Source organism: Zongyangia sp. (genome assembly GCF_965361945.1).
Window position 1 is genome coordinate 1 of sequence record NZ_CBDTOK010000103.1, and the last position, 56,668, is coordinate 56,668.

Sequence of the window (56,668 nt, forward strand, 5' to 3'; positions counted from 1 at the left end):
TTCGCAAAGGTTTTAAACGAGCTTTCCCGTTCCCTTTGATAGTTTCTTACAGCGCCAATAAAGCCGATCATTGCCTCCTGATAGATGTCGTCCTTGTCCATGCCTTCAATCCGGCTTTCCCTGGCCTTCGCCGCGATCATGGGAATGTACCGGTTGAGAAGAAGAGAAAGAGCATCGTGATCTTGTTTTCTAATCTTTTCAATCAGCTCTTCGTCGGAAGGTTCTCCTCCCTGCAGCAGTGAACTTTTTTCCATCATATCAGACGCATTATCCTTTTATACAGACAAAAACCCTTCCAAAAGATTCCTAATCAGATGTATTTGGTTACGTTGTTCATTGTAACCGATAAACTGCCATCTGTCAATTCATTTTTGTAATTTCCAGACAAAAGGCCTAAGTTTTACAGAATTCTCTCTTTTTCTCTGGAGAAACCAGCCGATCATTATGCTGCCCTGTAATCTCAGTTCCCTATATGCAACTGTTTACCATGACGATTCGTGTATCTTTCGAATCCGCAGGCATTCTCTCTATGTCGCTAAATACCTTTATTTGTTTACGCGTTCTTTTTCCTGTTGGTCCCGGAGAATATCCCGGATCTCCGTCAGCATCAAAAGTTCCGGCGATGGCTCTGGTTCTTTAGGCTCCTCAGAAGGCTGCTCCTTCTTCCGCCGGAATAGGTTTAACCCCTTTACCAGCAGGAAGACCACCAGCGCAATGAGGAGAAAATTGATTATATTCTGAATAAAAGTCCCGTAATAAATCGCCGTTTCCGGGATTTCACCCACCGCCGGAGACAGAACGATTTTATATTCTGTAAAGTCAATGCCGCCAATTAAATAGCCAATAGCCGGCGTAATCACATCCTTGACCAGGGAATTGACAATGGCAGTAAAAGCGGTACCAACAATAACGCCTACCGCCATGTCCATTACATTGCCGCGGGAAATAAATTCTTTAAATTCACCGATGAGACCCTTTGCTTTTTCTTTCATCATGACCCCTCCACTTCGTCTACGCCCTGAGTCCGCTGCTTTTCCATATCATCGTCCCCCTAGTATAAAACGCAAGCCGGCACAGGAAATCCCTGTACCGGCTTAACGAACAAGAAAGTATCCTCTTTTAAGAAGGATTATTCACCAGCTTTGATTTCAAAGGTGGGCAGGCCCTCAACCTCAGGAACCCAAGCTTTGCCTTTTCCGCCCAGGATCTCGATGAGCTCGCCCAGACGACGTTTGAAGCCCTTCTTCACCAGGACCCACAGATCATAAGCGCCGTTGCCCTCGGTGTTAGCGTTAACAACTTCTGCGACAGCAGCTTTCAGCAGGTCGTTGCAGAGGTTAACCTTGTTGATACCCATGGAGCAAGCTTTCCGCAGCTGCTCGTCGCCAGTGCCAGAACCGCCATGCATAACCAGCGGGAAGTTGTTGGTAGCCTCTTTGATCTCTTTGAGGAGGTCAAACTGCAGTTTGGGCACAACATTAACATATGCGCCGTGAGCGGTACCAACGGAAACTGCCAGGCAGTCAACGCCAGTCTCCTGGATGTACTGAAGTGCTTCTTTCGGATCGGTGTAAACGTTGCCGTCTTCCAGGTTCTCGCCGTTACCAACATGGCCCAGCTCAGCCTCAACAGAAACGCCAACTTCATGAGCGATTTTAACGATCTCTTTTACTTGTTTTACGTTCTCCTCATAGGGCAGGGAGGAACGGTCAACCATAACAGAAGTGAAACCGGAGCGAATAGCCAGGATAGCCTGATGGAAATCAGAACCATGGTCCAGGTTGATCGCTACAGGAACTTTGGACTGCTCTGCCAGTTTGCGGAAAACCGGGCCAATGAACTCAAAGTCAGGATGATGGGTGAAATGCACGTCGAGGATGATCGGTGCATTCAGCTCCTCAGCGATTTCGATCGCTGCGCGAGCATCCAGCTCAGAACCAACGTTGGGGGCTGCAACGGCGTAATTCTCCGCGCTTGCACGATCAAGGATTGCTTTCATGGTTACTAACATAATAAACGCTCCTTTTTCAAAACAGATTTGATTTTCTTGTGGAAAATTGTCCCTACAATTTTCCGCCATGATCATTGTAGCAGGTTGTCCCAAAATTTACAAGGTTTTTTGCTGACAAACTTCAGGTGGAACTCTCCAAAATAATTGTTAAGTTTGGTCTATCTTGTTAAAAATATAACGTACTTGGCGAAAAATCCATAAACTCATAGAATTATGGAACAAGTTTCATAAATAAATCGTAAAAATTATCTCTTTTTTCGCTATTTTGATCTAATCTTGTACTAACATAGAAGATAAAAATTTAAAACTTGTCATTTTGTATGAGAAAAAGAAATGTATCAAAAAATACCACCGAACTCCGTGTTCGATGGTATTTTGGTCTATTTATGGTAAAGTTTTTTGGTCTGGTATTTGGGCTCACAGGTCAAATTAATTCCCAACTTCCGGAAGACAGAATCATCCACCTGAGACAGGATAACAGAGGAATGTGCCTCGCATCCACGGAGCTTGGGAAGTTGACGCATCGCAAGCTCTGCCGTGGGATTAGTTGCGGCGCATATGGATAAAGCAATGAGAATCTCATCGGTATGCAACCTAGGATTGTGATTTCCCAAGTGTTTAATCTTGAGATTCTGGATAGGCTCGATAATAATGGGAGAAATCAGATGCATATCATGGTTAATCCCTCCCAGAGCCTTGAGGGCATTGAGCAGCACCGCTGCAGAAGCCCCTAGTAAAGAGGATGTCTTTCCTGTGATGATCTGCCCATCCGGCAACTCAATGGCGGCGGCGGGGAAGCCCGTACTTGCTGCACGATCCAAAGCAGCTGCCGCCACCCGGCGGGACTCGGGGGAAACCCCTGCCTGATTCATCAAAAGTTCCACCTTATAGACGGTGTCAGCGTCCACCCTTCCCTGGCGCTGGTCACACAAAGCATGGTAATAGCGGCGGACAATCTCTTCCCGGGACGCCTCGCATACCACCTCGTCATCGACAATACAGTTGCCTGCCATGTTGACACCCATATCCGTTGGGGACTTATAGGGGCTTGTCCCTGCGATTTTCTCAAAAATGGCGTTGAGCACCGGAAAGATCTCTACATCCCGGTTGTAGTTCACCGCTTTTTCCCCATAGGCTTCCAGGTGGAAAGGATCAATCATATTGACGTCGTTAAGATCTGCTGTGGCCGCCTCGTAGGCCAGATTGACCGGATGCTTCAAAGGCAGGTTCCAAATGGGGAATGTCTCAAACTTGGCGTATCCTGCTTTAATCCCCCGCCGGTATTCATGATAGAGCTGCGAAAGGCAGGTCGCCATCTTGCCGCTGCCCGGACCAGGAGCCGTAACCACCACCAACGGCCGGGTGGTTTCAATATATTCATTTTTTCCATAACCGTCGTCGCTGACAATCAGCGGTATATTTGCAGGGTAGCCAGCAATGGGATAATGTAGATAAACCTTGATTCCCAGACTTTCCAACCGATGTTTGAAGGTCTCCGCAGCTGCTTGACCTGAGTACTGAGCGATGACAACACTGCCTACAAATAGGCCTATGCCCCGAAAGGCGTCGATGAGGCGGAGGACGTCCAGGTCATATGTAATGCCAAGGTCTCCCCGCACCTTATTCTTTTCAATATCAGCGGCATTAATTACAATTACAATTTCCGCCTGGTCTTTCAGCTGCATCAACATCTTGACCTTACTATCCGGAGCAAAGCCGGGCAGGACCCGGGACGCATGGTAATCGTCAAAAAGTTTTCCACCAAACTCCAGGTAAAGCTTATTATCAAATTTGGCAATCCGTTTGAGAATGTGTTCTGACTGGGTTTTTACATATTGATCATTATCAAAGCCAATTTTTTTCATCCCGTTACCCCTTACTGTTTTACTGGCGGCCCCAAAACTCACATGGAAAAACAGCACACGAAGCCGGTGCTGTCCTTCTCAAGCCCAATGCAGGCAATTTTTCTTTTTACTTTCTCCATTATAAATAAAAATGTCTCTCTTGACAACTCTTTTACAACAGTTCCCGGAAGCTTTCAATACAAATATCGCTTAAGCGGCGGATTTCTTCCCTATCCACCACGGCACTGCCCTCATCCTTGACAGCACATATCTGAAATCCGGCGCTGGAAGCCGACCGAATTCCATGGAGCGCATCCTCAAATACACAGCAGTCTTTGGGCGCCAGCCCCATACGCTGGGCGCTTTGAAGAAAAATATCCGGATACTCCTTCCCCACGCCTACCTCTTCCACCGTAAGGACAAATTGAAAAAAATCCAAAATACCCTGACAGCGCAAAGCCGGCAGGGACAGGGCACGCCCGGTGGCCGTAGCGATACACATCGGAATTCCCTCTTGCCGAAGTTTCTTCAGATATTCTAATACCCCTGGCTTCATCCTCACTGTATGGGTATATTCCCAAAGCATCTGGTCACTGATTCCCTGCATTACCTGGGATGCTGTCATGGGCAGGCCAAAGCGTTTTATGGTATACTGAATGCCATCTTCAAAGGTCATAGCTGCAATCTCACCATTAATGTCCCCAGGGTCATCTACCCCATGGTTGATCAAATATTGCGGGACAATACGGTCCCACGTCCCCATGGAATCCAGCAGCGTACCATCCATATCAAAAATTGCGCCTTTCATTCATTTCCTCCCATGCGATCGTTTAACCACAAATGACGTCTGCAATCGTTGCCAAAAAGGGGATGCGAATGTCTCGATAGGTCGCCGTTCTCACGATACAGATTAGCCAAATGATAAAAAAGAGAAGGCTGAGAAGCCGCAGCAGCCACCGGGCCAGGAAAAACCAGCCCAGTACAAAGTTAATCACCACCGACAATACCGTAAAAATTCCCGAAACCAGGATAGATTGTATTGCATGAAAACGCACGTATCGATTTTCTTTCTCTAAAAAGAAAACAATCAGACCTGAAAGCCATCCGAAAACATAGGCGATAGCGGCTGCTACATTGGGTTTCATATGCAATGTTTGATTTGCCATAGGCTCCTCCTCTTGCTATTTTTCTTCATTATATCACATTTCCCTCAATTCAGCATATCTTTCTCTCTATGTCTTTATGTCCTACTCAAATAAAAGGATCTCCCATTCCCTATTTGGCAATATATACAAAATATTTCTCATATTTTTTAACACTTCTACTAAAAAAATCTTGATAAATTAGAAAATACATGCTATAATAAACCCATACTCAAGAAGTGAGAGTATAATGAAGAAAGGTAGGTTTTGAAAATGGTAGCATTTATCAAGTTAGAAAGCGCTGAGGATTTGAAGACTTTCATGAATATGGCTTGGAACTGTGAGGATGATGTGGGTGTCCACACCACCGACGGTAAAATTGCAGATGCAAAATCCGTCTTAGGTTTGATGGCCCTTGATTATTCAAAACCTGTACAGGTCGTCACAGAAAACAGCAAATTTATCGAAAGCCTGGAGAAATGGAGAGTATAACTATTCCATTGTAAAATAGAAATACGATTCGATGAAAGCGGCTGTTAATTTTAATTAACAGCCGCTTTTTTGTTTGCTTCATATCATTTCATAGTACGCATTTTGTTGACAAATCTACAAGGTCATATTATGATAGAATTATAGAAAAACGATTTTATTTTATCCCTGATTCTGAAAGGTGGGTAGTAAGGCATGAATGATAAAAACAAACCTGCAACCATCAAAGAAGTAGCTCAACTTGCTGGCGTCGCCCCTTCCACCGTCTCCCTCGTTCTCAATAACAGCAACAAAGTTCGTGAGGGAACCCGCCAAAAAGTATTACAGGCTGTCAAAAAGCTCAACTATGTCCCCAACAACTTCGCTGTCTCTCTCCGTCAATCCCATTATATCTGCCTTGGTGCCTTGGTTCCGGATCTCTATAACCCATTTTACTTGGAAATCATCAAGGGCCTTCGGGAACAATGCAATATGGCCGGCTATCCCATCTATGTGGTAGAAACAAAAAATTCTTTAGAAGAAGAAAAAAAGCAGATATCATATCTGCGCAGTATCAAGGTCAACAGTTATGTGTTTATCGGCACCGGAGATGATGATGAGGATTTAGCTCAAAATTTACTGGCTAATCCAAACAACCGGGTCTGTTATGCTGATAAATACGACTCTACCGGAACCATCCCTCACGTTGTTATCGACAATTACCGGGCTGCCTTTGACGCTATGGAATGTTTGATCCATCATGGTTGTGATAATATCTATTATATCACCCAGAAGATCATGTCCACACCTGTGGTCAAGCGGATGGACGGGGTCATTGATGCTATGAAAAAGCATGGCCTTTATCAGGAAAACAAAATTGTTATTGCCAACGATGTCCTTTTGGGAAAACTGGAATCAGGCTACTATGCCATGAATTCGATTCTGGCCCAGGATCGGCCTACTGGGGTAATGGCTTCTTCTGATTACCTCGCCATTGGTATGAAGCGCGCATTATCTGAGCACGGCCTCAAAATCCCGGATGACATCTCCATGATCGGGTTTGACAACATCGATATCAGCCGCTTCACCGTTCCCTCCCTCACCACTGTCAACCAGCCCAGGGAGCAGATGGGGGCATTGGCCTTTTCTCTTGTCACCGACCGGGATGCCATCTTTACTCCCGCAAATAACTGTTTTGTTCTCCGCCATGATTTTATCATCCGGGAGAGCGTTCAAAACAGAAATGCTTAGGAAAAATCACATCACAAAGGAGTTCTTCAGCCATGAAAATTCTCAATTTCGGGTCCCTCAATATTGACAATGTCTATTCCATGGATCATTTTGTCCGTCCTGGTGAGACTACTGCCTCCTTAAAAATGGAGACTTTCTGCGGCGGCAAAGGTCTTAACCAATCGGTAGCTTTAGCCAAGGCAGGAGCTCCTGTCTATCATGCCGGCAAGGTGGGGGCTGATGGGCAGATGCTCATCGACATCCTTGGCGAATACGGCGTAGACGCCTCTCTGGTTGCCATGACCCAAGGTCATACAGGTCATGCTATTATCCAGGTGGACAAGAAAGGCCAGAACTGTATCCTCCTCTATGGTGGTGCCAATCAAGAGATCACCACCGATTACATCGATGACGTTTTGGCGCATTTTGAGAAGGGCGACATGCTCCTGCTGCAAAATGAGATCAACAATATTGACTACATTATCAAAAAAGCTGCTGAAAAGGGCATGGTCCTTGCCATTAACCCCTCCCCCATCAGCGATGAGCTTGTCAAAATGGATCTCAGTCCGATCACTTATTTTATCCTCAATGAGATTGAGGGCAATGAACTCACCCAGGAAACCGATCCGGAAAAGATTGCGCGGAAAATGCGTCAAATCTATACTGGCTGCGTGGTGGTGCTGACCTTGGGCAAGCAGGGCGTCATGTACTATGACGGCACTAATACTTATACCCACGGCATCTATGACGTCCCGGTGGTGGATACCACCGCTGCCGGCGACACCTTTACAGGATTTTTCCTCTCCACCCTGATGCAGGGAGAGGACGTCCCCAAGGCTTTGGAGTATGCTTCTATCGCCTCCTCTCTGGCGGTCTCCCAAAAGGGCGCCGCCCCTTCTATCCCCACCATGGAGCAGGTAAAGGATGCCAAGCTGAAAAAAGTAGAGTTTTAATCCCACCCGATACAAAAAGGACGTGTTTTACAACACGCCCTTTTTGTTGTATGATAATACTAATTTGCAAACAAGCCTTGAAAGGATGGTGGAGACAATGAAGATCGGTCCCATCCACAGCATGGGGGTCATTGTCAATTACAAGTGCAGCGCAAAGTGCCGTCACTGCTGTTATAGTTCCTCTCCCAGCTGGCCCGGTGATTACATGAGTGACGATATGGCTCATAAGGTCTTCCGCTTTATGGTAGATCACCATGTCCGTAGCTGCCATATCGGAGGGGGCGAACCCTTCTTAAAACAGGATCAGCTTTTAGCCGTCTGCACACTTGCTAGGGAATATGGCATTCATATTGAATACATCGAAACCAACGGCAGCTGGAACATCAAGGAAGAGAAAACCCTACAGCTGCTTCGGAAGCTTTTGTCTGTTGGGGTAGGGTGTCTGCTCATTTCGGTGGATCCATTTCACAATGAATACGTCCCCTATCAAAAACAAAAAAGCCTTATCTCCCTCTGCCGCAAAGTGGGGATGGAAACCTTTGTTTGGCCTGGGAATTTCGGCAGTGATCTGAGTATGCTGGATACCAGCGTTCCCCATCGCATTGAGGAATACGACGCCTTTTTCGGCGGCAATTATAAGGTGGATGCCACCCGCTCCTATGGGCTCAACTGCAATGGACGTGCCATCTCTCTGTGCCGGGACGCCTACGAACTGCATCCTTTTGACCAGCTTGTGGGCGCTATTTCCCCCTGCACCCCCCTTGTCTCCACCGGCCATTGCCATCTGGATTTATACGGTCATTATATTCCACCTATCTGCACTGGCTTTATTATTGACATGGAGGATCTGGATGCTCCCATTTCCCCAGAAAAATATCCTGCGCTTACCGCCGCCTATGAGGGCGGGATGAAAGGTCTTTATCAGTATGCGCAAGAGCTGGGATTTGCACCTTCCCGTTCCACCTATGTCAACCGGTGCGATCTTTGTTTTGACATCAAGCGATATCTGTGCCGGGAACATCCCACCGCGGATATTGGATATCCCTCCTATTTTGAACAAAGCGACTATGACCAAAACCAGTAGCGGAGTTTTCTGTTGTTTTAATAAACGCAGAACCGGCAGCCGGTATCTTCTGGCTGCCGGTTCTTTTATTCCTGGGTGGACTCACCTTCTATAGAAATATCCCCCAAATGAAGCTGTGCCAGCTGCACCTTGTTGACACCGATGTCCAAGATTCCCCCTGCATAAGTCTTTTGAAATTCACCGTGGCAGTCGCTGCCGCTGGTCACCAGAAGTTTCCTTTGCCGGCAAAAGTCTAAGGCATCCTGGGTCTGCCAGGAGGTATGCAATGGATATATACATTCAATTCCATCCAAATCGCAGGTAAATAACCGCCTGATTTGGGCTACATACTGTCCCCGATCTCCCTTGATGGAATATCCTGGATGAGCCAATACCGCAAATCCACCGGCCTGATGGATGGCTCGGCAGGCTTCTTCCACACTGACAAAGCCAGCTTTTGCATAGCTGCATTTGTACTTTCCATATAAAAGCATGACTCCATCAAAATCTCTGGCAATGCCACGGTCGAGAAAATAGTTGAGGGCAGGCCATCCGCCTCGGGCCGGATCGTTTTCATAGGCAAGAAAGTCCGCCATGGATACCCGGCCATCATCTGCTTCCATCTTCTCCAGAAGATCGATGCTCATCTGATCCAGTTTCCGCCGGTTTTCCCTGACAAGGCTGGCAAAAGCAACATCCTTCTCGTCAAATCCATAGGCGAGGACGTGGTATACGCGGTTTTCGAAGGCACAATCCAGTTCCACCCCTTTGATCCAGCAAAGCCCCTGTTTTTCCGCCGCGGCAGCCAGACGAGGCAGAGCATCGATGCAGTTATGGTCACAGATGGAAATTAGCGAAACGCCCCGTTTAGCCGCTCTCTGGCATATTTCCTCTGGAGTCATAGTTCCATCGGAACAGGTAGAGTGGATGTGCAGGTCCACATAGGATTGCTTGTCCATTGCGCTATTTCTCCCCTTTCTTTTTCTATTATACCCAGCTGGAATTTTCGGTCAATTGAAAAAGCTGAACAAACCCATTATAATAATAGGAAAGATTTCAAAAAAGGAGCAAAACTCATGGGAAAAACCGGACTGATTCTCGAAGGTGGTGGCATGCGTGGGCTATACACCATCGGTGTTTTGGATTATTTCATGGACCACGACCTCTATCTACCCTATGTGGTAGGGGTTTCCGCCGGCGCATGCAACGGCTGCTCCTATGTCAGCCGGCAGCGGGGCCGCAACTATAAGATCAACATCGGATATATCCGTGACCCAAGATATCTAAGCCTGCGCAGTCTGATAAAGACCGGTTCCCTCTTTGGCATGGACTTTATCTTTAAGGATATGCCCCACCACCTGGTTCCCTTGGATTATGATACCTTTTACAACAGCGACACCGTCTTTTATATCGGCACCACCGACTGCAATACCGGAAAAGAGCATTTCTTCTCCAAGGAGGAAATGGATTACGATTGCACACCATTGGCCGCTTCCTCCTCCCTGCCTATCCTCTCCCCCATTGTCCACTACCAAGGATTGGAGCTGATGGATGGCGGCATCGCCGATTCCATCCCCATTGAAAAATCCATCTCCGATGGCAACACCAAGCATGTTGTCATCCTCACCCGGGACCGAGGTTACAGGAAGGGGCCGGGTAAGCATATGAACCTGCTCCGGCGCAAGTACCGCAAATATCCCGCTTTTGTCACGGCGCTAGAAAACCGGCACATCATGTATAACCATACGCTGGATAAATTGCGGCAGATGGAGGCGGAGGGCTCTGCCTTTGTCATCGCTCCCCAGGCACCGGTTCCTGTAAAAAGCACCAGTAAAAACAAGGAAAAGCTTCAGGCTCTTTATGACACAGGTTACCTGGACGCCTCCCGTTGTTTTGACCGTCTGTTAGAATTTCTGGAAAAATAAGCAAAAAAGGACTGGGGAAACATCCCCAGTCCTTTTATTTTTTATCTTTCGTCGTCTTTTTTAGTTCCTTATAAATGGGCAGATACATGACAAAGGAAAAAATCATAAACGCCGCTGAAATACAGATAAGCACGGTGGTCACCGTCATGTCCAGTGTGGGAAATGCGATGGTGATGAGCATAACCACATAAAAAATCACCGTAGAAACCTTGCCAAACCAGCGGGCGCCGTCGATTTTCGCCCCGCCCCGCAGAAGGCGAAAGCCTCCGATCATCATCAGGAATTCTTTGATGATAAAGATGGAAAGAAGCACTGCCATGGCAGGAATCCGAATGGATAAGCAGATCGCCACCGTTCCCTGGGTCAGCTTGTCCGCAATGGGATCAATAATCTTTCCGAAATCGGTAATCATATGAAAATGTCTGGCAATGATGCCATCTGCCATATCCGTCAGGCCTGAAAGAAGGATAATAAACGCTGCAACATAATATTCTTTGGCCGTCTCCGCCGTGAGATAGCAGTAGGCGAAAATCGGAATGAGCAGGATCCTGATCAGCGAAAGCAGATTCGGTATATTCCAAATTTTTTTTGTATCCAACAATGATACCTCCGCAACTGTGGCGATTTCATCATGGACTGCGGAATCATCTGTCAGCAGCCCAGCACTTCGATAACAGAACAATTATAACACACTCGGATTATTCTGAACATACATTTCTTTTATTTTCAATAAAAAGCTTCACACATTGTTTGTTGACGCACCTTCTCATCCATGTTACCATGTATCATAACACAGTGTTTTGGGAATAACCATTAATTTTTTATTACGTTTTCCTTCCTTTGTTCGCTGTGCGGTATTTGATGAAATGAGGATTTTATGATGAAATTTTCCCTACGAACCAGGCTGATCCTATGCGCCTGCTCCATTGTGCTCATGCAGTTGTTGCTTTACCTGGGTGTCACCTTTATAGATCCCTTTTTCCTGGTGATCACCCTGCTCCCCCTGCTCACCATCGTATTGTCCATAGTCCTTGTTCTGCTGGTCAAGAATCTTTGGATGGTCACCGGCGTCTTTGCTATCTCATTCATTTTAGGTATGTTTATCTTTTTCAATCCCACTTTTTGGGTTTGGTCGCTGGGTTATACCCTTCTTTCCTTGGCTACCTGTGTCCTTGTGGGACTCTTTACCCGGCGTCATACCTGATGCTGCACCATCTTCTGTCGAATCTCTATCCCTGCGCAAATAAAAAGCAGAAAAATACCGCTGACAGTTGCCGGCGGTATTTTTCTGCTGGAGACGAACTAAAAAGTTCAGGATGGAGGAAAGAATAATATTTATAAAGAGGGAAAATCAATAGTACTCTCACTTTAATGACAACTTGATTATAACACAAGGTTGTCTCTCCGTCAAAGCTTCCGTATAAAATTCATAAAAAATTCACACACTTTTTCTCTGTCAGCAATATCGTCAGAAAACCCGATGGAAAACTATTTAATTTTCAAGTCGATTTGTTATAATGAAAGCAATGATACATCTTTATTTTCATTGAAGGAGGAAGAAATATGAGAAAAGACTTTGGAGCTAAGCCTCTTTTATATCCCCAGCCTGTGCTGATCATTGCTACCTATGGCGAGGATGGCACTCCTGACGCTATGAACGCCGCCTGGGGTGGCATCAGCGAATCTAATCAGGTTACCATGTGCCTGAGCGCCGAGCACAAAACAGTAAAAAACATTTTGGCCCGTGGTGCTTTCACCATCAGCATGGCGGATGCTGCTCATGTGGTGGCTTGTGATTATGTGGGGATTGTATCCGGCAACGACGTCCCTGACAAGATGGCCCGAGCGGGATTCCACACCACCAAAAGCCAATTGGTAGACGCCCCCTTGATCGACGAGCTGCCCATGGCCTTGGAATGCAAACTGATTAGTTATGATGCTTCTTCCTGCCGCCTGGTTGGGGAGATCATCAATGTCAGCGCGGATGAACGCATCCTCAATGAGAGAGGGAATATTGATCCCCAGAAATTGGAGCCAATTACCTTTGACCCTGCCAACAACGCCTATCTAAAGCTAGGGGAAAAGGTGGGCAATGCCTTTCGGGATGGAATAAGCCTTAAGTAAGCCTTCGAGACAGAAAAAGGTGGATGGGAAAAATCCCATCCACCTTTTTGTCATCTTCTAAAAAAGTAAAGCTCCGTAGCCATCCGCGATTTTCTGCAAAACTTCGTGCTCCAGATCGGATTGAGAACTGCACACAAGAGCCCGGCCCGGATAGTAGATCAGCGCCATTTCCAGTGCGCCCTCATTATCAGAAAGAAAAGCTACAGGCAAATCTGTCATGTGGGCATTCTGGGCAAAATGATAGGCATCGTCGGCAGTGGGAACCTCCACCAGAACCGCATCCCAGCCCTGGTCCTCTGCCTCCAGGATCTCCTCTGTCATATCCACCTCGCAGGAGAGTGGTTCCGAAAACTCCAGATCTTCGCTGAGGAAAAAGACCTCGTCATAATTGCAGGCGATAATGTCCTCCGGGTCCGGCTTTGGCAGTTCTCTGCCGGAAAAGTCATATTCCTCCATCATTCGGTGGAGCGCTCCGATATGAGCGGGTGTGGTCCCACAGCATCCGCCTATGATGGAAGCTCCTGCATCCAGCAGGGTTTTCATCTTTTCCGCCATTTCCACAGGCGTTGTGGCATAGTTCCCATCTGCGTCGGGCGTTCCCAAATTGGGCTTCACAATAAGGGGGACTGTGGCATAATGAGACAACTTTTCTAGCTGCTGCGCCATTTGGTCGTAGTCATCTGTACAGTTGATGCCAAATGCCTGGACTCCTAAGGACTGCGCCGTTACCATACAGGCCAGCAGATTGGAGCCATCTAAGGTGTCCCCCTCGCTGTCCATGGTCATGGTGACATATACCGGAAGCCCTGTCTGCCGGGCACCTAGCACAGCCGCCCGCATCCCTGTCATGGAAATCATCGTTTCACAGACGATCAGATCTGCCCCTGCATGTTTGAGGGCAAAGGCCTGTTCACTGTAAATGTTGACAAGCTCCAAAAACGGCGTCTCTCCAAAAGGCTCGACAGAAAGATTGGTGGGAGCGATATCTCCAGCCACCAACACACCTGTACCTTGGGCCGCCCCCTTGGTAAGGGCCACCAACTTGGCATTGATCTCCTCTACCCTGTCCTGAAGGCCAAATCGGGCCAGCATGGCACGATTGGCGGTAAAGGTAGGCGCATAAAGGACCTGAGCGCCGTTTACAATATATTCTTTTTGCAGATTTTGAAGCACATCCGGGTGTTCCAAAATCCACAATTCTGGACACGCGTCCTTGGGCATGCCCGCTTGATACAAATTGGTTGCTGTTGCGCCATCCAATAATCGGGGTGGCAAGGGTACTTCCATTGATTTCTCCTTTTCTGCCCGGTAAAACCGGAGCGATATGTTCATGTTCCCTGCCCATAAAAATTTGCAGCGAAGGGAGATTCTATCCCTACTGCGTCTGCTGGCAAAGGGTTACATGGTTTCAGGTACATTGATTTTCAGCATGGTCAGCACATTACGGATGACGGTGCGGGTCGCCAGGCACAGGGCCAGGCGGGCCTGCATCACATCCTCGGCTTCCCCTTTGACCCGGCAGGCATTGTAGAACTTGTGGAATTTGTTGGCCAACTCAATGACATACCGGGTAATCCGGGCCGGATCGTAGGTCCGGGCGGATTCTAAAATTTCCGAAGGATAGATGGCCATGTGCCGAATGAGTTCAATCTCCTCCGGCTGGGTAAAGCAGAGCAGGTCATCCAGCTGTCTTTCCTTGGGAGAGATGCCTTCCGCTGCCAGGTTTTTCAGAATGGAACAGATCCTGGCGTGGGCATACTGGACATAATAAACCGGGTTTTGAGAGGATTGCTCTACCGCCAGTCCCAGGTCAAACTCCATCTGGCTGCCTGGCTCCCGCATATTAAAGAGGAAACGGGCCGCGTCAATGGGCACTTCGTCCAGAAGATCGGTGAGGGTAATGGCTTTGCCGGTACGCTTGCTCATCCGCACCACTTCCCCATCCCGGGTCAGACGAACCAGTTGCATCAATACAATGTCCAGGCAGTTGCCGTTTAAGCCGATGGCATCCATGGCTCCTTTGAGCCGGGCTACATGGCCGTGGTGATCCGCGCCCCAGACATTGATCACCCGATCAAAGCCCCGAACTGCGAACTTATTATAATGATAAGCGATATCCGCTGCAAAATAGGTCGGATTTCCATTGGCCCGGATCAGGACCTCGTCCTTCTCCCCGCCATAGGCCGTGGCTTTATACCAAATGGCGCCATCCTTTTCATAGGTAAGGCCCTTTTCCGACAGGGTCTTGACGATGTCGTCAATGGCCCCGCTTTCATGGAGGGTGCTCTCTCTAAACCAGACATCATAGGTAATCCGATATTTTTCCAGGTCGGTTTTGAGCCCTTCGATATTCTTAGGCAGCGCATAAGCCACCAAAGCGTCACGGCGCTCCTTTTCCTCTGCGTCTACATAGGCATCCCCATGAATATCGGCAAACTCCTGTGCCCGGATCTTAATGTCCTCACCGTGATAGCCGTCCTCTGGGAAGGGAACCGCCTCTTCCCCCTGATAGATTTGAAGATAACGGGCCTCCAAGGATTTTCCAAACTTTTCAATCTGATTGCCAGCGTCGTTGACATAAAACTCCCGGGTCACATCATAGCCGGCCCAATCCAGCACTGCTGCCAGGCAATCCCCCAAGGCGCCGCCCCGGGCATTGCCCATGTGCATGGGGCCGGTGGGATTGGCGGAGACAAACTCCACCATTATCTTTTGATTGCCTCCCTCCTGGGAGCGTCCATAGTTTTCCCCGTCAGCTTCAATGGCCTTGATAACCCTGGCAAACCATTCCTTGGAGAGGAAAAAGTTGAGGAAACCAGGCCCAGCCATCTCACAGCGCTCAAAATAGGTGCCATCAAAGATCATCCGCTCCATCAGGATGGTGGCGATCTGCCGCGGATTCATCTTCAGGGCCTTGGCGCAGACCATGGCCACATTGGCGGCAAAGTCGCCGTGGCTTTTGTCGTTGGGGATTTCAATGGTAAAGGGGGGCAGGGGCACCGGCTCAAATTTACCGTCAGCCACTGCCATCCCCATGGCTTTCATAATCACTTCTTTGAGCTGTTCATTCGCTTCTTTAACCAGATTTGCCATCTATCCGTTGCACTCCTTGATGTTAATCGACACTTCATTTTCACTGGCAAGGCAGGCATTGACATCCAGAGAATACTGAAAATGGATATCACCGCCGTGGCTGTCCAGACCGTTGCGGATGTTGCTGCCCAACACCCCCACCATCAGATCCCCCATTTCGGTGGCATAATGGCACTGATGGCGTCTTCCTTTTTCTACAATAAGCTGAGAACAGCAGGGACCGGACCGGATCATGGTAACCATATCGTTGCCTTTGACCTTCAGCGTGGTCTTACAGCCATCATATCCCGTGGCTCCGCTTTCATCATAGCGGATATACTGGATGCCGTCTCGGATGTAGTAATTTCCCATGGTGGTCAGTTCCACGATATCGTCTTCGCCGTCCACCCGCTGTTTTCCTTTAATTGAAATAATAACTTCCTTTTTCAAAGTTTTTGCACTTTCCTTTCGCGCAAATAGTCTTATAACGTGTCCACACTGACATATTCCACATTTTGATCCACCTTTTCCCCTAGGAAGATGCCGGCTATATTGGAAAACTCGTCGGTGCGGTCGCTGACATAATAATGGCATTCTCCTTGGCGGTCTTCACCGCTTCCCATGCCATTCTGCATCAGATAGCCCTTCACATACCGGGCAGTAGCCTGGCCTGGATCCACCAAGGTTACCGAGTAATCCATCACCTGGGCGATAATGTCATAAATAATGGGATAGTGGGTACAGCCCAAGATGAGGGTGTCAATATGCTCCTCAAAAAACGGCTCCAAATACATCTTCGCCGTCAGCCTTGTAATCTCATTGTCGGGGGCTACCAGCCCGTTTTCCACCAGCGGCACAAACAGCGGGCAATCCCGTCCCACCACCTTGGCCTCAGGACGGATCCCCCGGATGGCCTTGCCATAAGCCCCGGAACGGACTGTCGCCGTGGTGCCGATCACCCCGATTCTGCCGCTGTCCGACAGGGCCGCCGCCTCCTGGGCTGCTGGGAGCAGCACGCCGGTATAGGGAACTCTGACATCCTTGACATCCTTATCGGTCAGCACGGAACTGACTGTGCCACAGGCTGCCACAATCATTTTGACGTCGTGGCTACACAGGAAATTGATGTCCTGGGCTGCATAGCGGCGGATGGTCTCACGGCTGCGGTTGCCGTAGGGTACCCGGCCTGTATCTCCAAAATAGACAATGTTTTCATGGGGGAGGATTTTTTTCAGCTCTTTGACCACCGTCAGCCCCCCAAGGCCTGAGTCAAAGACGCCGATGGGACGGTTATCCATTTGCACCCGCCCTTTCTATGGCAAGCTGAATGAGCCGGCGGATCAGCTCCGGATAGCTTACGCCGGAATATTCCATCAGCTTGGGATACATGCTGATATCGGTAAAGCCCGGAATGGTGTTGGGCTCGTTGAGAAGTACCTTCCGGTCCGACTTGCGCACAAAAAAGTCCACACGGGCAAAGCCGGAACAGCCCAGCGCCAAAAATGCCTTGCGGGCGGTCTCCTGAATCTCCTTGACCACCTCCGGCTCCAGACGGGCCGGGATATACAGGGCGGTGGTACCATCTTTATACTTGGCGTTGTAGTCGTAGAATTCCGCCACGGGGACAATTTCCCCTATGACTGAAACAAATGGATCGTCGTTGCCCAACACCGCACATTCCACCTCGTCTCCCACCACCGCTTCTTCTACAATGATCTTGCGGTCGTGGGCAAAGGCCGTTTCAAAGGCCTTCTTCAGGGTTGCTTTGTCGGTGGCTTTGGTGATGCCCACCGAACTTCCCGCATTGGCTGGCTTGACAAACACCGGATAATGAAGCCTTTGGGCAATCCGCTTCTCGATCTCGTCAAAGCGGTCCATTTCATATTCCATCACCTTTTCCCACTGGACGCCGGCAATACCAGCCTGTTCCAGAAGGGTGCGGGTCACAGTCTTATCCATGCAGACTGCAGAGGACAGGGTACCGCAGCCCACACAGGGGATGCCGGCAATCTCCAGAAGGCCCTGCATGGTGCCGTCCTCTCCATTTTTCCCATGGAGAACGGGAAATACCACATCGAGGCGGATATTTTCCACATGATCGGGGTGGAAAACTGTCAGCCCATGGACGCTCCGGTCCGGTGAAAGGATCGCGGGAACGCAGTTTGCTTTCTCCCAGGATCCATCGGGGATCCTGTCGATCTCCCCGGTGTAGTGATACCACCGTCCATCCTTGGTGATGCCAACCATTACGATGTCGAAATCATCCCGCGGCACATGGCGCAGGACAGAGGCGCCGGATACCAGTGAAACCTCATGCTCACTGGATGCGCCGCCGAATAGCACTGCCAGGGTAAGCCTTGACATGGGCTGCCACACTCCTATACAATAAACTACATCTGCTTGCCCGAAGAAATACGGAAAAATACACAGATGTATCTTTGTCTTCTGTCAAAAGGACATTAACAATAGTAGTTTATCATAATACGTATTTCTTCGCAATTGTTTTGCCTGTAAATTCATAGTTGATTCTTACGGAATTTAGAATTTATTTTTAAATTTCCTTGACTTGTCCTATTCCCTTGTGGTATAGTATTACTACCTCTAAAAGGGTTATTTTTTTATGCTCATTTTTACGGGCATAAAAAAGGGTTCCCCTTTCTCGCCCTATGGGCAGCCGAAAAGGGATGGCAAAACTCAAGCGTTCTCTTTACGAGGGAGGCAAAAAATTCCGTTACTCAGGAGGTGCCGATATGAGAGTCAAAGTTACTTTGGCCTGCACAGAGTGCAAACAGCGCAACTACAACACCATGAAGAACAAGAAGAACGATCCTGACAGGCTCGAAATGAACAAGTATTGTCGTTTCTGCAGGAAACACACGCTTCACAAGGAAACCAAATAGGCGAGAAAGGCGGTACTGTCGAGATGTCATCTACGCAAACGAAGGACACAAAAAAAGGCAGGTTTAATCCGGTGAATCTCGCCAAAAGAATTGGCCGTTTCTTCAAAGACATGAGGGGCGAGACCAAAAAGATCGTTTGGCCCACTAGAAAACAGGTTATCAACAACACCATTGTGGTGCTTGTTATGATGTTGATTGTGGGCATATTCATCTGGGGTGTCGATGCCATCATGTCCCTGCTGGTCAATGCTTTCCTTACAAACGCTTAAGCGAAAAGCGTGGAGGGATTAAATCATGTCTGAATCCGCAAAATGGTATGTTGTCCACACCTATTCCGGCTATGAGAATAAGGTGGCTCAAAACATTGAAAAAGCGGTGGAAAACCGCGGCCTTCACGATTTGATCCATGAGGTAAAAATTCCCACCGAAACGGTGGTAGAGGTCAAGGACAACAAAAGTCGCGAAGTGGAACGCAAAATCTTTCCCGGCTATGTGCTGGTAAAGATGGTTTTGACCGATGACAGCTGGTATGTCGTGCGCAATACCCGCGGGTGTACCGGATTTGTCGGCCCGGGTTCCAAGCCAGTCCCCCTCACAGACGCTGAGGTGGAGGCATTGGGTGTGGAAACCAAACAGGTCGAGGTTACCTATGCTGTAGGCGATTCCGTTAAAATTATCGAGGGTCCCTTGGAAGGCTTTGTCGGAACAGTGGATTCTCTGGATCGGGAAGCCGGATCTGTGCGGGTTATCGTTTCCATGTTTGGCCGGGAAACCCCGGTAGAATTAGAACTTGGCCAGGTCGAAACCGTAAACTAATCTTTTTAGGGAACTTAAAGGCCCTTGGGGGGCTTTAAGCTACACAGGAATCCACCTGTGTTTTACAGGGTGAAGATGAAAAAGTGGAGCTTCACCTGTGGGAGGAATTTTTTAAGAGATTCCGCCATTGACCACAATTTTTGGAGGTGCAAATTATGGCTCAGAAGGTAGTCGGCTATATTAAGCTGCAAATACCGGCCGGAAAAGCCACCCCGGCGCCGCCAGTAGGTCCTGCTCTGGGACAGCACGGCGTCAACATTATGGCTTTCACAAAAGATTTCAATGAGCGTACAAAGAATGACGCAGGTTTGATCATTCCTGTTGTCATCACCGTTTATGCTGACCGCTCCTTTACGTTCGTTACCAAGACACCGCCCGCAGCGGTCCTGATCAAAAAGGCCTGCGGCATTGAAAGCGGTTCCGGCGTGCCGAACAAAACCAAAGTCGCAAAGATCACCAAGGAGCAGGTCGAAAAGATTGCACAGCAGAAGATGCCTGACCTCAACGCGGCCAACATTGAGTCCGCTATGAGCATGATCGCGGGAACAGCTCGCAGCATGGGCATTGAAGTTGTAGACTAATGCTCTCCGGTGGGAGGAACATTCCGTAAACACCACTTATGAGGGAGGAACACAAATGAAACACGGTAAAAAATATCAAGACAGTTCCAAACTGTTCGACCGCTTCCAGACTTACGATTCCACCGAGGCGTTGGATCTGGCTGTGAAAACCGCGAAAGCAAAGTTTGACGAAACTGTTGAAGTTCATGTAAGACTGGGCGTTGACTCCCGCCATGCTGACCAGCAGGTCCGTGGCGCTGTTGTTCTGCCCAACGGAACCGGCAAACAGGTCCGGGTTCTGGTCTTTGCCAAAGGCGACAACATCGCTGCTGCTCAGGCAGCTGGTGCTGAGTTTGTCGGCGGCGAGGATATGATGCAGAAAATCCAGCAGGAGAACTGGCTGGACTTTGACGTTGTCATCGCTTCTCCTGATATGATGGGCGTTGTGGGACGTCTGGGTAAAATCCTTGGCCCCCGCGGACTCATGCCCAACCCCAAAGCTGGCACCGTTACCCCCGATGTGGCCAAAGCGGTCACCGAGGCAAAAGCTGGTAAGATTGAGTATCGTCTTGACAAGACCAACATTATCCACTGCCCCATCGGAAAGGCTTCCTTTGGCGTAGAGAAACTCAGCGAGAACCTGAACACTTTGATGGACGCCATTGTCAAAGCGAAACCCGCAGCAGCAAAGGGCCAGTATATCAAATCCTGTGTGGTTGCTACCACCATGGGCCCTGGCATCAAGATCAACCCTGCAAAATATTCTGCATAAGTTCTAAACTGCTCATTGACATGAGCTTCGTTTCATGATAAAATGATAGAGCTGTTTTCCAAAGACAGCAGGTGGTCAAACATAATGGGTTTTTTACCCGCCTGCCGAGGATGCGCAACACATGGATATTCTCGCGTTATATAGACGCTGGGTCTTCCGTTTTGTATGTATTGCCCTTCCTGCGGTTGCGGGAAGGGCTTTTTGTTTGTCCGGTATTTCGTTTCAATTTGATTCTGATCAATTGGATATTTTTCTCCCGGCTTTCGGGGGAGCTTCAGGAGGTGAAACATCTTGCCAAATGAGAAAGTACTGCAGAGCAAACAGCAGCTGGTCGCCGATCTGGCTCAGAAGCTGAAGGATGCTTCCGCCGGCGTCATCGTCGACTATAAGGGCATCACTGTTGCAGATGATACCAAGCTTCGTCGTGACCTGCGGGCTGCAGGCGTTGAGTATTCTGTTATCAAAAACACCATGCTCCGCTTCGCTCTCAAGGGAACCGATCTGGAGGAGATTTCCTCTGTATTGGAGGGTACCACCGCTCTGGCTACCAGCGCAACCGATCCTGTTGCTGCTGCTAAGATTCTGTGCAAATATTCCGATGACACCAAAGGAAAGTTCGCCATCAAGGCCGGCTTTGTTGACGGAAAAGCACTGGATGCCGAAGGCGTCAAGGCACTTTCCAAACTGCCTTCCAGAGAAGAGCTCATCGCCAAGACTCTGGGTGGACTCAACGCACCGATCTCCGGTTTTGCAAACGTACTGTCTGCCAACCTGCGTGGTCTGGTCGTTGCGCTTAATGCTATTGCTGAAAAACAGAGCGCATAAGGGATGATTTCCCGCGCTAAAAACAAAAGAAAAGAATTTATATGGAGGTAACATATCATGGCTTCTGAGAAAGTTTTGAATCTGATTGAAGAGGTTAAATCCCTGACCGTTCTGGAGCTCTCCGAGCTGGTAAAAGCTCTGGAAGAGGAGTTCGGCGTTTCCGCTGCTGCTCCTGTTGCTGTTGCTGCTGCTCCTGCTGCTGGTGGCGCTGCTGCCGCTGAGGAGAAAACCGAGTTTGACGTCATCCTGAAGAGCGCTGGCGCAAGCAAGATGGGCGTTATCAAACTGGTCAAAGAGATCACTGGTCTTGGCCTGAAAGAGTCCAAAGAGCTGGTTGACAACGCTCCTAAAGCCATCAAAGAGGGCGTTTCCAAAGCTGATGCTGACGATATCTCCAAGAAGCTGACCGATGCAGGCGCTGAAGTTGAGGTAAAATAAGTCACTTTTACAGAAAAAAGCGGAGCCAATATTGGCTCCGCTTTTTTATTATTCTTTCTGGTCTGTGAATCGTTTACAATCTTTTCTCTTCTTTCCAGATTTTCCTCTGGGCAGATTGTCATCCATGCTCAATCAATTCTTATTTTAGCTGATTTCCCAATTGATATGCCTGCCGGGGAAACATAGAATGCTGGGTCATAGAAGGTGTGCCACAACCGGTTCCTAAAATCATCCCCATATCTGTCAGGTTCAAATAACGCACCAGCGTTTTATAATAGCATTCCAACGCCTCGAAGGTCCAGTTGTCGCTGTTCCACGCGGCAGCCAATAAAGCTGATTTCATATGTTTGCGCTGGATACTGCTATTAAACGCACAGAAGCGGTCAATGAGTGTCTTTAGTTGGGCTGACATTCCATAATAATACAGTGGCGTCACAAAAACCACCATATCCGCCTCTAAAATCTTGGGGCGGATTTTTTCCATATCATCCTTCTGCACACAGGGGCCCTCATACCCACAGTGAATACATCCGGTACAGGGATGAATGTTCCCATGGGCAGCATCGATAATTTCCACCGTGTGACCAGCTGCTTCCGCCCCCTGCCTGAAACTGTCGGCCAGCAGGTTGGAGGAACTATTTCGATTTGGGCTGCCTTCCAACATGATAATTTTCATGGTCTGTTTCGCCTCATTTCCTTTGTATCAAGTGATCTGCGGCAACTTTCCGGCTTTGGTATAGCCGTCTCCTTCTTACGGAGGCTTAAAGGTCTGCTGCCCACCGTTTCAGCATATCCTCAGAGGGATTTCCATTAAGCAATCTCCCTTCCTTGATCACTGCACCTGCGCAGCTGGAGGCGAGCTCCTTTGCCGTCTTCCCCATGCCGCTGCCGCCGGAAGTGGCAAACAAAATGATAGTTTTGCCGGTGAAGTCATAGCTTTCCAAAAAGGAGCGGATGATGGTAGGCGCTGTGTACCACCAGATAGGAAACCCTAAAAAAATCCGGTCATAGTCCTGGATCTTGGCGTCTGTATCGGCCAGTTCTGGACGGGAGGAAGGATCGTTCATTTCCACTGAACTGCGGGAATGTCTATCCTGCCAGTTGAGATCCGCTCGGGTATACGGCACAGCCGGTTTAATTTCGTATAGGTCACCGTCAGTTGCTGCTGCCAATTTTTCCGCAACACGCTTGGTGGTACCACTTGCTGAGAAAAAGGCTACTAAAGTTTTTTTCATATGATGTATCCTCCTTGTCACTTTACATTTTAGGTTATTCTAACACATCAATCGTGATGGTTCCAGACATCTCACCGACCAGCTCCCCGCCAGAAACAACCTGTCCCAGTTCATACAGGGAGGGATTCTCGTTATAGTCTCCGTAAAACATCACTACGTCTCCCCAGGGAGCATAATAGGCCAGCGTGCCAGCTCCCCCTTGCGCCAATGGAGTATTGTCCGTATCCAGCTGCTGGGTCGGATAAAAGATTTTCTCGTTGGTGCTGTAATCCTCCACCTCGATGGTGAGGGGCAGCTGCTCATAGAAAGAGGCGGCCGCCCCACCATCGTTAAGCTGGTAAACAACAACATTTTCTCCAAACCGGACAGAAATCTGCCGGGATGATGTAATTTCCGGCTCTTCCGAATCTTCTGACGCTGAGGGTATTTCTACCACAGAAAGCGGTTCTGATGTTGCGAGTGGCTTCGATTCTCCTGCGTCAGAAGACGATTCTGTTACAGGAGATGACGATTCCTGATCGTTGGCACCGCAGGCCGAAAGAGTAAATACCATCAGGCAAAGAAGGACTACGCCAAAAAGTTTTTTCATATTCTCTTCCTCCCGCTATTAATAGCCAAGTCCAGCGACCCAGCTTTGAATGTCGCCTTGGGAAGAAGCGGCCTCCTCTTCATAGCAATCAAAAATATTGTCGGAAATCACTGCATTGGGCGTTGCCTCTGTAATCTGCTCCACACTATTGGCAAGGCCGCCAGTGCCGTGGGAACAGAATAGATATACCTGTTTACCAGAAAGGTCATTCTCTTCCAAGAAGGAAAGCAGGGCCATCGGCACGCCGTACCACCAGTTGGGATACCCTAAAAACACAGTATCATACTGATCTAGATTTTCAACATTTCCCCTCAGCTCTGGACGGGCATTGTCTCCCCTCTCCTGGTTGGCCCTGGCCAGACACTGATCCCAATCACTGGGATAGGGTTCAGTAACCTGAATAGAGAATAGGTCTCCTCCAGTTTCCTCCTGTACCCAGCCTGCCAACTGCTGTACATTCCCGGGGGCAACTACACTGGGCGAAGCAACAGCATCCACATCATCCGCCAGGATCGCATTGTCTGCCCAGGAAAAATAGGCTACCAGGATATTGCTGCTTCCCCCTTCATCTTCCCCTCCAGCATCGGATGATGCTGACTGCGAACTGGAAGTTTCTCCCTCTGCATCATTGTCATTCGGTTCTGCCTGCTCAGACACGGTTACACCCTCTTTAGAGGTTTCAGAACTATCCTGACCTTCTGTTGTTCCACATGCTGAAAGAGAGAGAATCATTGTTATTGCTAAAATAATCGAAAGGAATCTTTTCATTTGCAATCCTCCTTGTTTGTTTATTGCCGCAGGAAATCCCTAGGTAATCTGCGGTTTCCTTGCGAGAAAAAGGCTTTAGGATTTCTGATTTCATTATAAGTCTCAATTTTATCAATGTCTAATACCTATTTTTTATCTTTTGTTATACAAATTAAGTATTGATAAACTCATAAAAAGATCTCCTAGACAAAACTAGGAGATCTTTTTATGAGCTATAAACCTGATGATACTTCTTGTACTACGCAAAAATACCCAGTTTTTTGCCGAAAATCCCTTTCTATTCCAGGGTATTTTCCTCCTGATGTATCTTTTCTTGTCCCTCTCCCACCGGGGGAACAGGATGAATTCTTTTGGGCTTCTCCCCTTCCCCTTTGTCTTTGAAAAACAGTTCCTTGGCTCCGATAAATAGCAGGAAAACAGCGAAGAGCCGGCGCAGCATATCCTCCCCTACAAAAAGAGCTGTCTGATATCCTAAAAAAACGCCGGCATATCCGAAGATTGTGACCCAAAGCACTACTTTCCAGTTGACCAGCTTGTTTTTAGTATGCATAATCAGAGCAATGACAGCAATAGGCATAAAAAAGATGAGGTTAATGGTCTGTGCCTCCAACTGGGCCACACCGGCAAATGCCGTCAGATAGAGCAGGAGGATTCCTCCCCCTCCCATGCCCATGGCGCTGATGGTGCCAGCCAGGAGGGCCGTGATCGAAGTAAGCAGAATATCCGTCCAATTCATCGCATCAACAGCCGGATAGCGGAAAAGATGATAAGGGCTCCGAAAATCCTCCGCAACAGCGTCTGGGGGATTTTGGGCAGAAGCCAGGCGCCCAATAGTCCCCCCGCAATGCCGCCAGGGATATAGAAGATCCAATCGATAAATGCAAGCTGGGTTTTCCCCATATAAAGCCAAAGGCTGAAAAGGCTGAGAAAAAAGATGACTGCAATAGAGGTGGCGTGGGCTTTTTTTACCTCTAGGCCATTTGCTTTGAGAAAGGGTACTGCTACCATGCCGCCTCCCGATCCAAAAATTCCGTTGAGGAATCCAATGGCTATTCCAATAAGGGCAGTCGCTATCTTTTTCCCCTTCTTTATCTTTTCCAACCGGCCTCCTCCTTTCTTTCGGAATCAAGCCATCCGGCAAAACAAAACTGCTGGCTTTAGTATTTCCTGTTTTTCTTAGGAAATGACAAGCCAGCAGTTTTAACTTTTTTATTCAGATCAAATTTAATAAAAACCGAACCGCGTAAGAGGCCAGAAAATATCCGGCCGCAGGAGGCACAAAAGCAGTGCTGCCCGGTGAGTGACGTCCCTGTGGAGAGTCGGGGGCGCACACCGCCTCCATCGGCTGCTCCCTGCTGAAAAGCACCGGTGTATGTTCAATCCCTCTGCGTCTTAATTCCCGCCGCATGATCCGGGCCAAGGGGCATCCGCATCCGACAGTATCTGCAATATCCCCTAAAACAAGCTGGGAGGGGTCTATCCGGTTTCCTGTCCCAAGACAGGTTATCATGCCTATCCCTTGATTGCGGCACTCTGTGGCCAAATCTAGCTTGGCTGTGACCGTATCAATGGCGTCCACCACAAAATCGGGATGATAGTCATAGAGAAAGTCCCGATTTTCCGGCAAATAGAATTCCTCACGTAGTGTCAGCTCCAGGCCGGGATTAATATCTAAAAAGCGCTCCCTGAGTACCTGTGTCTTTTGCATCCCCAGTGCGCTGTGGGTAGCCACCAGCTGGCGGTTGAGGTTGGTCAAATCCACTGTATCGTGATCCACCAGCATCAGATGCCCTACGCCTGATCGAACCAAGGCTTCGGCCGCAGCGCTTCCCACGCCGCCCAGCCCCAAAACCGCTACCCGGCTGTGGGCCAACTTCTCCAGCCCCTCGCCGCCAAGCAGTAGCTCTGTCCGGGAAAGCCAATGTTCCATGGAGATTCCTCACTTTCAAAAAATGGGCATAAATATACCCCACAAAGCCGCCATGTGACTGTATGAAAACCCGTCATTACAACAGGGTGGGTGCCATCCCAGCAGTTTCACGCTCCCTTCATCCGCCAAAGCGGGAGGTCTGCAATCTGCTACCGGAGTCTAGCTCCCTTTTCATCAAGTGTTGGATTATATATGGTCACACTTTATCGCACTTCGCAGGGTGTATTTGTCTCAGTTTGTTTGTGATGTTCCTATTATACCACAGGTCATACAGATTACACAATGGAAATCCTTTACGATTCCTGAATATCGTAATATTCATCCAAACGATCGAGGAAAATTTCAGACACTTTGTTAAATTCCTCTTCGTCCTCAATGGCCACCAGGAACTCTTCTTCCCCTTCCATCTCGGATTTGAGCAGAATCAATTCCCCATCGTCTTCCACCGCATCCTCCGCGTCGTCATATACAGGAATCAATGCGATGTAGCGGTCGTCCTCTATTTCCAGGGTGTCTATGACCTCAAACTGGTGCTCTACCCCTTCGTCATCCACCAGCGTCAACAGGTCTGGTCCAAACTCCATCTCTTCCGGCATGCCAATCAACTCCTTTGGTTCTAGTTTTATCAGCGAGCGATGTAATATGAGTTTAATGCAATTGCTCTCGCCTGTCAATCCGTACACAAAGACTCCATACTTAATTTACAAAATATATGATTTTAGTTCAAAAAAACTATTGACATTATCTATAGTGTATGGTATATTATAGTCACAGGAAGGAAATAAAGATCATCTAACAACATAGTATCTGAAAGATGGTGAATGAGATCATACCAAAGGGATTTGGAAAGGTCGAACCATTGTCCGAGAAAGATGACTCACTGTAAATGGGATGGTCATTTCCTCCGAAAAGTATCTGAAGGCAATGAAGGCCAATAAAAAGGCAGCATTGTCAAAAGGGATACTGATTGAATGATAAGAAAGGGAGGCGGTACCCATGTACGAAGAAATGCCAGGAAATTTAGTTGCGTTCCATAGATATATGGGCAGCGCTCGATAACATAATCTGCAATAAAGCGTTAAACCAAAAGTATGAAACATTTCGAGAAGAAGCATGTTCAAACGGTTAACAGACAACGGAGTCATTTTCCGATTGAGATTATGCAAAAGGCTGTATCTTCTGTAAAGAAAGAAGATTCCATTTTATCTTTGGAACGTGAAGAATTGCCGAGAGGTTTTCTTTCCATATAAGAAAAATTGAAAGTGGTGAATCCCATGAAATAGCTAAGGCAGCAGAAAAAACTGCCGAATCGGATAAAATTAAAAAAATCCGAGGGATAAAGAAATCGAATGGAGCATTAGTCCAATGTAATATTTGATGTTTATCCTGTTATTTCAGCAACGTGAATTCTTGCAAAAAGAAGCGTAAGCCTTGTATTGAATCAGATCAGCATTACAAGCGGCAAATGAAATTGCTCACGTAAAGCAGTGAAATGAGATCAATGCGAAACTTGCATCTTCCCGTTATCACAATAAGGTGATAAATAGTTCTACTTGTAGAAAGATAAATAAAGAATGGTTTATCTTTAAGAAAGCTAAGTATAAAATAAGCAGTGTTTCCTGTTTAAACTATGAAAGGTAATCACAAGTAAGAAGCCGCAAGTAGTTGCTGAGAGATTTCAAAGGGAAACCAAGCAAAGACAAATTTAAATTTAATATCTAATGAAATAAAAACAAACCGCAATGGTGAAAGCTGTTGCGGTTTGTTTTTTGTCTTCCCTCCCCTATTTTATTTCACAATTTGTTTATTTTGTTTTCTTGTGCCATCCTCTCTTTTGCTGTATAATGGAAATCGCCGTTCAAAAAGGCGTATGTTTTCCCACATCCGCAAAAGAATATAATGAGGTGACAAACCATATGAAAAGAATCTTATCAGCAGTCTTAGCCGCAGTGATGGCCTTCTCCTTGGCCGGCTGTTCCAGCGACAACGGATCATCCTCTTCCTCCGGATCAGAGAGCTCACAGGCTCAGGCTCCAGAGTTTACCCCAGGAGATCCTATCCAGCTCAAACAGTTTGAGGAGCCCCAGCCGGGTGAGGAAATTGCCATCATTAAAACCAATATGGGCGACATTACCGTCCGCTTCTTCAAGGATGAGGCTCCTAAAGCGGTAGAAAACTTCATTACCCATGCCAAGGATGGCTATTACGACGGTCTTACCTTCCACCGGGTTATCAACGACTTTATGATCCAGGGCGGTGATCCCAAGGGTGATGGTACCGGCGGAGAAAGCATTTGGGGTACAAAGTTTGAGGACGAGTTTTCCGATAATCTCCATAATTTCCGCGGTGCTTTATCCATGGCAAATGCAGGAACCAACACCAACGGTAGCCAGTTCTTCATCGTCCAGTCCTCCCAAAAGCCTACCACGGCTGAGGAGGAAGAAGCTTTTCTTCAGAACGTCTACTTCAACAAGTTGGTAGCCCAGGCAAGTCAGCGTCTCTACGAGAAATCTTCTACCGAGGAAAGTATAGACATAGATGCCTATAATGAAGAGATAGAAAAAGAAAATGCCGCGATCCAGGCTGCGGTCAATGCAGGCGTGCCGGAAGAGGCGCGGGAATATTATCAATCCGTCATTGACAAGTATAAGGAAGTGGGCGGCACTCCCAACCTGGATAACAAGCATACCGTCTTTGGCCAGGTCATCGAAGGGATGGACATTGTAGATCAAATTGCCGCTGTGGAAACCGATGACAACGATAAGCCCACCGAAGATGTCATCATCAATTCCATTGAGATCACAACCTATGCATAAAAGAAAAAGCGCCGTTAACGGCGCTTTTTTCTCAAATATGCCAGATAGCTACCAACGTGGTGACAACAATAATGCTGATACAGATGGAAATGGAATTGATAACTCCCGCTACCGAAACATCCCCGCCCAGTTTTTCGGTAAACACCGGCGCCATACAGGGAATGGGTGAAAAGGATACAATCACCAAAACATGTCTGACCTCCTCCGAAAAAGGCAGAAGGAAAAAAGAAACAAGGGCCAAAGCTGTGGCGCAGGTAAATCGTAGACCTACATTGGTAAGAACCCGTTTGATCTTTTTATGATCCAGATGAAACTCAAAAATCAAGCCAATCAGGAGCATAGAAAGAAAGGTGTTGGCGGAGCCAAAAGTTCCGGTGATGTCGTAGACAAAATCGGGAAACCTGAGTCCAGCAAAGGCCATGATCAGCATTAACATATAGGCATCAAAGGGTATAGAAGAAAAGAGCCTGTAAAAGAAGTATTTGGGTGATTGGTTCTTCCCTTTGCCTGCAAACTGGGCCGCCACCGCATAGGTCCCGCCGGTAGACATGATAGAGTTGCCCGCATCAAACATGCCGGTGACAATGACCCCAAAGGAGCCCATAAAGCTTTGTACATAGGGCATGGTAAAGCAGCCGATGTTAAAACCCGAATAGTTGAGGATGTTAAACGCTTTATCAATCCCGTCCATCTTCCTGGCCATAAAATAACCTACTCCCGCCATAAAAAGGTTGGCGCATAAGCCAAGAAGGATAATCCCCATCAAGGAGGGATCCATAGAAAAATCGTCAAAGCTGGTGATGATGACAGCAGGCAATGTCAAATGCATAATGATCTTCATGACAATCCGGTAATCGGTAGCACAGAACAATCCTACTTTTTTGAGCCCATAGCCTGCGGCGATGATCAGTACAAAGCTGAGTGCCTTTACCAAAATGGCAAACATATTGTTTTCCCCTCTTCACTGCAATACAGGTCTGTATCTTACGGACCCGGCTTCTCCCCATTTTATCTATTTATTATTTGAGCGGCAGCACATCCTTAAAAACGGCGGTGTACAGCGGGGATATCATCTTATCCAGATGATAATGTCCGAAATACCAGCCCTTAAATTTTACCTGCTTTGCTATTTCATCCAGATAATCATGGAGGTTGTGGATGTCATGGCAGTCCATATCCAAAAAGGTTCTAACGGTGGAGGAAATCTCGTGGGTGACGATATAATCCACCTCATTGCCACAAGCCGCCAGGTTCTCCCTTCCCCTCGCAAAATCTTCTTCACTGGGCATTTCCTGTGGCCACCAAAGCTGGTTTTTCTCCCTGGACTCTATGTTCTCGCTTTCTCCCCCTCCAAAGGCGAAGATCTTTTTCCCCTCGATTTCGTAGACAACGCCACGCTGTAAATAGGAAAGATTGCCGCTGATATGGCGGGCGGGCGCGCCGCCCAGCTCAAAGAGCTCATAGTCAAAAAGACGGTCAAAGTTTTCGTGGGTACCGTCTACAAACAATATCTGATAACGGCGCTTTCCAATCCATTTGAGAAGCTTTTGCTCCTTCTTGCCGCCATCCCACACAAAGCCGAAATCGCCGCACACGATCAGGGTATCCCCTTTTTTCAGCTTTTTGAGTTTTTTACTCTTAAATCGCTCCATGTCCCCGTGAAGGTCACCTGTCACATAAATCAAGGCCACGTCCTCCCTTTTCTTGGGCTTGTCACAAAACATGCCCCGCGGCCAGACTCCCCGCGGGGCATATGAATTTATTCTTATTGTATGCCTGTTCCCCGCAATTTGTCAAGAACCCTTCCATCGTGACGAATCCGGTAAAAAGAAGGAAATTTGGCTTTCTATTTCTGCCCATTTCTGGTATACTAATCATAAGTAGATTTTTCTTTGATGAAATGTTATTTTAAAATTCCGATATCATACTGCGGGAGAGAAAAGTTATGAAAAAGAAAATTGCATTTATATTAGCTTTTATCATCTGCTGCTCTGTTTTCTCCTCACTTTTCACCTCGTTTGCCGCCTATACGCCTCCGGAATTCAATCCGAAAATCGATGAGGACGCGGCCATTTATATGGTCAACCTGGACACCGGTGATGTCATCTATGAGCAGAATGCAGACAAAGAAATGTATCCGGCTTCACTGACCAAGATCATGACCACCTTGCTGGCTTTGGAAAATACTGACGATCTGGACGCCCATACCGTGACGGCGATGAATTCTCTTTTCAATGAATTCGCAGGCATCAACATCTCCACCGCCGGTATTTTAGGCGGGGAAACCCTGACCATGCGTCAGCTTCTCTACTGCATGATGCTCCAGTCGGCCAATGAGGCCGCGAACATGGTAGCCTACGATTTGGGAGATGATTCCATCCCCAATTTTGTCAATATGATGAATGAGCGTGCCAAAGAACTGGGATGCCAGAATACAAACTTTGCCAATCCCCATGGCCTTCATTCTCCTAGCCATTATACCACCGCAAAAGACATGTTTCTCATTACCCAAGAGGCGTTGAAAAACCCAGTTTTCAAAGAAATCTGTGGTTCCTCCCGCTACACCATTGACGGTACCAATATGCGGGATACCTTTACCCTCGTCTCCACCAATTATATGATGGAAAACGGCAGCAAGTATTATAACCCTTATGTTACCGGAGTGAAAACCGGCACCACTGATGAGGCTGGACGGTGTCTCATTTCTACTGCGACCAAGGACGGCTACACCTATCTGACCGTTGTGATGGGCGCGCCTCAAACCGATGAAAACGGAAATGAACTGGCGGATAACCTTGCCTTTGTTTACACCAATAATCTGCTGGATTGGGCCTTTGATACCTTCCGTGTAAAAACGCTCGTTGAAGCGGGAGAACATATTCAAGAATTGCCTTTAAGGCTGGTTTGGGGACAGGACTACATTCCTCTGGCCACAGGTGAAAGTTTCTCCGCTCTCATTCCCGCTGATATTGACTCTACCAGTGTACAGATTATCCCCAATGACGATCTGCCCGACTATGTCAAAGCGCCCATTACAGAAGGGGAAAAGTTGGGGACTGCTACAGTTGTCCTGTCCGGAGAAAGTATTGGCACCATTGACCTGATCGCTGGGGAAAGCCATGAGGCCAATATGCTTCTCTCTATTCTGGACACGATTGGCAGTATCTTTCAGTCCTTCTGGTTTAAGTTCTTCTTTGCTTTGGTCATCATCCTTGTCATTGGATATATTGTGTTGATGATCATCCGCAACCATAACCGAAAAAAATACAAAGCGATTAAACAGCGCCGCAAACTCTGATAGAACAATCTCTCATGAGGAGGGGACTACGGTTCCTTCCTCTATCTTTTTAGAAAGGAGAATCTGGAATGCAGAACCGAAAAATTGACGGCGGCAAGCCCTTTGACTGGGGACGTACCTCTGATGACTACGCCAAATATCGGGATATTTATCCGCCCATTTTCTATAAAAAAATTTTGGATCTCGGCTTATGCATTTCCGGGCAAAAGGTGTTGGATCTTGGTACAGGCACCGGGGTATTACCTCGTCATCTCTATAGCGCCGGTGCCCATTTTACTGGGGTAGATATTTCGGAAAATCAGATTCTTCAAGCTCGCCGGCTGGCGCAGGACGGTGGTATGGATATCGAATTTATTGTCTCCCCTGCCGAAGATCTAGCCTTTTCTCCCAACACCTTTGACGTAGTCACCGCTTGCCAGTGCTTTTTCTACTTTGATCCAACCCGGGTTCTGCCCCAGATTGCCCGGATGCTTGTCCCCGGCGGAAAGCTGGCCATCTTTTACATGGCGTGGTTACCAGAAGAAGATCCCATTGCAGGGGAAAGCGAAAAACTGGTCCTCCGCTACAGTCCTCAGTGGTCGGGAGCGGGAGAGCAAAGACGCCCCATTCCCATCCCCCCTGAAGCCCAAAATCTTTTCACACTCACCCATTCCCTCACCTTTGACCTGCGCGTCCCCTTCACCAGGGAAAGCTGGAATGGCCGAATTAAAGCATGTCGCGGTATTGGCGCCTCCCTTTCTTCAAAAGAGATCTCCGACTTTGAAAAAGAACATCTTGCCTTGCTCAACCGCATCGCACCCCCTTCTTTTGAAATTCTCCACTATGCCTCTATGGCAGTATTAGAAGTAAAAAAGTAAACCTTTACTTTTTTGGGCAGAACCTCCAAGCACTGTCCCTTTGGTTTTATAGTTTCTACAAAATGCATGAGACCCGTTGATCTCATGCATTTTTCATGCTAAGATATAGATGAAATCGGAAAAAACGCATAGTTTTTCTACACTTTTTTGTTAAAACTGCAACAAACATCTCTTTGGCGAGAATTCCGTAAAACATGATTGAAAAAGAAAGAGGGGTGTCCTATGCCAGATCCCAGTTACACACCATTACTGCTTCTTGACAACAGCAACATGATGTCCATCCTCAATCAGGGAGAATTTAAGTGTACCAATCTCAGCTTCGCGGAGGCCAAAGCAATTTTGGAAATGCATGATGAATCGGATATCCTTCGCTGCTTTACCGACAACAATATTGAGGAAATCATCTTCAATTATCTCGGTATTGCCAAACGGGATTTTGCCTACAAGCATATCCGGAATATGCGGGTTGGACAGGACGCCATTGTTTTTAAGCTCTACATCACCCCATCGGAAACCCAGCCCATCATCCAGGCGGATGACCATGTAGAGGCAAAGAAGATTCAAAATGTCTATGTCTACTGTATGTTGGTATCCCGGACAAAATAAAAAAAGCGGCTACAAGCCGCTTTTTTTATTTGCTCTCTTCCTTGGCCTTTTCTTTTTGATTTCTCCGGTAGGCAAGATAACTTTCCAGAATAATGGTGGCCGCCACCTCATCAACCATGTCCTTACGCTTCTGTCCGCGGATATCCGCCTCGTTGAGAATTTCATGAGCCGTCACCGTGGTGCGGCGTTCATCCCACAATTCCACCGGAACCGTGACCACATTGCGCAAGCGCTGGGCAAAGCGTTCACATTTTTGGGCCCGCTCCCCTGTGGTGCCATCCATGTTTTTGGGGTATCCCACAACCACATGGGAGACCTGGTACTCATCCACAGCAACGGATACCTGTACCACCAATTTGTTTAGATCCCGTTCGTGGATAACACCAATGGGGGAAGCTAAAAATTCCGTTCGGTCACAGACTGCCAGTCCTGTCCTGGCGTCCCCCAAGTCTACCGCCATAATCTTCATGCGTCTTTCTCCTTTAATTCCTTCTGCCAGGCTTTATCATCGTTGATCTCTACACCCTCCACATGTAGGTGGCTGGAATCGTTATAAAATGCCACATGGGTGTCAAAGTGATCGTCATATTCCACCAGGGTTACCGAGGTATTGTCACACCAGGGCAGCTGATCCATATCCTCAGGCTTCAAATGCATTGCAGACTGCATCAGGCAGCGGATAGCCCCGCCGTGGGAGACAACGCAAATGGTCTTTCCCTCGTTCTCCTGGGCTAATTTTTTGACAGTATCCCGCATCCTTTCACACACATGCTGGATAGTCTCCCCTCCCGGAATACAGAGCTGATAGATATGATGATCCCACAAATATACTTCATGGGGATATTTTTTCGGCATATCCGGCCAATACTGGCCTTCCCACTCGCCGCCGTTGATCTCTACAACTCCGGGCTCCGTCAATACAGCAAGCCCTTGTCGGGATGCAATGGCCTTTGCCGTATCCTGGGCGCGGGACATCTGGCTGGCATACACCTTATCCAGATGGATTTTCTTCATCCGCTCTCCTACCAGCGCCGCCTGTTTCCTTCCATTTTCGGTCAGCGGCAGGTCGGAAAGGCCCTGGAATACATGAGTCACATTGCCGACAGCTTCTCCGTGGCGTACTAAATATACCTTTGTCATTGTGCAAGCTCCTTCTTCGTGTGATCTATTGAACATTGAACGGTTACGATTTTACCAGGGTTCTACAGTTCCCACGATGTCGGACACCCTCTTGATCTGCTTTTCTTCCAGATAGGCATCCAAGCCCTCCACCACATGGATTGGCGACCATGGATCCCAGAACATGGCGGCGCCGATCTGAACAGCGGACGCTCCCGCCATCATCATCTCCACGGCGTCCTCCCATTTTGCGATACCGCCCATTCCCACAACCGGAATAGAAACGGCGTTGGCTACCTGCCAAACCATCCGCAGGGCGATGGGAAATACAGCAGGTCCGGACATTCCTCCGACATTGTTTTTGAGGATTGGACGCCGGGTTTGGATGTCAATGCGCATTCCCAACAAGGTGTTGATGAGGGAAACTGCGTCGGCGCCTTCGCTTTCCACCGCTTTGGCAATGGAGGCAATGTCGGTGACATTAGGGGAAAGTTTCACCATCAGCGGTTTTTTACAGTAAGGCCGTACTGCCTTGACCATCCCCGCCGCTCCCTCACAGGAGACGCCGAAAGCCACCCCGCCCTCCTTGACATTGGGGCAGGATATATTCAGTTCGATCATATCGACTTCTGTATCAGAAAGCCGCTCTACCAAGCGGCAGTAATCTTCTACGGTTGAACCGGCCGCGTTTGCAATCAGCACGGTATCCTGTTCTTTCAGATAGGGCAGATCATTTTCAATAAAGCTCTCCACACCGGGATTTTGCAGCCCTACCGAATTGAGCAGACCAGATGGGGTCTCTGCAATCCGGGGCGGAGGGTTGCCCAAACGCTTTTCATAGGTCATCCCCTTCAGGGACACGCCGCCCAACTTGGAAAGGGGATATAAATCCTCATATTCCCGGCCAAAGCCAAAACAGCCGGAAGCGGTAATCACTGGGTTTTTGAATCTAACGCCGGCAATGTTGACACTGAGATCAGCCACCGAATACAACCTCCTCCGCCTCGAACACTGGACCATTTTTACATACATGGCTATAGTTTTCCTGCCCCTGCTTGTCCCGGGTTTTACAAGCACAGACAAGACAGGCCCCGACGCCACAACCCATCCGCTCCTCTAGGGAAACCTGGCAGCGGATACCAAATTCCTTGGCAATCTCGGCCAAAGCCTTCAGCATGACCATGGGACCGCAGGCATAGATGATATCAATGCCGCCCTGGGCGAGCAAGGCCCGAACCTCTTGGGTGACAAAGCCCTTTTTGCCATAAGAACCATCGTCGGTGCAAACCCGTACATCACAGCCTTGATTTCTAAAATCCTTTTCCAAAATCACACGGCTTTGATCTCTGAAACCAATAACAGCGGTGGCCCTTTTCCCAAGAGACGTCGCCACTTCTACCAACGGGGGAACGCCAATACCGCCGCCTACCAAAAGAGCATGCTGGCAATGGCCTGATAAATCAAATCCATTTCCAAGGGGACCCATGATATCTACATTGTCCCCAACGTTCAATGCTGCCAGATTTCTGGTTCCTTCTCCTTTGACCTCAAATACCAGCCGCAGATTGCCCCACAGCTTATCAGCCTGGCAAATGGAGATCGGCCGCCTCAAGGTCACCCCCGGGCAGCGAATATGTACAAATTGCCCCGCTTTGGCAAGCTGTGCCATTTCAGGACAAGCGACAACAACATCAAAGATACCTTCCGCTATTTTCTGGTTGGATACAATAGGAAAAAAGCCCTGTAGATAACCCATTTTATTGCTACCGCCTTTCTTACATACACAGGATGAGCGTGCATCATCCGCTCAGCCACCTCTTTATTGTAACTGAAACCCCAGCCCCTCGCAAGGGGTGGCCTCTTCAATTTTCCAACTGGAACAGTATCGCTTTTTGTCAACTTTGTTAGGATATTTTTGCCAATTGTAAAATCAAGAGAAAAATGCCGCTACAGCCGGGCCTTGCCGCTGACGGAAACAATGTCATCCCGCATACGGATCGCTTCCCTGCGGGCTGCGCCTGCGAAATCCCGTTCATCACAGCCCTCTTTCTTCCAGGCACAGAGAATGCCCCGGGAGGAGTTGACAATGGCTCCCAGTCCTCTGCCATCGAAGGCTCCCGCTACATCTTTTGCGCCGCCGCCCTGGGCGCCGTAACCGGGTACCAGGAAAAAGGTATGAGGCAACTTTTTCCGCAATTCGGTCAACTGATCGGGATAGGTGGCGCCCACTACGGCGCCAACACCAGAATAACCGTATTTTCCAGGCAGGGATTCACCCCATGCCTCGCACATCCCGCCCATGATCTCATAGACAGTTTTTTCTCCAATTTTCTGATCCTGCAATTCCCCTGAAGAGGGATTGGAGGTCTTAACCAGCACAAAAATGCCTTTATCCTCCTTGGCGCAAACCGAAAGCAGGGGCTTGATGCCGTCACTGCCCAGGTAACCATTGACTGTCAAGGCATCACTGCCAAAGGGGGTAAACATTTCCCCCTCTACCTCTACCTCTCCCAGATGGGCAATGGCATAGGCTTCCATGGTGGTGCCGATGTCGTTGCGCTTGCCGTCGGCGATGACAAACATTCCCTTTTCCTGCGCGTAGTCCACCGTCTCATAAAAGGTCCTGATTCCCTCTACCCCGTACATTTCATAATAGGCCAACTGGGGCTTTACTGCTGGAACTACATCACATAAAGCGTCAATGAGCGCCTTGTTGTAGTTCAAAATAGCCACAGCAGCTCCTTTTAAATTTTTTCCGCAGAGGGCGAATGCCTCTTCCTTCAGATAGGACGGAAGGTAATCCAGTTTTGGATCAAGTCCCGCCACCGTAGGATTTCCGGTTTCCACAATCTTCTCAATCATTCGGTCCAGTGACATAATCTTACTCCATTTCCGCCGCCGGACAGCGGCTTTTTCTTTAATAGACACTCAGCCATTACTGGTCTTCAAATACAACCTGTCCCCCTAGGATGGTGGTCTTTACCTTTCCCGTCAGCTCCCGTCCATGGAAGGGGGTATTCTTTGATTTTCCATGGAGTTTATTGCGATCCACTACCCATTTTTTCTTGGTGTCAATAATGATAAGATCCGCTGGATTGCCCACATGGAGGGAGTTGTCCCCCAGCTTCATGATCCGGGCGGGGTTAAGGCTCATCAGACGAATCAGATGATCCAAACTGATGATGCCGGATTCCACCAATGCCGTATAGGAAGCGGCAAAAGAGGTTTCCAAGCCTACTACGCCGTTAGGCGCTGTGAGGAAATCTGCCTTTTCCTCTTCGCTGTGGGGAGCGTGGTCGGTGATGATGGCGTCAATGGTGCCATCCACAATGCCAGCAATCACCTCCGCTACATCCGCATGCTCCCGCAGTGGCGGGTTCATCCGCAGATTGGCGTCCCGGGAGAAAAGTTCCCGGTCGGTCAGCATGAAGTAGTGGGGCGCTGTCTCACAGGTCACCTTGGCACCCCGTCGTTTGGCATCCCGGATGATCCTTACAGACCCCTTGGTACTGACATGGGCGATGTGGATGGATGTACCTGTGGCCTCTGCCAAAGCAATCTCCCTGGCGGTAATGCTGTCCTCAGAGCTGCGGTCCATTCCTTTGACACCAAGATCCACCGATACAGCCCCTTTATTGATGATACCGCCATCCACAATGGATAGATCTTCACAGTGGCTGATGACCGGCAGATGCAGTGCATGACAAAGCTCCATCGCCTCCTGCATCAACCGCGCATTCTCTACCGGCCGGCCATCGTCGGTGACGGCAATGGCTCCTGCCGCCATCAGTTGGGAAAAATCACTGAGTTCCTGTCCCTTCATCCCTCTGGTAATGGTGGCTGTGGGGTAAACCTTGGCTTTGGCATCCTTTGCACGGTCGTAGATATAAGAGATAAGCTCCTCGCCGTCTATAGGGGGCTTTGTATTGGGCATGCAGATCACCGAAGTCACCCCGCCCGCCGCTGCCGCCTCACAGCCGGAAAGAATATCCTCTTTGTAGGTAAGTCCCGGATCCCTCAGATGGACATGCATATCCACCAGACCCGGCGCCACCACCAATCCAGTGGCATCAATCACCTGGGGGGCAGCTGATGGGTCGATATGTGGCTGAATCGCGGTAATCACCCCATGGCTTATACCGATATCCAGATGTTCGTGGATCCGGTTTTTGGGATCGATAACCAATGCTCCTTTGATGAGTAAGTCCATATTACGCCTCCCTTTTCTTTGTATAAATACTGACCTCGTCCACACCGTCCCTCTCTACCAGCATCACCCGGATTTCTTCGTCGTGGGAGGTAGGCACATTTTTCCCAACAAAATCCGGGCGCAAAGGCAGTTCCCGGTGTCCTCGGTCGATAAGGACTGCCAGCTGTACGACCCTGGGCCGTCCACGGGCCATGACAGCATCCAAGGCCGCCCTGGTACTCCGTCCTGTATACATAACGTCATCCACCAGGATAATCTTCTTCCCTGTCACAGCAAAGGGAATCTCACTGGTATCCTCAATGCCGTCTGTCTGCTTAAGATCATCCCGGAAAGGTGTAATATCCAATATGCCTACCGGCACAGTATTTCCTTCAATTTCTCCGATTTTCTCAGCAATCCGGCGGGCGATTTCCCCTCCCCGGGATTTGATGCCCAGGATGCAAAGGTTAGCCACACCGTGATTGCGTTCGATAATTTCATAGGTAATCCGCGCTATCGCCCGTCCCATAGACTTTGCGTCCATAATCTGTGCCTTTTCTTTGAACATTCCCGTCCTCCCTTCTCCATCAAAAAAGCCATACTACCGGCAGGCAGTATGGCTGTGCTGTGCATTATTTCCCACAGGATGACGGAAAACATTCTGTCACATCCAACCTTACTGGCCTCACGGGACCAATTTCAAGGCAGTCCTCTATTCATCTATATTGATTTGCTGGGGGCTTCAGAAAATCCTGTTCTTTCCACCCATTCTATTAGAAATGTACAAAAAAATACTGTTTCTTTTATTGTATATCCCCAGAGAGAGGCTGTCAAGCAAAAGAATACAACCGAAAAATTTTAGGCCTTTGGCACAAAAAAACCAGCCCAAAAGGCTGGTTTTTCTTTTTATTCTTCGGTTTTTTCTCTTAAATCACTCGACAGCATTATAAAAGGAATACATCCCGCTTTTAGTAGAGTTTTGCGCCTGCCGGAATATGGTCGTCCACCATCAAGAGATGGAGTTTTTCGACCCCTTCCTCGTGATGTACGGCGGAAATCAGCATACCGCAGGAGTCAATTCCCATCATCGCTCTCGGCGGCAGATTTACGATTGCAATGCAGGTCTTGCCCACAAGCTCTTCCGGCTCATAATAGGCATGAATACCGCTTAAAATCGTCCTGTTTTCGCCGCTGCCGTCGTCTAAGGTGAACTTCAAAAGCTTCTTAGATTTCGGCACAGCTTCGCAGGCAAGCACCTTGACAGCTCTAAAATCGGATTTGGAGAAGGTCTCAAAATCAACGGTGTCCTTGAACAAAGGCTCAATTTCCACCTTAGAAAAATCAATGGGTTCCGCCTCTGTCGCCGGCATTGCTTCGATCTGCTGGGAGAGAACTTCTGTAGCCTGCTGCATGGCCTGATCTAAAGAAGGTGTTTTCTCTTTTTTCTGCGCATCCAAGGGCTTCATGGTGGGGAAGAGCAATACATCCCGGATGGAATAGCTGTCGGTAAGCAGCATCACCAAGCGGTCGATGCCGATGCCGATGCCTCCTGTAGGAGGCATACCATATTCCAGCGCGTTGATAAAATCATTATCGATATCGCATGCTTCCTCATCTCCGGCAGCTTTTAGCTGAGCCTGCCGTTCAAAACGGGAACGCTGGTCAATCGGATCGTTGAGTTCGGAGAATGCATTGGCATGCTCACGTCCAACAATGAACAGCTCAAACCGTTCGGTATAATCGGGGTTTTCCGGTTTTCTCTTGGCAAGAGGAGAAATCTCCACAGGATGATCCATCAGGAAGGTGGGCTGGATCAGCTTGTCCTCTACAAACTGCTCAAAGAAAAGATTGAGGATGTCACCCTTGAGGTGGTGTTCCTCATACTCTACATGATGCTCCTTGGCAAGAGCACGTGCCTGCTCCAAGGTTTCCACCGTAGAGAAATCCACTCCCGCATATTTCTTCACCGCATCAACCATGCTCAGACGCTCAAAAGGCTTTTCCAGGTCAATGGCAATGCCATTATAGGTGATCTGGGCTGTACCCAGCACCGCTTTGGCCACATGACGGATGAGATTCTCGCATAGGTCCATCATGCCGTGATAGTCGGTATAGGCCTCATAGAGTTCCATCAGGGTGAATTCCGGGTTATGGCGCACGTCGATACCTTCATTGCGGAAAACCCGGCCAATTTCATAGACTTTGTCAAAACCGCCTACAATCAAACGTTTTAAATGCAGTTCCAACGCAATGCGAAGATACATGTCAATATCCAGGGCGTTATGGTGGGTGATAAAGGGACGTGCAGCCGCACCGCCCGCCTGGGTATGCAGGGTGGGAGTCTCCACTTCCAGGTAACCATGAGTATCCAGATAATTTCTGATCTCCCGGATAATCATGGAACGCTTGACAAAGGTATCTTTAACATCAGGATTGACGATCAGATCTACATAACGCTGGCGATAGCGAAGTTCGGTGTCTTTGAGACCATGCCATTTTTCCGGCAGGGGCTGCAGGGATTTAGAAAGAAGCTTCAGGGAGGTCGCCTTGACGGAAATTTCCCCCTTCTGGGTCCGGAAGGCAGTTCCCTCTACACCCAGAATATCGCCGATATCCCACTTCTTAAATTCCCGGTAGTTTTCTTCTCCCACACCGTCCAACCGTGCATAGACCTGAATCCGGCCGGAGGCATCCCGGATATCCAAAAAGCTGGCTTTTCCCATCTTCCGGCAGCTCATCATGCGCCCGGCAATGGAAACCTCGCTGCCTTCCATGTCCGCAAAGTTATCTACAATTTCCTTAGCGGTGGTAGTCCGGGCATAGGTGGTAATCTCAAAGGGATTTTTTCCGGAATCCTTCAACTCCTCCAGCTTTTCCCTACGCACCCGCAGAATCTCGGACATTTCCTGCGCACTCTGTTCCGGCGCACTGTTATTTTGGTTTTCCTGCATCTTTCACGTCCCCCGTTCATTCTCTTTTGCGCTTTTCTACAGAAACAGATATAAGCGAGCTCTCATTCGCCGCGTATACCGCAGGAGAAAGCTCGCATCTGTCAGATACATCCAATTGCCGCCATCAGGCTATTTTGTGATATCCAAAATCTCAAATTTCAGGATGCCCACAGGAGCCTCCACCTCGACGATATCACCAACCTTGTGACCCAAAAGCGCCTGTCCTACCGGGGATTCATCAGAGATTCTTCCGGCCATCGGGTCGGACTCGGTAGAACCGACAATCTGATAGATGACTTCTTCGTTGTATTCCAGATCCAACGCCTTCACCTTAGAGCCAATGCCTACATGCTCATTGGACAGTTCATCTTCATCGAGAACCTTTACATTTTTGAGCATAGCCTCCAGCTGAGCGATTCTCGCCTCAACAAATGCCTGCTCATTTTTCGCCTCATCATACTCGCTGTTCTCGGACAGATCGCCAAAGGAGAGGGCAACCTTGATCTTTTCCGCTATATCTTTTCGTTTGACCGTCTTGAGCTCTTCCAACTCATTTTCCAGTTTTTTCAGTCCTTCGTCAGTCAAAACCATTTGTTTTTGATTTGCCACTGCGCATCTTCCTTTCAGTGTCTGGCCTTGGGGGCCACGACAATATTTGTATTATAGGCGAACATTCCTGACCTGTCAAGACCTGGGTCCAGTTTGTTCTACAAAAGCTTTTTATCGCTCCTTTTGCTGTATTCTAGCCATATATTCACTGACATCTGCCGCGGGAATTGGGTTGCCATTGCAGATGCACCAGTCAATTGGCAAGCCCGCCAGTTCCCGCATACCACAGAGCTGCCAAAGGGCTGCCAAAAAATCAGATTCCTCAATCAGCGGTGGTTTCAGGGCAAGGATCTGTTCAGGGATTACCTGATGAAATCCACAGATCACCCGTCCATGTCCCCGTATGTTGGTCTTGTCGATTGTTACAATCGGCGGCAGGATTTCGTCGCTGTGCTGATCCACAAGTCCATGGGGTGCATAAACCACTCCGGAACGGTAGGCGTCGTCCTGGTTTTGTGAAACTAAGACAGACGCGCCATAGGTATCCATCATCTCTTCAGCCACCCCGTCGTACATAGCCTTGTTTGCCGTAGATACCCGCACAATCGTCGCATGACGGACAGCTTTCCTCACAAAGTCAGCACCAACCCCCCGCATATCCACAAGGCCAATACTTTTGCGGTAAAGAGGCAGAGGGGCCTGCTGCATACACTGCAGCACAAAATGCCGTGCCAAAGCATCTGCATATTCCCATACCGAAAGCCGGCAGAGCCCCAGTTCTTCCGGCGGCTCCACCTGTCGCGGTAGCACCAGCATCCGGCCAGCCCGGCCAGTCATTTCCGCAATTTCTTCCCAATCAATATCCAAAAAGCTACCCGGCCAGGTGATAACAGCAAATCTTATTTTGTCCACATTGACATAATCTATTTGAGATTCTCTCTTTTCAAATAGACGGCGGATGGAAAAACGCTGCTTCTCCATTCCATCCGAAGCACACAACACCACAAAGATAATCTCCACCCTCTTCCCATCCTGCCTGTCCAGATCCGTTGAGACAAGGTCCTGCAACATCATCCTATGGGAAAAAGATGAGAAAAAGACCTGATTTTCATCAGGTCTTTTGGAAATCTAAATCTACCATATACATTGTTTGAGAGGTATCACCTTTATGCTGCCGCATCCTCTTCCTCTGAAGATGACTCGCTGCTGGTGGATTCGCTGCTTTCAGAAGCGCTTTCTGTCTGTGGTGTAGTCTGGCTTCCCTCAGTGTCATTGAGTAGCATCTGATCCAGTACCGCAATCGCTCTTTGCAGTTGGGCATCTTCCTCTTCTTCCAAATCGTCAAAGGTAGTTCCATCTTCCAGCTGAAGTGCCACTTCATAGTCTGGCTTAACACCTACGCCATCAAAGCAGGAACTATAGGGCGGATTAAAGGTACCTACGGTCAAATTGATGGCGGATCCATCATTGAGGGTGAACAGCTGCTGGATTTTTCCCTTACCAAAGGTAGTGGTACCCACACACCTGGCCATTCCATAGTCTTTCAGTGCCTGAGCAAAGAGTTCCGCAGCGCTGGCGGTCTTTTCATTCACCAAGACCACCATAGGCGTGCTATAGACATACCCACCATCGGATTCAGCCAGGACCTCTGTCGTACCATCTTTGTAGGTAGCGGATACAATGGGGCCTTCAGGCAATAGAGTGTCCAGTACTTTGACAGCAGCATCAATGGTGCCGCCTCCATTATCCCGCACATCAAAAATCAGACTGGTAGCGCCGTTATTCAGCATTTCGTTTAAGGCTTTTCCAAACTGATCCGAAGTCACATCGTTAAAGGTGGTAATCCGGATATATCCCTTTTCCCCAATGAGACGGGCCTCCACCGTGGGAATCTCCACATTGCGGCGGGTCATCTCCAGCTCTTCATCGGTATTGTCCCGGCGGACCACCAGGGTCACAGTGGTTCCTGCGTCGCCTTGAATCAGTTCCGCCGCCTGATCAATATTATCTGTAGTTAGATCGGTGTCATCAATTTTGACCACCATATCTCCCACCTGTAGCCCCGCATTCTGTGCAGGGGAGTCATCATACACCTGGGTTACTCTCAAGGAACCTCCTTCTACTTCAAAGGATGCGCCTACTTCAACCCGTTTGCCAGCCAAAGACTCCTGCAACTCTTGATATTCCTTAGCGCTAAGATAAGAGCCATATTCGTCTCCAATACCCTCAATATAGCTGTGGGCTAGGGCATCGTTGAGCTGGGTTTCATCAATGGTTCCGCTGTAATTTTGCCGGACAATCCGATCCACCTCAGCAATCTTCGCATACATAGTTTCACGCTCTTTGACATTGTGAACCTTTTCGTTGAAGTTGTTCATGGCGAAAACCATGGCGATGCAAAAGGTGACGGCTGCGGTGATAATCATAAATGTAATCGCCGCACCCAGTGATATTTTTTTACTCATGAATCTGCTCCTTATGGCTGCTTTCCCTGCTAGCCTTGCAGGTAGGGCAGCGGATTTACATCATCTCCATTGATACGGACTTCAAAGTGGAGATGAGCGCCGGTGGACCATCCGGTAGAACCGACATAAGCGATGGTATCGCCCCGGCTCACCTTCTGTCCCTCAGAAACCGCAATACCGCTGGTATGGGCATACAAGGTACTGTAACCACCGCCATGGTCAATGATGACATACATACCATAACCCACTCCATCTGTATAGGCGTAATTGGTTTTGATGACAGTGCCGTCATTGGCCGCCACAATGGGAGCACCATAGACACTGGCACCAGAAATGTCAATGCCGGTATGGAAATCAGTATTGTTAAAACGCCAACCGTAGTAAGAAGTAATATTACTAAAGCCAGGCAGCGGCCATCCGAATTCACCGCCGACAAACTCACTACCCTGACCAGATCCACTATTCTGGGCATCCTGGATAATCTGGGATATCTCTGCCGATGCAGCTTCCATCTGCTGTTGGATGGTGGCTTGGTTCGCTAAATACTGCTCCTCAAGCTGGGTGATGTAATCGATCTCATCTTCAGTCTGGTCAAGTTTGCTATCCAGATCCTGTTGCTTCGCATCCAGCTGTGCCTTATCGCTCTCGATTTCTGCTTTGGCATCATCTAAAACAAGCTTGTCTTCTTCCAGGGACTTCTTGTCTTCCTCCAGCTCTGCCTTGTCGTTCTTTAGGTTATCAATCAGTTCCTTATCTTGGTCCGTAATCCGCTGGACAACATCAGCCTTGGTCAAGAAATCATAGAAACTGTCAGCACCAAGGATCAATCCTAGGGAACTTGCTTCCCCACGCATATACATGGCTCTGAGCCGCTGCTTAAACAGCTCGAAGTTGTCGTCGATGTTCTTTTCCTTTTGCTGAATATTCTCTTCTGTCTGGGCAATCTTTTCCTCCGTGGTGGAGATGCTGTCCTCCAAAGCCCCTATTTTCTCGGTGAGGACCGATATTTCCTGCCGGATGATGCTGATCTGGGAATCCAGCTGGCTTTTTTCTGCCAGCTTCTTTTCCCGTTCTGTCTTTGCGTTGTCAATCTCAGCCTGAAGGGCATCCTGTTGATCCTGCAAATCCTCTAGCTGGTCCTGCAGTTCATCAATCCGGTCCTGATCTACTGAAGATTGCTGAGAGGATTCTTCCTCCGCTGGAGGCTGTGTCTCCTCATCAGCAGCATAGGCACCACAGGTGGCAATCATCATGCATATGCATAGTAGCAATGCTATCCATTTCAGTTTCCGCCTTTTGGGCATGTCGCATCCCCTCCCTAGAGTTTGATTTTATCCCATTATTTGTTTTCGGTAATGGTGTCAAAACACTATACCTTCAGATATTTTCTCACAAACACAAGGCTCCCTAATGCTCCTAGGAGGATGCCTCCCACGCCAAAACCAAGAGCCAACTGTCTCGCCACCGCCGTAAAAGGCACCACATTCATAAAAGCCTCTTGAATCCACTGAGAGGAAACAGGCGCCTGATCCACATAATAGATCAGGAGGTTATAGCCGCCCCACAGCAGGAAAAAGGATAGGATAGCGGAAATGAGCCCCAGAAGGATTCCCTCCACCAAAAACGGCATCTTAATAAAACCATCGGTGGCTCCTACGTATTTCATGATATTGATCTCTTTTCTGCGGTTGAAAACGGTGATCTTGATGGTATTGGAAATGATGATCATGGATACAACCAGCAGAATTCCAACAATAACGATTCCCGCCACATAGACAATATGCTTGATTGTAGTCAGCGTACCTGCAATTTCGGTAGGCGCCCTAGCATAATCCACCCCGTCGATTTGCTCAATGGCCTGCTGGGTCTCCGCCAGCTTAGAAAGATCGTCTACCTTCACCCGGAAGGAAAAAGGCATGGGGTTTTGATCCTTCAAATCTTCAAAAAACTCGTCCTGCTCCCCTACGCTTTCCAGCGTCTGAGCCAGAGCCTCCTCTTTGGAAACAAAGATCACGTCGGTTAGATTATCTGTCTGGTTGAGCTGCTCTTCGATGTCGTCCACGTCCGATTCGGGAACATCCTCCTGGACGAATACCACCATCTCATTCTGATCCTCTACATATCCCACAATGGAATTAATGTTGATGGACACCAGCACTGCCGCCCCAATAAGAAGCATGCAGGCGATGAGAACGCCAATGGAAGCCAAGGACATAAGACGGTTGACCCAAAAGCCGCGAAACCCCTCTTTCAACAGATAACGAAAACTACTTGCCTTCATCAGTTGACCTCCAATCGTTATGGTCAGACACAATCCTGCCACTATCTAATGTAATCACTCGACGGTTAAATTTCGCGACCAGGTCGTGTTCATGGGTCACCATAATGATGGTGGTGCCGCAGCGGTTAATTTCATTCAGAAGATCCACAATTTCAAAGGACAATTCAGGGTCAATATTGCCGGTGGGTTCATCGGCGATAATCAGAGAGGGGTTGTTCACCAGGGCCCGTGCCAAGGCTACCCTCTGCTGTTCACCACCGGAGAGCTGCTCCGGTAGAGATTTTGCCTTGGAGGCAAGCCCCACAAGGCCCAGTATGTAGGGGACACGCCGGCGGATATCATGATAGGAAACATTGGTTACCCGCAGCGCAAAGGCCACGTTGTCATATACATTCATATTGGGAATCAATCGGAAATCCTGGAACACCATGCCCAGGGTTCTCCGGAATTTAGGAATCTGTCGGCGCTTAAGGCTCCCCAGATCAAACCCGTTGACCATCACCTTTCCTGACGTAGGCTTCTCTTCCCGCATGATCAATTTGACCAGCGTACTTTTTCCCGCGCCAGAAGCCCCGACCACAAAAACGAATTCTCCCTTATCAATGAACAAATTCACATCTTTGAGCGCATGCGTGCCCGTAGGATAATCCTTGGACACATTGCTGAAACTTATCACTTTTGCACCGCCTCTTGGATTTCAGTTGGTTCAACTGGGACAAAAGGATATCTCTATCCCAGCGAAGGGTCTATCTGAAAGATAACATCAAAATGCGCCTGACGGCGCATTTTTCATTGCGGGGATGTTGTGTTCCCGCATCTCTTATTTGTTGTCATCAGTATTTCACAGGGTTAGCCGTCAAATATTTTTTCACCATCAACGCTACCTTAAAGATGATGGCATGGTCGAACTCCCGCAAATCCAAACCGGTCAGTTTCTTGATCTTTTCCAGCCGGTAAACCAGAGTATTTCTGTGTACAAACAGTTTTCTCGATGTCTCGGAGACATTGAGGTTGTTTTCAAAGAACTTTTGGATCGTGAAAAGAGTCTCATGATCCAGGCTCTCAATGGAACCCTTTTTGAAGACTTCCCGCAAGAACATCTCGCACAAGGTAGTGGGAAGCTGATATATCAGCCTTGCGATTCCCAAGTTGTCATAGCTGACAATGGATTTCTCGGTGTCAAACACCTTCCCAACTTCCAGCGCCACCTGGGCTTCCTTGAAGGAGCGGGCCAAATCCTTGATACCAGCCACAGAAGTACCGATACCCACCACAACCCGGGTGTAGAACTCGCTGCCCAAAGTATCCACAATAGAGCGGGCCAGCTTTTCCAGGTCTTTGGATTCAATTCCCGGCTTAATCTCTTTGACCAATACAATATCGGACTCGCTGATGTTGAATACAAAATCCTTCTGCTTGTCCGGGAAGAGGTTCTGGATGACATCAAAGGCAGAAATGTCGTTGGAGGACACAATGCGGATGAGCAGTACCACACGGTTGATGTCCGTATTAAAATGGAGCTCTCTTGCCTTGACATAGATGTCCCCAGGCAGGATGTTGTCCAAGATGACATTCTTGATAAAGTTGTTGCGGTCATACTTTTCGTCGTAGTATTGTTTGATGCTGGACAGGGATACCGCCAAAATGCCGGCAAACTTAGCCGCCATGTCGTCCGTTCCCTCTACAAAAACGGCATAGTCGGGTTTCATTCTTGTGCCGAACGGCTTATAAGTATAACCGTCACGGACAAAAATGTCGTTGGACTCCACCAGATCCAGTGAAATGTATTCGCTGGTTTCACCGATCCTGGTCAGATCACTGCACGAGATAATGGTGGCAGTGTCGTCCACTACGCCGATCACCCGATCCAGTGTGTCGCGCATCTGATGTACTACGCCTTGAAATAATCTGTTCGACATAACCTTTTATTCCCCTTCTTCTACAAATTGCGGACGCATAACCTGCGAAAAGCTTTTATGTAAAATGTACGAAACTGCTCTTATATATTTTACACAAAAAAAATACAATTTGCAACATTTTGATGAATAAAAGTTGTTAAAATCTCCTGATTTTTTGTAAAACCTCCAACTTTGGCGTAATACAGGCCTTATTTTACCCCAAGAATTTTGAGATTATATGAACAGAACATAAAGAAATCCGAGGCTTTCCAGTAAATCCCTTTGGATTTTTTAGCTTTTTCGTATACGTTCAACAAATTGCACAAATCCCTAAAGCAGGCATTTCAGCTGCTGTAATTCCGCCTCTGTCAGCTCCCTACACTGGCCAGGAGCCAGCTTCTCATCTAGGTCCAGATTCCCCATCCGGATTCTTTTGAGGGTCAGCACCCGGCCGCCGAGCGTCCCAAACATCCGCTTAATTTGGTGGTACATTCCCTCTTGGAGCACCACAATGCATTCCTGGCGTCCTTCCTTCTCCACCAGGCGCAGCTGAGCACTTTTACAGATTTGGCCTTGGCCGATATCAATCCCCTGGGCAAAGGCCTCCACCGCCCGCTGATCCAGGAGAATGTCCACTGTTGCCACATAGGTTTTGGGAATATGCTTACGGGGAGAAAGGATATCATGGGCAAACTGGCCGTCATCTGTCAACAGGACAAAGCCCTCGGTGTCTTTATCCAGCCTTCCCGCCGGAAATAATCCTTTGCGCCGCAGAGATTCCGGCACCAGATCTACTACGGTAGGCGCCTTGGGATCATTGCTGGCAGAGATGACACCCTGGGGCTTGTTCATCATCAGATAAATGTGCTTTTTATATTCAATCAGTGTCCCATCCAGCAGAATTTTGTCCAATTGGGGATCAATTTTTTCGTCAGCTGATCTCACCGTTGTCCCATTGATTTTGACCCTACCCTGCCGCACCAAAGCCTTGACCTCTTTTCGGGAGCCGCAACCTGCGGCAGCCAGGATTTTGTCCAGACGTTCCATATAGCCATCTCCTTTCACAACAGTATTCGTCCTCAGAATTTAGGATTATTATAACACACACATCCGAAGTCATCACCTTTTTCTCCCCAATGTAGAGCATATCCGCTTCCCATCCCGCATATAGATAGGATAGTTTCGAAAAGGCCCCGGTTCCCCGGGTCCTTGCTCCTGTGACACCATTACGATTCGGAGAGGAAGGGGAAACCATGTTCGTCAAATCCTTTAAAACCAACAAAAAAACGCTCATCGGCGGGCTCTGTGTAATACTGGCCACTCTTTGCCTGTGTATCTGGGCCCTGTCTTCTGCTGAGGATGTAGAGACCACGTCATCTCAAAAAAAGACGGGGACCCTGACCTACAAAGCGGCTACCAACGAGGAGCGATTGGCCTTTCTTTCCCATTTCGGCTGGGAGGTAGAAAGTGATCCCGCCGAAATTGTGGAACTCATCATCCCCTCTGAATTTAATGAAATCTATGAAAATTACAATGCCATGCAGAAAAAGCAGGGGTTGGACCTGGAGAGATACAAGGGAAAAACCGCAAAACGCTATTCTTATGTTGTGACCAACTATCCCGGTGTACCAGAGGGAGTCAGGGCTAATATGGTGGTCTACAATGACAAGATCATTGCCGGTGACATCTGCAGTCTGGAACTGGATGGCTTTATGCATGGTTTTCAGGCTGAGCAATCCTCATAACGTTCCTCCTATCGTCTCAAGCGGAAGGCCCGGAAAAATCTTCCGGGTCTTCCGCTTTGATAGTGGCGGGGGATCCTTCTAAGATTTTTCTCTTTCATTTCTCGATACAATAGATTTTTCGGCAGCTTAAAATCCGCAAAAAGCCGGCGCTATGCGCCGGCTTTTTATGTCTTTTGTCTTTTCATTTTTCTTCCAAGCCAGGAAAGAATATCAGGAGAAAAGTTCAGCAGGATAAGGCCTACCGTTGTGACCAAGACATCCGCACTATACACAAAATCGGTGAAGCCGCCCTGAGACATGAGGGCAAACTTACTCGCCATCACTGCGGCCAGGGTCACCGTTACTGGTGTCTTGGGAAGCTTAATCATCAGCAGGAATCAAGTTAATTATTATTTAGCAATCCCTTTCATATCTTCTGGGGAAGAAGTGAAACTATTTTGAGAACCTATCATACGTTCTTGCTTTACTATACCCCACTCTAAAATCATGAGTGCTACAAAAATCCAAAAGTGCTTTTCATAGATATAGCTATAACGTCCAGAAATCATACAATTGATGAAAACAATACATAGCCCCACCCCATAGAAAAGGGAACGACTGGTTTTGTATCGGAGTAATTGTACTAGGCATAATGCGATACAGCTCCATACTCCTAACGAGGCTCCTAATTTTAGTATCCCTCCGCTAAGAAAATCAGAAATAAGGAAATTATGAGGAGTCATCCAATATTGAGCTTTGGGCTCATAACTTTCATAAAGTTGATCTAATTTCTCACTCGAACGAACATCATATAGATAAGCTTCATAAGAAGTACCTCTTCCTACCACCATTTCCATAGGAGAGTAAGAGGCAGCTTCGTCTAAGGCGAGTCCCCAAATAGCTGCTCGCTTAGCAAACATGCTTCCTTCTCCAATACTATCAATAATAGTATCAATACTTCCCTCGGTCATTTCATTTCCAGTTTCCTCAACATAGCTTTCATATTTTGATTGAGACAAATTTTGGAATGCTCGAGAAAACGGAGCATTAATAGAAAAGACCAGAAGCGCCACCAAGACTAATGCTGCCGCATTCTTCCACACCTGAGACTTTTTACCTTTATAGGCAGTACTGATAATCTGATATCCTGCAATAATTATCAGGGCAGGAATTAAAGTCAAATAAGTTCTCCGGGAACCACAAAGATAAAGGACGGGGAAATTGACCAAAGAAACCATAAATATTGCAAAATACTTTTTAGCCAAAGACAAATTGGAATTGAGGAGCAAAACCAATAAAACCAAAAAGCCAATAAAGACTACAGTAGCAAAACGGTTGTAATCTACCAACATAGAAAGTCTGCGATAGTAAGGTACAGGAAGAATTTCCCACACAAAATAATTAAATAGAGTAAATACTGCCAAGAAAGTCCCTGAAACTCCTATGTTCCATAAGATCCTAGTAATTTTTCCCCTATTCTCACAATAAAAAACTAACATAACGCAAAAGAACGCCATAGGGACGACTACTATATATTTTACTACTGCCAAATCTTTCGCAGGGGAATAAAAGATACCGATAATGTCTAAAAGAATATAAGCCGACAAAAAGATAAGCAGCCATTTAGATGCCGCTACTCGGCGGATTAAAAGCAAAAAGCGCTCTTTGGCTTTTCGCCATCCTCCTCGTAAAAACAATACCAGAAAAAGTACTGCCGTAACAACAAAAGGGACTTCAAAAATAGAAAATGGCAGATGGATGCCAATTTCTAAAACCATAAAAAACAGGGTAATATGAAGAAAAGCTTCAAATATACTGGGAAGCTTTCCGTACTTCCTCCACCAAGTTTTACTAACCATAGGATTCCCCTTCCTCTACACGATTTATTTTTCTTTGCCTAAATATTATAAATCAAAGAAGAATTAAAAATGTGAATCAATTCTAAAAAAACAGCCGCATAAGCGGCTGTTTTTCTTTTTTAGCCTTCAATGGGAGCGATATTCCAAATATCTTCGGCATACTCCCGGATGGTCCGGTCACTGCTGAAGCGTCCGGCAGACGCCATATTCATCCAGCAGCGGGATGCAAATTTCATCCTGTCCTTGTATTCCCTATTGACCTTTAGCTTAGCTGCAATGTAGGAAGGCAGATCATATAGCAGGTAGTAATTGTCCGGGTCGTGCCATGATGCCCCTTTGAGTAGACTATCATAAAGTTCCTGGAACATTCCTGTTCCTCCGTCGTCAAATGTGCCGTCGATCAGGGTGTCCAGTATCCGCCGGATCCGCGCATTGCCTTCATACAGGGCCGCCGGATCATAGTCCTTCAGCGCTTCGAGTTCCTCCACCCGGGCGCCGAATATGTAGTTATTCTCCATGCCTGCGGCTTCTACAATTTCCACATTGGCTCCGTCATAGGTACCTAGGGTTACGGCACCGTTGAGCATGAACTTCATATTGCCCGTTCCCGAAGCCTCTGTCCCCGCTGTAGAGATCTGCTCCGACACATCCGCCGCCGGGAAGAGCCGCTCTCCATAAGAAACATCGTAGTTGGTGACAAAAATCACCTTCATCAAATCATTGACCTCCGGGTCATTGTTGATGAGCTTTGCCACCTCGTTGATGAATTTGATGATAGCTTTGGCCCTCATATAGCCAGGAGCGGCCTTGGCTCCGAAAATGAAGACAGTGGGGGTAAAATCGGCGATGACTTTGTCCTTCAGACAATAGTAAATATCCAAAATCGCCAGGGCATTGAGGAACTGCCGCTTGTATTCATGCAGGCGTTTAACCTGGATATCAAAGATAAAGTCTGGGGAAAGTTTCATCCCCTCTCTCTTCCAGATCATATCACACAGGCGCTGCTTATTGATCTGCTTGATGTCTTGGAAGGACTTGAGAACCTGTTCATCCGTACCAAATTTTTTCAGCTCCTCCAGCTGATCCAAATCAGTAACCCACTGGTCGCTGCCCAGCAGCCTGGTGATATAGTTGGCCAGATGAGGATTGGCCAGCACCAGCCAACGCCTCTGGGTAATGCCGTTGGTCTTGTTGTTAAAACGCTCCGGATAGAGCTCATACCAATCGTGGAGCTCCCGCTGCTTGAGGATTTCGGTGTGAATCCTTGCCACACCGTTGACCGAATGGCTCAAATAGATAGCAAGACGCGCCATGTGGATTTTTCCATCCTGGATGATAGCCATTCCTTCCGCTTTTTCCTCGGGAATGCCCGCCGCCGCTAGATCTTTTTGGAGCTGTGCGTCGATCATGGTGATGATCTCCACCATGCGGGGAACAATGCCTTCCACCAGCTCAATATCCCATTTTTCCAGAGCCTCGGCCATGATGGTATGGTTGGTGTAAGCAAAGGTATTGCGGACAATATCCAGGGCATTTTCAAAGGTGACGCCCTCCTCATCAATGAGGATCCGCATCAGCTCCGGAATGGAAAATACCGGATGGGTATCGTTGAGCTGGATGGCGTTGTATTTGGCAAAGGCGGACAGAGAGCGTCCGTTTTCTTTATGAGTACGAACAATGTCCTGCAAGGACGCGCTGGAAAGGAAATACTCCTGTTTGATTCTCAGCTTTCTGCCTTCATCGGTGCTGTCGTTGGGATAGAGCACCCGGGTGATGTTCTCCGCATAATTTTTTTCTGCCACAGCCGCGTCGTACTCATAGTCGTTAAACTTCTCAAAGTCAAATTCTTCTACGGCCTCGCACTGCCACAGGCGGAGGCTGTTGATGGTCTGGGTATGATAGCCGATGACCGGCATGTCGTAGGGCACCGCCCTGACCTTTTTCCCTTCCAGTTCCACCAGACATCCTCTGTCCTCCCGGCGTAAGCTCCAGGGATCGGGATATTTGAGCCAATTGTCAGCATACTCCTTCTGGAAGCCATCCTCAAACTCCTGCCGAAACAGGCCGTACCGATAGCGCAGGCCATAACCGTTCAGCGGCATGTTCAATGTGGCGCCGGAATCCAGGAAACAGGCAGCCAGACGACCCAAGCCGCCGTTGCCCAGACCCGCATCGCCCACTTCTTCCAGCAGGTTAATATCCAGGTCCAGTTTCTCCATTTCCTCTTTGAGCTCATCATAGATGCCCAGGTTGATCAGATTGTTCTGAACCATCCGGCCCATGAGGTACTCCGCCGACAGATAATAGGCGTTTTTTACTTCCCGCTGTTTCTCTACCGTCTCATCATGGAGGGGAATCAGTTCCCGCATGATGGCCTTGGACAGCAGTACACTGATCAATTCCCCTGTCAGATCTTTTTTCTGCACCCGGCATAGCTGGATGTCGCGTTTTACTTCTTCTGCAATTCTCTTGGTGTCAAGCATTCAGATTCCTCCCATTTCTCCGGCGTATTCGTTTCGTTTGTCCACTAAGAGGGTTCGCCGGTGCTCCCTATTAGGGTTGGCGTCTTTTGCGCCTTGACTATCTCTCGTATATACTGCACAGTGCTTTCAGCTTCTCTGAAAGCGCCGGGGTTAGCATTCCTTTGTTCATCCTCCACTGCCAGTTTTTCCCCACGGTGGAGGGTTCGTTCATCCGGGCCTGATCTCCCAGCAGGAGCAGATCCTGCATCTGAACCACAGCCAAATCTGCAACGCTGGCAAAGGCACAGCGGATCGTTTCCCAGGTGAGAGGCTCTGTTTCGGCCTTGCATCCCAAATAATCCGCTGCAAAGTCTTTGACCTTGTCAGACGCATGGAGAAAAAATCCGCAGAGGGTTTCATTGTCATGGGTTCCTGTATAGACCACACTGTTCTTTTTATGGTGATGCGGCAGATAAGCGCTGCGCTCCTCTGGAGAAAAAGCGAACTGCAGCACCTTCATACCAGGAAGCCCCGATGCCTCCAGCAGCTCTGTCACCCCGTCGGTGAGCTGGCCCAGATCTTCCGCAATCATGGGCCGGTCTCCCAGCTGCGCCTTCAGTTCCCGGAAAAAGTCCATTCCAGGTCCTTTGCACCAGTGCCCGCCCCGCGCGGTTCGATTGCCCCAAGGAACTACCCAGTAATCGTTAAATCCCCGGAAATGATCAAAGCGGATCATATCACAGCGCTGGAAAGCGGCGCGGATTCTCTGCATCCACCAACGGTACCTATCCCCACGGTGGATTTTCCACCGGTAAACTGGATTTCCCCAAAGCTGTCCATCCTCGCTGAACAGATCCGGCGGCACCCCTGCACAGAGCACTGGCCGAAGATCCTCATCCAGCAAAAACAGCTCCGGATGGGACCAGACG

At 48.2% G+C, this 56,668-nt stretch carries 62 protein-coding genes, 1 other RNA gene and 1 other annotated feature (1 of these 64 cut by a window edge); of the genes, 19 read left to right on the forward strand and 44 right to left on the reverse strand.

All coding sequences use genetic code 11. The features are described 5' to 3' along the window. The 6 genes from ACZ25G_RS06635 to ACZ25G_RS06660 form a co-directional block, all read right to left on the reverse strand. Positions 1-254: sigma factor (locus ACZ25G_RS06635; RefSeq protein WP_463681931.1), on the reverse strand; the 254-nt coding region annotated here is incomplete at its 3' end. 291 nt (positions 255-545) lie between these two features. Beyond that, positions 546-992, reverse strand: coding sequence for a large-conductance mechanosensitive channel protein MscL (gene mscL, locus ACZ25G_RS06640; protein WP_463681932.1), 447 nt, complete (start codon positions 990-992; stop codon positions 546-548). A gap of 137 nt (positions 993-1,129) precedes the next feature. Beyond that, complete coding sequence (locus ACZ25G_RS06645) at positions 1,130-2,011, reverse strand: ketose-bisphosphate aldolase (RefSeq protein ID WP_191509667.1); 882 nt, start codon at positions 2,009-2,011, stop codon at positions 1,130-1,132. A gap of 380 nt (positions 2,012-2,391) precedes the next feature. Beyond that, positions 2,392-3,876, reverse strand: coding sequence for a DUF1846 domain-containing protein (locus ACZ25G_RS06650; RefSeq protein ID WP_191483281.1), 1,485 nt, complete (start codon positions 3,874-3,876; stop codon positions 2,392-2,394). Between the two features lie 151 nt (positions 3,877-4,027). Beyond that, the gene (locus ACZ25G_RS06655; protein ID WP_463681933.1) at positions 4,028-4,663 is read right to left on the reverse strand and encodes an HAD family hydrolase; all 636 of its coding nucleotides are present in this window, start codon (positions 4,661-4,663) and stop codon (positions 4,028-4,030) included. A 22-nt stretch (positions 4,664-4,685) separates the two neighbouring features. Beyond that, on the reverse strand, positions 4,686-5,021 hold the full coding sequence (locus ACZ25G_RS06660) for a DUF4870 domain-containing protein (protein ID WP_463681934.1): 336 nt from the start codon (positions 5,019-5,021) through the stop codon (positions 4,686-4,688). 249 nt (positions 5,022-5,270) lie between these two features. Here ACZ25G_RS06660 and ACZ25G_RS06665 point away from each other — a divergent pair, with 249 nt between their 5' ends. The 4 genes from ACZ25G_RS06665 to ACZ25G_RS06680 all read left to right on the forward strand — a co-directional run bounded on the left by ACZ25G_RS06665 (position 5,271) and on the right by ACZ25G_RS06680 (position 8,732). Continuing rightward, on the forward strand, positions 5,271-5,489 hold the full coding sequence (locus ACZ25G_RS06665) for an HPr family phosphocarrier protein (protein WP_262397586.1): 219 nt from the start codon (positions 5,271-5,273) through the stop codon (positions 5,487-5,489). 192 nt (positions 5,490-5,681) lie between these two features. Continuing rightward, entirely contained in the window at positions 5,682-6,716 is a 1,035-nt protein-coding gene (locus ACZ25G_RS06670; RefSeq protein ID WP_463681935.1) for a LacI family DNA-binding transcriptional regulator, read from the forward strand. A 32-nt stretch (positions 6,717-6,748) separates the two neighbouring features. After that, positions 6,749-7,648, forward strand: a complete 900-nt coding sequence (locus tag ACZ25G_RS06675; protein ID WP_463681936.1) for a ribokinase — start codon at positions 6,749-6,751, stop codon at positions 7,646-7,648. A gap of 97 nt (positions 7,649-7,745) precedes the next feature. Beyond that, a complete protein-coding gene (locus ACZ25G_RS06680) occupies positions 7,746-8,732 on the forward strand; it encodes a radical SAM protein (protein WP_463681937.1) in 987 nt (328 codons plus the stop codon). Positions 8,733-8,797: 65 nt separating this feature from the next. Here ACZ25G_RS06680 and ACZ25G_RS06685 read toward each other — a convergent pair whose 3' ends face one another. After that, entirely contained in the window at positions 8,798-9,670 is an 873-nt protein-coding gene (locus ACZ25G_RS06685) for a PHP domain-containing protein (RefSeq protein WP_463681938.1), read from the reverse strand. 117 nt (positions 9,671-9,787) lie between these two features. On the opposite strand from ACZ25G_RS06685, the gene ACZ25G_RS06690 reads away from it, so the two are divergent. Beyond that, entirely contained in the window at positions 9,788-10,636 is an 849-nt protein-coding gene (locus tag ACZ25G_RS06690) for a patatin-like phospholipase family protein (RefSeq protein ID WP_463681939.1), read from the forward strand. Between the two features lie 34 nt (positions 10,637-10,670). On the opposite strand, the gene ACZ25G_RS06695 is transcribed toward ACZ25G_RS06690, so the two are convergent. Then, positions 10,671-11,318 carry a CDP-alcohol phosphatidyltransferase family protein gene (locus ACZ25G_RS06695; RefSeq protein WP_463681940.1) on the reverse strand — a complete coding sequence of 216 codons (648 nt, stop codon included), beginning with the start codon at positions 11,316-11,318 and terminating at the stop codon, positions 10,671-10,673. Between the two features lie 198 nt (positions 11,319-11,516). Between ACZ25G_RS06695 and ACZ25G_RS06700 the strand changes: the two genes are divergently transcribed. Both ACZ25G_RS06700 and ACZ25G_RS06705 read left to right on the forward strand, forming a co-directional pair. Further along, entirely contained in the window at positions 11,517-11,840 is a 324-nt protein-coding gene (locus ACZ25G_RS06700; protein WP_463681941.1) for a DUF2651 family protein, read from the forward strand. 359 nt (positions 11,841-12,199) lie between these two features. Continuing rightward, on the forward strand, positions 12,200-12,760 hold the full coding sequence (locus tag ACZ25G_RS06705) for a flavin reductase family protein (protein WP_463681942.1): 561 nt from the start codon (positions 12,200-12,202) through the stop codon (positions 12,758-12,760). Positions 12,761-12,817: 57 nt separating this feature from the next. Here the strand turns inward: ACZ25G_RS06705 and ACZ25G_RS06710 are convergent, their stop codons facing one another. From ACZ25G_RS06710 to ACZ25G_RS06730, 5 genes are all read right to left on the reverse strand, one after another. Continuing rightward, entirely contained in the window at positions 12,818-14,047 is a 1,230-nt protein-coding gene (locus tag ACZ25G_RS06710) for a homocysteine S-methyltransferase family protein (RefSeq protein WP_463681943.1), read from the reverse strand. A 111-nt stretch (positions 14,048-14,158) separates the two neighbouring features. Further along, positions 14,159-15,853, reverse strand: a complete 1,695-nt coding sequence (gene argS / locus ACZ25G_RS06715) for an arginine--tRNA ligase (protein WP_463681944.1) — start codon at positions 15,851-15,853, stop codon at positions 14,159-14,161. Further along, the gene (locus ACZ25G_RS06720) at positions 15,854-16,282 is read right to left on the reverse strand and encodes a YwiB family protein (RefSeq protein WP_224771557.1); all 429 of its coding nucleotides are present in this window, start codon (positions 16,280-16,282) and stop codon (positions 15,854-15,856) included. A gap of 32 nt (positions 16,283-16,314) precedes the next feature. Then, positions 16,315-17,130, reverse strand: a complete 816-nt coding sequence (murI, locus tag ACZ25G_RS06725; RefSeq protein WP_191509658.1) for a glutamate racemase — start codon at positions 17,128-17,130, stop codon at positions 16,315-16,317. After that, positions 17,123-18,196 (reverse strand): D-alanine--D-alanine ligase family protein, encoded by a 1,074-nt coding sequence (locus tag ACZ25G_RS06730; protein WP_191509657.1) that lies wholly within the window; start codon positions 18,194-18,196, stop codon positions 17,123-17,125. The genes murI and ACZ25G_RS06730 overlap by 8 nt, the downstream gene beginning before the upstream one ends. A gap of 386 nt (positions 18,197-18,582) precedes the next feature. On the opposite strand from ACZ25G_RS06730, the gene rpmG reads away from it, so the two are divergent. The 7 genes from rpmG (at position 18,583) to rplL (ending at position 22,143) form a co-directional block, all read left to right on the forward strand. Beyond that, positions 18,583-18,732, forward strand: a complete 150-nt coding sequence (rpmG, locus tag ACZ25G_RS06735) for a 50S ribosomal protein L33 (protein WP_178489057.1) — start codon at positions 18,583-18,585, stop codon at positions 18,730-18,732. A 23-nt stretch (positions 18,733-18,755) separates the two neighbouring features. Further along, entirely contained in the window at positions 18,756-19,001 is a 246-nt protein-coding gene (gene secE, locus ACZ25G_RS06740; protein WP_463681945.1) for a preprotein translocase subunit SecE, read from the forward strand. A gap of 25 nt (positions 19,002-19,026) precedes the next feature. Next, entirely contained in the window at positions 19,027-19,548 is a 522-nt protein-coding gene (nusG, locus tag ACZ25G_RS06745) for a transcription termination/antitermination protein NusG (RefSeq protein ID WP_191481828.1), read from the forward strand. A 155-nt stretch (positions 19,549-19,703) separates the two neighbouring features. Next, positions 19,704-20,129 carry a 50S ribosomal protein L11 gene (gene rplK, locus ACZ25G_RS06750; RefSeq protein ID WP_191481829.1) on the forward strand — a complete coding sequence of 142 codons (426 nt, stop codon included), beginning with the start codon at positions 19,704-19,706 and terminating at the stop codon, positions 20,127-20,129. 55 nt (positions 20,130-20,184) lie between these two features. Beyond that, a complete protein-coding gene (rplA, locus tag ACZ25G_RS06755) occupies positions 20,185-20,880 on the forward strand; it encodes a 50S ribosomal protein L1 (RefSeq protein WP_191481830.1) in 696 nt (231 codons plus the stop codon). Between the two features lie 40 nt (positions 20,881-20,920). After that, positions 20,921-21,093 (forward strand) — a sequence feature (ribosomal protein L10 leader region). Positions 21,094-21,171: 78 nt separating this feature from the next. After that, positions 21,172-21,705 (forward strand): 50S ribosomal protein L10, encoded by a 534-nt coding sequence (rplJ, locus tag ACZ25G_RS06760; RefSeq protein WP_191481831.1) that lies wholly within the window; start codon positions 21,172-21,174, stop codon positions 21,703-21,705. Positions 21,706-21,762: 57 nt separating this feature from the next. Further along, a complete protein-coding gene (gene rplL / locus ACZ25G_RS06765; protein ID WP_191481832.1) occupies positions 21,763-22,143 on the forward strand; it encodes a 50S ribosomal protein L7/L12 in 381 nt (126 codons plus the stop codon). 139 nt (positions 22,144-22,282) lie between these two features. On the opposite strand, the gene ACZ25G_RS06770 is transcribed toward rplL, so the two are convergent. From ACZ25G_RS06770 to ACZ25G_RS06810, 9 genes are all read right to left on the reverse strand, one after another. After that, entirely contained in the window at positions 22,283-22,819 is a 537-nt protein-coding gene (locus ACZ25G_RS06770) for a flavodoxin family protein (RefSeq protein WP_463681946.1), read from the reverse strand. Positions 22,820-22,904: 85 nt separating this feature from the next. Continuing rightward, entirely contained in the window at positions 22,905-23,378 is a 474-nt protein-coding gene (locus ACZ25G_RS06775) for a flavodoxin (protein ID WP_463681947.1), read from the reverse strand. A gap of 34 nt (positions 23,379-23,412) precedes the next feature. Then, a complete protein-coding gene (locus tag ACZ25G_RS06780; RefSeq protein WP_463681948.1) occupies positions 23,413-23,967 on the reverse strand; it encodes a cyclophilin-like fold protein in 555 nt (184 codons plus the stop codon). A gap of 18 nt (positions 23,968-23,985) precedes the next feature. Beyond that, positions 23,986-24,735 (reverse strand): flavodoxin, encoded by a 750-nt coding sequence (locus tag ACZ25G_RS06785; protein ID WP_463681949.1) that lies wholly within the window; start codon positions 24,733-24,735, stop codon positions 23,986-23,988. A 277-nt stretch (positions 24,736-25,012) separates the two neighbouring features. After that, on the reverse strand, positions 25,013-25,471 hold the full coding sequence (locus ACZ25G_RS06790; RefSeq protein WP_463681950.1) for a sulfite exporter TauE/SafE family protein: 459 nt from the start codon (positions 25,469-25,471) through the stop codon (positions 25,013-25,015). Further along, positions 25,468-25,836, reverse strand: a complete 369-nt coding sequence (locus ACZ25G_RS06795) for a sulfite exporter TauE/SafE family protein (RefSeq protein ID WP_224771841.1) — start codon at positions 25,834-25,836, stop codon at positions 25,468-25,470. Before ACZ25G_RS06795 ends, ACZ25G_RS06790 begins: the two co-directional genes overlap by 4 nt. 112 nt (positions 25,837-25,948) lie before the next feature. Then, positions 25,949-26,665, reverse strand: a complete 717-nt coding sequence (locus tag ACZ25G_RS06800) for a tRNA threonylcarbamoyladenosine dehydratase (protein WP_463681951.1) — start codon at positions 26,663-26,665, stop codon at positions 25,949-25,951. A gap of 32 nt (positions 26,666-26,697) precedes the next feature. After that, positions 26,698-26,890: non-coding RNA, 6S RNA (gene ssrS, locus ACZ25G_RS06805), on the reverse strand. A 68-nt stretch (positions 26,891-26,958) separates the two neighbouring features. Continuing rightward, positions 26,959-27,261 (reverse strand): DUF1292 domain-containing protein, encoded by a 303-nt coding sequence (locus tag ACZ25G_RS06810; protein WP_191481839.1) that lies wholly within the window; start codon positions 27,259-27,261, stop codon positions 26,959-26,961. A 1,320-nt stretch (positions 27,262-28,581) separates the two neighbouring features. Here ACZ25G_RS06810 and ACZ25G_RS06815 point away from each other — a divergent pair. After that, entirely contained in the window at positions 28,582-29,481 is a 900-nt protein-coding gene (locus ACZ25G_RS06815) for a peptidylprolyl isomerase (protein WP_342681509.1), read from the forward strand. Positions 29,482-29,512: 31 nt separating this feature from the next. On the opposite strand, the gene ACZ25G_RS06820 is transcribed toward ACZ25G_RS06815, so the two are convergent. Together ACZ25G_RS06820 and ACZ25G_RS06825 are read right to left on the reverse strand one after the other, a co-directional pair. After that, on the reverse strand, positions 29,513-30,427 hold the full coding sequence (locus ACZ25G_RS06820) for an AEC family transporter (RefSeq protein ID WP_342681508.1): 915 nt from the start codon (positions 30,425-30,427) through the stop codon (positions 29,513-29,515). A gap of 73 nt (positions 30,428-30,500) precedes the next feature. After that, positions 30,501-31,157: a metallophosphoesterase gene (locus tag ACZ25G_RS06825; protein WP_342681683.1), complete on the reverse strand. Its 657-nt coding sequence runs from the start codon at positions 31,155-31,157 to the stop codon at positions 30,501-30,503. 269 nt (positions 31,158-31,426) lie between these two features. On the opposite strand from ACZ25G_RS06825, the gene ACZ25G_RS06830 reads away from it, so the two are divergent. The 3 genes from ACZ25G_RS06830 to ACZ25G_RS06840 all read left to right on the forward strand — a co-directional run bounded on the left by ACZ25G_RS06830 (position 31,427) and on the right by ACZ25G_RS06840 (position 34,242). After that, positions 31,427-32,779, forward strand: coding sequence for a D-alanyl-D-alanine carboxypeptidase family protein (locus ACZ25G_RS06830; protein ID WP_463681952.1), 1,353 nt, complete (start codon positions 31,427-31,429; stop codon positions 32,777-32,779). Positions 32,780-32,847: 68 nt separating this feature from the next. Next, entirely contained in the window at positions 32,848-33,636 is a 789-nt protein-coding gene (locus ACZ25G_RS06835; protein ID WP_191481844.1) for a class I SAM-dependent methyltransferase, read from the forward strand. 222 nt (positions 33,637-33,858) lie between these two features. After that, on the forward strand, positions 33,859-34,242 hold the full coding sequence (locus tag ACZ25G_RS06840; RefSeq protein ID WP_191481845.1) for a hypothetical protein: 384 nt from the start codon (positions 33,859-33,861) through the stop codon (positions 34,240-34,242). Positions 34,243-34,267: 25 nt separating this feature from the next. Here the strand turns inward: ACZ25G_RS06840 and ruvX are convergent, their stop codons facing one another. The 16 genes from ruvX to ACZ25G_RS06920 form a co-directional block, all read right to left on the reverse strand. Further along, the gene (gene ruvX / locus ACZ25G_RS06845; RefSeq protein WP_191481846.1) at positions 34,268-34,711 is read right to left on the reverse strand and encodes a Holliday junction resolvase RuvX; all 444 of its coding nucleotides are present in this window, start codon (positions 34,709-34,711) and stop codon (positions 34,268-34,270) included. Next, positions 34,708-35,382 carry a histidine phosphatase family protein gene (locus ACZ25G_RS06850; protein ID WP_463681953.1) on the reverse strand — a complete coding sequence of 225 codons (675 nt, stop codon included), beginning with the start codon at positions 35,380-35,382 and terminating at the stop codon, positions 34,708-34,710. Before ACZ25G_RS06850 ends, ruvX begins: the two co-directional genes overlap by 4 nt. A gap of 51 nt (positions 35,383-35,433) precedes the next feature. Further along, positions 35,434-36,345: a dihydroorotate dehydrogenase gene (locus ACZ25G_RS06855; protein WP_342681503.1), complete on the reverse strand. Its 912-nt coding sequence runs from the start codon at positions 36,343-36,345 to the stop codon at positions 35,434-35,436. Then, positions 36,338-37,117, reverse strand: coding sequence for a dihydroorotate dehydrogenase electron transfer subunit (locus ACZ25G_RS06860; RefSeq protein ID WP_463681954.1), 780 nt, complete (start codon positions 37,115-37,117; stop codon positions 36,338-36,340). Before ACZ25G_RS06860 ends, ACZ25G_RS06855 begins: the two co-directional genes overlap by 8 nt. Positions 37,118-37,308: 191 nt before the next feature. Beyond that, positions 37,309-38,238 carry an orotidine-5'-phosphate decarboxylase gene (gene pyrF / locus ACZ25G_RS06865; protein WP_191481850.1) on the reverse strand — a complete coding sequence of 310 codons (930 nt, stop codon included), beginning with the start codon at positions 38,236-38,238 and terminating at the stop codon, positions 37,309-37,311. 58 nt (positions 38,239-38,296) lie between these two features. Continuing rightward, complete coding sequence (locus ACZ25G_RS06870) at positions 38,297-39,571, reverse strand: dihydroorotase (RefSeq protein WP_463681955.1); 1,275 nt, start codon at positions 39,569-39,571, stop codon at positions 38,297-38,299. Position 39,572: 1 nt separating this feature from the next. Further along, positions 39,573-40,118 (reverse strand): bifunctional pyr operon transcriptional regulator/uracil phosphoribosyltransferase PyrR, encoded by a 546-nt coding sequence (gene pyrR, locus ACZ25G_RS06875; RefSeq protein ID WP_463681956.1) that lies wholly within the window; start codon positions 40,116-40,118, stop codon positions 39,573-39,575. Between the two features lie 400 nt (positions 40,119-40,518). Next, complete coding sequence (gene lysS, locus ACZ25G_RS06880; protein WP_191481853.1) at positions 40,519-42,501, reverse strand: lysine--tRNA ligase; 1,983 nt, start codon at positions 42,499-42,501, stop codon at positions 40,519-40,521. Positions 42,502-42,630: 129 nt separating this feature from the next. Beyond that, the gene (gene greA / locus ACZ25G_RS06885) at positions 42,631-43,110 is read right to left on the reverse strand and encodes a transcription elongation factor GreA (RefSeq protein ID WP_191481854.1); all 480 of its coding nucleotides are present in this window, start codon (positions 43,108-43,110) and stop codon (positions 42,631-42,633) included. Positions 43,111-43,221: 111 nt separating this feature from the next. Then, complete coding sequence (locus ACZ25G_RS06890) at positions 43,222-44,121, reverse strand: hypothetical protein (RefSeq protein ID WP_463681957.1); 900 nt, start codon at positions 44,119-44,121, stop codon at positions 43,222-43,224. A 95-nt stretch (positions 44,122-44,216) separates the two neighbouring features. Next, positions 44,217-45,515 (reverse strand): S41 family peptidase, encoded by a 1,299-nt coding sequence (locus ACZ25G_RS06895; protein ID WP_463681958.1) that lies wholly within the window; start codon positions 45,513-45,515, stop codon positions 44,217-44,219. Between the two features lie 29 nt (positions 45,516-45,544). Beyond that, on the reverse strand, positions 45,545-46,786 hold the full coding sequence (locus ACZ25G_RS06900; RefSeq protein ID WP_463681959.1) for a peptidoglycan DD-metalloendopeptidase family protein: 1,242 nt from the start codon (positions 46,784-46,786) through the stop codon (positions 45,545-45,547). 98 nt (positions 46,787-46,884) lie between these two features. After that, positions 46,885-47,796: a permease-like cell division protein FtsX gene (ftsX, locus tag ACZ25G_RS06905; protein WP_191481858.1), complete on the reverse strand. Its 912-nt coding sequence runs from the start codon at positions 47,794-47,796 to the stop codon at positions 46,885-46,887. Further along, positions 47,783-48,472: a cell division ATP-binding protein FtsE gene (gene ftsE / locus ACZ25G_RS06910; RefSeq protein ID WP_191510147.1), complete on the reverse strand. Its 690-nt coding sequence runs from the start codon at positions 48,470-48,472 to the stop codon at positions 47,783-47,785. Before ftsE ends, ftsX begins: the two co-directional genes overlap by 14 nt. Before the next feature lie 157 nt (positions 48,473-48,629). Then, positions 48,630-49,715, reverse strand: coding sequence for a helix-turn-helix domain-containing protein (locus ACZ25G_RS06915; protein WP_191481860.1), 1,086 nt, complete (start codon positions 49,713-49,715; stop codon positions 48,630-48,632). A 309-nt stretch (positions 49,716-50,024) separates the two neighbouring features. Further along, positions 50,025-50,741 (reverse strand): pseudouridine synthase, encoded by a 717-nt coding sequence (locus tag ACZ25G_RS06920; protein WP_463681960.1) that lies wholly within the window; start codon positions 50,739-50,741, stop codon positions 50,025-50,027. A gap of 206 nt (positions 50,742-50,947) precedes the next feature. Between ACZ25G_RS06920 and ACZ25G_RS06925 the strand changes: the two genes are divergently transcribed. Continuing rightward, positions 50,948-51,439 carry a DUF4830 domain-containing protein gene (locus tag ACZ25G_RS06925; protein WP_463681961.1) on the forward strand — a complete coding sequence of 164 codons (492 nt, stop codon included), beginning with the start codon at positions 50,948-50,950 and terminating at the stop codon, positions 51,437-51,439. A 164-nt stretch (positions 51,440-51,603) separates the two neighbouring features. Here ACZ25G_RS06925 and ACZ25G_RS06930 read toward each other — a convergent pair whose 3' ends face one another. The 4 genes from ACZ25G_RS06930 to malQ form a co-directional block, all read right to left on the reverse strand. Continuing rightward, on the reverse strand, positions 51,604-51,807 hold the full coding sequence (locus ACZ25G_RS06930; RefSeq protein WP_342680530.1) for a hypothetical protein: 204 nt from the start codon (positions 51,805-51,807) through the stop codon (positions 51,604-51,606). 21 nt (positions 51,808-51,828) lie between these two features. After that, positions 51,829-53,277 (reverse strand): hypothetical protein, encoded by a 1,449-nt coding sequence (locus ACZ25G_RS06935; RefSeq protein WP_463681962.1) that lies wholly within the window; start codon positions 53,275-53,277, stop codon positions 51,829-51,831. Positions 53,278-53,396: 119 nt separating this feature from the next. After that, on the reverse strand, positions 53,397-55,760 hold the full coding sequence (locus ACZ25G_RS06940) for a glycogen/starch/alpha-glucan phosphorylase (protein ID WP_463681963.1): 2,364 nt from the start codon (positions 55,758-55,760) through the stop codon (positions 53,397-53,399). A 97-nt stretch (positions 55,761-55,857) separates the two neighbouring features. After that, positions 55,858-56,668 carry the 3' portion of a 4-alpha-glucanotransferase gene (malQ, locus tag ACZ25G_RS06945; protein WP_463681964.1) on the reverse strand. 710 nt of this gene lie beyond the right edge of the window, so 811 of the gene's 1,521 nt are visible here — the last part of the coding sequence; the start codon falls outside the window, past its right edge; its stop codon occupies positions 55,858-55,860.

Bases quoted from the DNA above. Each gene is read 5' to 3' on its own strand.
- mscL (WP_463681932.1), bottom strand. From the start codon at position 992: ATGAAAGAAAAAGCAAAGGGTCTCATCGGTGAATTTAAAGAATTTATT.
- ACZ25G_RS06645 (WP_191509667.1), bottom strand. From the start codon at position 2,011: ATGTTAGTAACCATGAAAGCAATCCTTGATCGTGCAAGCGCGGAGAAT.
- ACZ25G_RS06650 (WP_191483281.1), bottom strand. From the start codon at position 3,876: ATGAAAAAAATTGGCTTTGATAATGATCAATATGTAAAAACCCAGTCA.
- ACZ25G_RS06655 (WP_463681933.1), bottom strand. From the start codon at position 4,663: ATGAAAGGCGCAATTTTTGATATGGATGGTACGCTGCTGGATTCCATG.
- ACZ25G_RS06660 (WP_463681934.1), bottom strand. From the start codon at position 5,021: ATGGCAAATCAAACATTGCATATGAAACCCAATGTAGCAGCCGCTATC.
- ACZ25G_RS06665 (WP_262397586.1), top strand. From the start codon at position 5,271: ATGGTAGCATTTATCAAGTTAGAAAGCGCTGAGGATTTGAAGACTTTC.
- ACZ25G_RS06670 (WP_463681935.1), top strand. From the start codon at position 5,682: ATGAATGATAAAAACAAACCTGCAACCATCAAAGAAGTAGCTCAACTT.
- ACZ25G_RS06675 (WP_463681936.1), top strand. From the start codon at position 6,749: ATGAAAATTCTCAATTTCGGGTCCCTCAATATTGACAATGTCTATTCC.
- ACZ25G_RS06680 (WP_463681937.1), top strand. From the start codon at position 7,746: ATGAAGATCGGTCCCATCCACAGCATGGGGGTCATTGTCAATTACAAG.
- ACZ25G_RS06685 (WP_463681938.1), bottom strand. From the start codon at position 9,670: ATGGACAAGCAATCCTATGTGGACCTGCACATCCACTCTACCTGTTCC.
- ACZ25G_RS06690 (WP_463681939.1), top strand. From the start codon at position 9,788: ATGGGAAAAACCGGACTGATTCTCGAAGGTGGTGGCATGCGTGGGCTA.
- ACZ25G_RS06700 (WP_463681941.1), top strand. From the start codon at position 11,517: ATGAAATTTTCCCTACGAACCAGGCTGATCCTATGCGCCTGCTCCATT.
- ACZ25G_RS06705 (WP_463681942.1), top strand. From the start codon at position 12,200: ATGAGAAAAGACTTTGGAGCTAAGCCTCTTTTATATCCCCAGCCTGTG.
- ACZ25G_RS06710 (WP_463681943.1), bottom strand. From the start codon at position 14,047: ATGGAAGTACCCTTGCCACCCCGATTATTGGATGGCGCAACAGCAACC.
- argS (WP_463681944.1), bottom strand. From the start codon at position 15,853: ATGGCAAATCTGGTTAAAGAAGCGAATGAACAGCTCAAAGAAGTGATT.
- murI (WP_191509658.1), bottom strand. From the start codon at position 17,130: ATGGATAACCGTCCCATCGGCGTCTTTGACTCAGGCCTTGGGGGGCTG.
- ACZ25G_RS06730 (WP_191509657.1), bottom strand. From the start codon at position 18,196: ATGTCAAGGCTTACCCTGGCAGTGCTATTCGGCGGCGCATCCAGTGAG.
- rpmG (WP_178489057.1), top strand. From the start codon at position 18,583: ATGAGAGTCAAAGTTACTTTGGCCTGCACAGAGTGCAAACAGCGCAAC.
- secE (WP_463681945.1), top strand. From the start codon at position 18,756: ATGTCATCTACGCAAACGAAGGACACAAAAAAAGGCAGGTTTAATCCG.
- nusG (WP_191481828.1), top strand. From the start codon at position 19,027: ATGTCTGAATCCGCAAAATGGTATGTTGTCCACACCTATTCCGGCTAT.
- rplK (WP_191481829.1), top strand. From the start codon at position 19,704: ATGGCTCAGAAGGTAGTCGGCTATATTAAGCTGCAAATACCGGCCGGA.
- rplA (WP_191481830.1), top strand. From the start codon at position 20,185: ATGAAACACGGTAAAAAATATCAAGACAGTTCCAAACTGTTCGACCGC.
- rplL (WP_191481832.1), top strand. From the start codon at position 21,763: ATGGCTTCTGAGAAAGTTTTGAATCTGATTGAAGAGGTTAAATCCCTG.
- ACZ25G_RS06770 (WP_463681946.1), bottom strand. From the start codon at position 22,819: ATGAAAATTATCATGTTGGAAGGCAGCCCAAATCGAAATAGTTCCTCC.
- ACZ25G_RS06775 (WP_463681947.1), bottom strand. From the start codon at position 23,378: ATGAAAAAAACTTTAGTAGCCTTTTTCTCAGCAAGTGGTACCACCAAG.
- ACZ25G_RS06780 (WP_463681948.1), bottom strand. From the start codon at position 23,967: ATGAAAAAACTTTTTGGCGTAGTCCTTCTTTGCCTGATGGTATTTACT.
- ACZ25G_RS06785 (WP_463681949.1), bottom strand. From the start codon at position 24,735: ATGAAAAGATTCCTTTCGATTATTTTAGCAATAACAATGATTCTCTCT.
- ACZ25G_RS06790 (WP_463681950.1), bottom strand. From the start codon at position 25,471: ATGAATTGGACGGATATTCTGCTTACTTCGATCACGGCCCTCCTGGCT.
- ACZ25G_RS06800 (WP_463681951.1), bottom strand. From the start codon at position 26,665: ATGGAACATTGGCTTTCCCGGACAGAGCTACTGCTTGGCGGCGAGGGG.
- ACZ25G_RS06810 (WP_191481839.1), bottom strand. From the start codon at position 27,261: ATGCCGGAAGAGATGGAGTTTGGACCAGACCTGTTGACGCTGGTGGAT.
- ACZ25G_RS06815 (WP_342681509.1), top strand. From the start codon at position 28,582: ATGAAAAGAATCTTATCAGCAGTCTTAGCCGCAGTGATGGCCTTCTCC.
- ACZ25G_RS06820 (WP_342681508.1), bottom strand. From the start codon at position 30,427: ATGTTTGCCATTTTGGTAAAGGCACTCAGCTTTGTACTGATCATCGCC.
- ACZ25G_RS06830 (WP_463681952.1), top strand. From the start codon at position 31,427: ATGAAAAAGAAAATTGCATTTATATTAGCTTTTATCATCTGCTGCTCT.
- ACZ25G_RS06835 (WP_191481844.1), top strand. From the start codon at position 32,848: ATGCAGAACCGAAAAATTGACGGCGGCAAGCCCTTTGACTGGGGACGT.
- ACZ25G_RS06840 (WP_191481845.1), top strand. From the start codon at position 33,859: ATGCCAGATCCCAGTTACACACCATTACTGCTTCTTGACAACAGCAAC.
- ruvX (WP_191481846.1), bottom strand. From the start codon at position 34,711: ATGAAGATTATGGCGGTAGACTTGGGGGACGCCAGGACAGGACTGGCA.
- ACZ25G_RS06850 (WP_463681953.1), bottom strand. From the start codon at position 35,382: ATGACAAAGGTATATTTAGTACGCCACGGAGAAGCTGTCGGCAATGTG.
- ACZ25G_RS06860 (WP_463681954.1), bottom strand. From the start codon at position 37,117: ATGGGTTATCTACAGGGCTTTTTTCCTATTGTATCCAACCAGAAAATA.
- pyrF (WP_191481850.1), bottom strand. From the start codon at position 38,238: ATGTCACTGGACCGAATGATTGAGAAGATTGTGGAAACCGGAAATCCT.
- ACZ25G_RS06870 (WP_463681955.1), bottom strand. From the start codon at position 39,571: ATGGACTTACTCATCAAAGGAGCATTGGTTATCGATCCCAAAAACCGG.
- pyrR (WP_463681956.1), bottom strand. From the start codon at position 40,118: ATGTTCAAAGAAAAGGCACAGATTATGGACGCAAAGTCTATGGGACGG.
- lysS (WP_191481853.1), bottom strand. From the start codon at position 42,501: ATGCAGGAAAACCAAAATAACAGTGCGCCGGAACAGAGTGCGCAGGAA.
- ACZ25G_RS06890 (WP_463681957.1), bottom strand. From the start codon at position 44,121: ATGTTGCAGGACCTTGTCTCAACGGATCTGGACAGGCAGGATGGGAAG.
- ACZ25G_RS06895 (WP_463681958.1), bottom strand. From the start codon at position 45,515: ATGAGTAAAAAAATATCACTGGGTGCGGCGATTACATTTATGATTATC.
- ftsX (WP_191481858.1), bottom strand. From the start codon at position 47,796: ATGAAGGCAAGTAGTTTTCGTTATCTGTTGAAAGAGGGGTTTCGCGGC.
- ACZ25G_RS06915 (WP_191481860.1), bottom strand. From the start codon at position 49,715: ATGTCGAACAGATTATTTCAAGGCGTAGTACATCAGATGCGCGACACA.
- ACZ25G_RS06920 (WP_463681960.1), bottom strand. From the start codon at position 50,741: ATGGAACGTCTGGACAAAATCCTGGCTGCCGCAGGTTGCGGCTCCCGA.
- ACZ25G_RS06925 (WP_463681961.1), top strand. From the start codon at position 50,948: ATGTTCGTCAAATCCTTTAAAACCAACAAAAAAACGCTCATCGGCGGG.
- ACZ25G_RS06930 (WP_342680530.1), bottom strand. From the start codon at position 51,807: ATGATTAAGCTTCCCAAGACACCAGTAACGGTGACCCTGGCCGCAGTG.
- ACZ25G_RS06935 (WP_463681962.1), bottom strand. From the start codon at position 53,277: ATGGTTAGTAAAACTTGGTGGAGGAAGTACGGAAAGCTTCCCAGTATA.
- ACZ25G_RS06940 (WP_463681963.1), bottom strand. From the start codon at position 55,760: ATGCTTGACACCAAGAGAATTGCAGAAGAAGTAAAACGCGACATCCAG.